The 57,671-nt window shown below is 39.8% G+C and carries 59 protein-coding genes and 1 pseudogene (1 of these 60 running past the window's edge); 38 read left to right on the top strand and 22 right to left on the bottom strand.

What is annotated here, in order from left to right; translation table 11 throughout:
- Positions 1-78 carry the 3' end of a GNAT family N-acetyltransferase gene (locus MKL35_RS14375; RefSeq protein ID WP_017392947.1) on the top strand. The gene continues 207 nt to the left of window position 1, outside the view, so the window shows 78 of its 285 coding nt (coding positions 208-285); the start codon falls outside the window, past its left edge; the stop codon is at positions 76-78.
- 116 nt (positions 79-194) lie between these two features.
- Here MKL35_RS14375 and MKL35_RS14370 read toward each other — a convergent pair whose 3' ends face one another.
- On the bottom strand, positions 195-299 hold the full coding sequence (locus tag MKL35_RS14370; RefSeq protein ID WP_081404484.1) for a hypothetical protein: 105 nt from the start codon (positions 297-299) through the stop codon (positions 195-197).
- A gap of 64 nt (positions 300-363) precedes the next feature.
- On the opposite strand from MKL35_RS14370, the gene MKL35_RS14365 reads away from it, so the two are divergent.
- The 5 genes from MKL35_RS14365 to MKL35_RS14345 all read left to right on the top strand — a co-directional run bounded on the left by MKL35_RS14365 (position 364) and on the right by MKL35_RS14345 (position 4,253).
- A complete protein-coding gene (locus MKL35_RS14365) occupies positions 364-1,023 on the top strand; it encodes an amino acid ABC transporter permease (protein WP_032011850.1) in 660 nt (219 codons plus the stop codon).
- The gene (locus MKL35_RS14360) at positions 1,013-1,678 is read left to right on the top strand and encodes an amino acid ABC transporter permease (RefSeq protein ID WP_000418065.1); all 666 of its coding nucleotides are present in this window, start codon (positions 1,013-1,015) and stop codon (positions 1,676-1,678) included. The genes MKL35_RS14365 and MKL35_RS14360 overlap by 11 nt, the downstream gene beginning before the upstream one ends.
- A 2-nt stretch (positions 1,679-1,680) precedes the next feature.
- Positions 1,681-2,412 carry an amino acid ABC transporter ATP-binding protein gene (locus tag MKL35_RS14355; protein WP_001130362.1) on the top strand — a complete coding sequence of 244 codons (732 nt, stop codon included), beginning with the start codon at positions 1,681-1,683 and terminating at the stop codon, positions 2,410-2,412.
- A gap of 30 nt (positions 2,413-2,442) precedes the next feature.
- Positions 2,443-3,303, top strand: coding sequence for a transporter substrate-binding domain-containing protein (locus MKL35_RS14350; RefSeq protein WP_032011851.1), 861 nt, complete (start codon positions 2,443-2,445; stop codon positions 3,301-3,303).
- 83 nt (positions 3,304-3,386) lie between these two features.
- Entirely contained in the window at positions 3,387-4,253 is an 867-nt protein-coding gene (locus tag MKL35_RS14345) for a cysteine ABC transporter substrate-binding protein (RefSeq protein WP_270913939.1), read from the top strand.
- A gap of 244 nt (positions 4,254-4,497) precedes the next feature.
- On the opposite strand, the gene MKL35_RS14335 is transcribed toward MKL35_RS14345, so the two are convergent.
- Positions 4,498-5,433 carry a LysR family transcriptional regulator gene (locus MKL35_RS14335; protein WP_032011853.1) on the bottom strand — a complete coding sequence of 312 codons (936 nt, stop codon included), beginning with the start codon at positions 5,431-5,433 and terminating at the stop codon, positions 4,498-4,500.
- Between the two features lie 91 nt (positions 5,434-5,524).
- On the opposite strand from MKL35_RS14335, the gene MKL35_RS14330 reads away from it, so the two are divergent.
- Positions 5,525-6,163, top strand: a complete 639-nt coding sequence (locus MKL35_RS14330; protein ID WP_032011854.1) for a LysE family translocator — start codon at positions 5,525-5,527, stop codon at positions 6,161-6,163.
- A 602-nt stretch (positions 6,164-6,765) separates the two neighbouring features.
- On the opposite strand, the gene MKL35_RS14320 is transcribed toward MKL35_RS14330, so the two are convergent.
- The 5 genes from MKL35_RS14320 to MKL35_RS14300 all read right to left on the bottom strand — a co-directional run bounded on the left by MKL35_RS14320 (position 6,766) and on the right by MKL35_RS14300 (position 12,320).
- A complete protein-coding gene (locus tag MKL35_RS14320; protein ID WP_032011855.1) occupies positions 6,766-8,727 on the bottom strand; it encodes a family 2A encapsulin nanocompartment cargo protein cysteine desulfurase in 1,962 nt (653 codons plus the stop codon).
- Positions 8,702-9,634, bottom strand: coding sequence for a family 2A encapsulin nanocompartment shell protein (locus MKL35_RS14315; protein ID WP_001107594.1), 933 nt, complete (start codon positions 9,632-9,634; stop codon positions 8,702-8,704). Before MKL35_RS14315 ends, MKL35_RS14320 begins: the two co-directional genes overlap by 26 nt.
- 240 nt (positions 9,635-9,874) lie before the next feature.
- A complete protein-coding gene (gene epsC, locus MKL35_RS14310; protein ID WP_081404485.1) occupies positions 9,875-10,816 on the bottom strand; it encodes a serine O-acetyltransferase EpsC in 942 nt (313 codons plus the stop codon).
- An 18-nt stretch (positions 10,817-10,834) separates the two neighbouring features.
- Positions 10,835-11,344, bottom strand: coding sequence for a rhodanese-like domain-containing protein (locus MKL35_RS14305; protein ID WP_032011857.1), 510 nt, complete (start codon positions 11,342-11,344; stop codon positions 10,835-10,837).
- 238 nt (positions 11,345-11,582) lie between these two features.
- A complete protein-coding gene (locus tag MKL35_RS14300; RefSeq protein WP_032011858.1) occupies positions 11,583-12,320 on the bottom strand; it encodes an SDR family oxidoreductase in 738 nt (245 codons plus the stop codon).
- 125 nt (positions 12,321-12,445) lie between these two features.
- On the opposite strand from MKL35_RS14300, the gene MKL35_RS14295 reads away from it, so the two are divergent.
- The gene (locus tag MKL35_RS14295) at positions 12,446-13,366 is read left to right on the top strand and encodes a LysR family transcriptional regulator (protein WP_106479430.1); all 921 of its coding nucleotides are present in this window, start codon (positions 12,446-12,448) and stop codon (positions 13,364-13,366) included.
- 37 nt (positions 13,367-13,403) lie between these two features.
- Here the strand turns inward: MKL35_RS14295 and yghU are convergent, their stop codons facing one another.
- The 3 genes from yghU to MKL35_RS14280 all read right to left on the bottom strand — a co-directional run bounded on the left by yghU (position 13,404) and on the right by MKL35_RS14280 (position 15,950).
- Positions 13,404-14,264, bottom strand: a complete 861-nt coding sequence (gene yghU / locus MKL35_RS14290) for a glutathione-dependent disulfide-bond oxidoreductase (protein WP_270913934.1) — start codon at positions 14,262-14,264, stop codon at positions 13,404-13,406.
- Positions 14,265-14,297: 33 nt separating this feature from the next.
- On the bottom strand, positions 14,298-14,924 hold the full coding sequence (yfcF, locus tag MKL35_RS14285; protein ID WP_032011861.1) for a glutathione transferase: 627 nt from the start codon (positions 14,922-14,924) through the stop codon (positions 14,298-14,300).
- Between the two features lie 120 nt (positions 14,925-15,044).
- Positions 15,045-15,950 (bottom strand): LysR family transcriptional regulator, encoded by a 906-nt coding sequence (locus tag MKL35_RS14280; RefSeq protein WP_016804791.1) that lies wholly within the window; start codon positions 15,948-15,950, stop codon positions 15,045-15,047.
- A gap of 110 nt (positions 15,951-16,060) precedes the next feature.
- Here MKL35_RS14280 and MKL35_RS14275 point away from each other — a divergent pair, with 110 nt between their 5' ends.
- Both MKL35_RS14275 and MKL35_RS14270 read left to right on the top strand, forming a co-directional pair.
- Positions 16,061-16,492 (top strand): CidA/LrgA family protein, encoded by a 432-nt coding sequence (locus tag MKL35_RS14275; protein WP_016804792.1) that lies wholly within the window; start codon positions 16,061-16,063, stop codon positions 16,490-16,492.
- A gap of 13 nt (positions 16,493-16,505) precedes the next feature.
- Positions 16,506-17,195 carry an LrgB family protein gene (locus MKL35_RS14270; RefSeq protein ID WP_004887631.1) on the top strand — a complete coding sequence of 230 codons (690 nt, stop codon included), beginning with the start codon at positions 16,506-16,508 and terminating at the stop codon, positions 17,193-17,195.
- Between the two features lie 7 nt (positions 17,196-17,202).
- Here MKL35_RS14270 and pdxR read toward each other — a convergent pair whose 3' ends face one another.
- A complete protein-coding gene (gene pdxR / locus MKL35_RS14265; RefSeq protein ID WP_032011863.1) occupies positions 17,203-18,693 on the bottom strand; it encodes a MocR-like pyridoxine biosynthesis transcription factor PdxR in 1,491 nt (496 codons plus the stop codon).
- A gap of 115 nt (positions 18,694-18,808) precedes the next feature.
- Between pdxR and MKL35_RS14260 the strand changes: the two genes are divergently transcribed.
- The 11 genes and pseudogenes from MKL35_RS14260 (at position 18,809) to madM (ending at position 27,586) form a co-directional block, all read left to right on the top strand.
- Positions 18,809-19,444: an FMN-binding negative transcriptional regulator gene (locus MKL35_RS14260; protein ID WP_270913933.1), complete on the top strand. Its 636-nt coding sequence runs from the start codon at positions 18,809-18,811 to the stop codon at positions 19,442-19,444.
- A 42-nt stretch (positions 19,445-19,486) separates the two neighbouring features.
- Positions 19,487-20,080, top strand: a complete 594-nt coding sequence (locus MKL35_RS14255) for a GNAT family N-acetyltransferase (protein WP_017392935.1) — start codon at positions 19,487-19,489, stop codon at positions 20,078-20,080.
- A 166-nt stretch (positions 20,081-20,246) separates the two neighbouring features.
- Positions 20,247-21,926, top strand: a complete 1,680-nt coding sequence (gene mdcA, locus MKL35_RS14250; RefSeq protein WP_032011865.1) for a malonate decarboxylase subunit alpha — start codon at positions 20,247-20,249, stop codon at positions 21,924-21,926.
- A pseudogene (locus tag MKL35_RS14245) lies at positions 21,926-22,811 on the top strand (triphosphoribosyl-dephospho-CoA synthase). Before mdcA ends, MKL35_RS14245 begins: the two are co-directional and overlap by 1 nt.
- A gap of 2 nt (positions 22,812-22,813) precedes the next feature.
- Positions 22,814-23,113, top strand: a complete 300-nt coding sequence (locus MKL35_RS14240) for a malonate decarboxylase subunit delta (RefSeq protein ID WP_032011867.1) — start codon at positions 22,814-22,816, stop codon at positions 23,111-23,113.
- Complete coding sequence (locus tag MKL35_RS14235; protein ID WP_032011868.1) at positions 23,106-23,957, top strand: biotin-independent malonate decarboxylase subunit beta; 852 nt, start codon at positions 23,106-23,108, stop codon at positions 23,955-23,957. Before MKL35_RS14240 ends, MKL35_RS14235 begins: the two co-directional genes overlap by 8 nt.
- On the top strand, positions 23,954-24,781 hold the full coding sequence (gene mdcE / locus MKL35_RS14230; RefSeq protein ID WP_032011869.1) for a biotin-independent malonate decarboxylase subunit gamma: 828 nt from the start codon (positions 23,954-23,956) through the stop codon (positions 24,779-24,781). The genes MKL35_RS14235 and mdcE overlap by 4 nt, the downstream gene beginning before the upstream one ends.
- Positions 24,772-25,380, top strand: a complete 609-nt coding sequence (locus MKL35_RS14225; protein WP_068791441.1) for a malonate decarboxylase holo-ACP synthase — start codon at positions 24,772-24,774, stop codon at positions 25,378-25,380. Before mdcE ends, MKL35_RS14225 begins: the two co-directional genes overlap by 10 nt.
- Before the next feature lie 12 nt (positions 25,381-25,392).
- Complete coding sequence (mdcH, locus tag MKL35_RS14220; protein ID WP_032011871.1) at positions 25,393-26,325, top strand: malonate decarboxylase subunit epsilon; 933 nt, start codon at positions 25,393-25,395, stop codon at positions 26,323-26,325.
- A gap of 53 nt (positions 26,326-26,378) precedes the next feature.
- Entirely contained in the window at positions 26,379-26,780 is a 402-nt protein-coding gene (madL, locus tag MKL35_RS14215; protein ID WP_000587899.1) for a malonate transporter subunit MadL, read from the top strand.
- 44 nt (positions 26,781-26,824) lie between these two features.
- Positions 26,825-27,586 (top strand): malonate transporter subunit MadM, encoded by a 762-nt coding sequence (gene madM / locus MKL35_RS14210; RefSeq protein ID WP_002133212.1) that lies wholly within the window; start codon positions 26,825-26,827, stop codon positions 27,584-27,586.
- A gap of 54 nt (positions 27,587-27,640) precedes the next feature.
- On the opposite strand, the gene MKL35_RS14205 is transcribed toward madM, so the two are convergent.
- The 5 genes from MKL35_RS14205 to MKL35_RS14185 all read right to left on the bottom strand — a co-directional run bounded on the left by MKL35_RS14205 (position 27,641) and on the right by MKL35_RS14185 (position 32,769).
- Complete coding sequence (locus tag MKL35_RS14205; protein ID WP_000401807.1) at positions 27,641-28,558, bottom strand: LysR family transcriptional regulator; 918 nt, start codon at positions 28,556-28,558, stop codon at positions 27,641-27,643.
- Positions 28,559-28,658: 100 nt separating this feature from the next.
- Complete coding sequence (locus MKL35_RS14200) at positions 28,659-30,077, bottom strand: aminotransferase-like domain-containing protein (protein WP_032011872.1); 1,419 nt, start codon at positions 30,075-30,077, stop codon at positions 28,659-28,661.
- 100 nt (positions 30,078-30,177) lie between these two features.
- Entirely contained in the window at positions 30,178-30,312 is a 135-nt protein-coding gene (locus MKL35_RS14195; RefSeq protein ID WP_000749814.1) for a hypothetical protein, read from the bottom strand.
- A gap of 14 nt (positions 30,313-30,326) precedes the next feature.
- A complete protein-coding gene (cydB, locus tag MKL35_RS14190) occupies positions 30,327-31,331 on the bottom strand; it encodes a cytochrome d ubiquinol oxidase subunit II (protein ID WP_002049414.1) in 1,005 nt (334 codons plus the stop codon).
- Positions 31,324-32,769 (bottom strand): cytochrome ubiquinol oxidase subunit I, encoded by a 1,446-nt coding sequence (locus MKL35_RS14185; protein WP_004709299.1) that lies wholly within the window; start codon positions 32,767-32,769, stop codon positions 31,324-31,326. Before MKL35_RS14185 ends, cydB begins: the two co-directional genes overlap by 8 nt.
- Positions 32,770-33,423: 654 nt before the next feature.
- Here MKL35_RS14185 and MKL35_RS14180 point away from each other — a divergent pair.
- From MKL35_RS14180 to MKL35_RS14165, 4 genes are all read left to right on the top strand, one after another.
- Entirely contained in the window at positions 33,424-34,242 is an 819-nt protein-coding gene (locus tag MKL35_RS14180) for a hypothetical protein (RefSeq protein ID WP_032012214.1), read from the top strand.
- Between the two features lie 118 nt (positions 34,243-34,360).
- Positions 34,361-35,653 (top strand): acyl-CoA dehydrogenase family protein, encoded by a 1,293-nt coding sequence (locus MKL35_RS14175; RefSeq protein ID WP_032012215.1) that lies wholly within the window; start codon positions 34,361-34,363, stop codon positions 35,651-35,653.
- 179 nt (positions 35,654-35,832) lie between these two features.
- The gene (locus MKL35_RS14170) at positions 35,833-37,224 is read left to right on the top strand and encodes an LLM class flavin-dependent oxidoreductase (protein ID WP_032012216.1); all 1,392 of its coding nucleotides are present in this window, start codon (positions 35,833-35,835) and stop codon (positions 37,222-37,224) included.
- Between the two features lie 194 nt (positions 37,225-37,418).
- A complete protein-coding gene (locus tag MKL35_RS14165) occupies positions 37,419-38,885 on the top strand; it encodes an MFS transporter (RefSeq protein ID WP_032012217.1) in 1,467 nt (488 codons plus the stop codon).
- A 60-nt stretch (positions 38,886-38,945) separates the two neighbouring features.
- Here MKL35_RS14165 and MKL35_RS14160 read toward each other — a convergent pair whose 3' ends face one another.
- Entirely contained in the window at positions 38,946-40,130 is a 1,185-nt protein-coding gene (locus MKL35_RS14160) for a hypothetical protein (protein ID WP_032012219.1), read from the bottom strand.
- A 442-nt stretch (positions 40,131-40,572) separates the two neighbouring features.
- Here MKL35_RS14160 and tauA point away from each other — a divergent pair, with 442 nt between their 5' ends.
- The 4 genes from tauA to tauD are packed head-to-tail and all read left to right on the top strand — an operon-like array spanning position 40,573 to position 44,173.
- The gene (gene tauA, locus MKL35_RS14155) at positions 40,573-41,613 is read left to right on the top strand and encodes a taurine ABC transporter substrate-binding protein (RefSeq protein ID WP_079377379.1); all 1,041 of its coding nucleotides are present in this window, start codon (positions 40,573-40,575) and stop codon (positions 41,611-41,613) included.
- A gap of 9 nt (positions 41,614-41,622) precedes the next feature.
- On the top strand, positions 41,623-42,417 hold the full coding sequence (locus tag MKL35_RS14150) for a taurine ABC transporter ATP-binding protein (protein ID WP_032012221.1): 795 nt from the start codon (positions 41,623-41,625) through the stop codon (positions 42,415-42,417).
- Positions 42,414-43,283 carry a taurine ABC transporter permease TauC gene (gene tauC, locus MKL35_RS14145; RefSeq protein ID WP_004887608.1) on the top strand — a complete coding sequence of 290 codons (870 nt, stop codon included), beginning with the start codon at positions 42,414-42,416 and terminating at the stop codon, positions 43,281-43,283. The genes MKL35_RS14150 and tauC overlap by 4 nt, the downstream gene beginning before the upstream one ends.
- An 8-nt stretch (positions 43,284-43,291) precedes the next feature.
- Entirely contained in the window at positions 43,292-44,173 is an 882-nt protein-coding gene (gene tauD / locus MKL35_RS14140) for a taurine dioxygenase (protein ID WP_032012223.1), read from the top strand.
- Between the two features lie 66 nt (positions 44,174-44,239).
- On the opposite strand, the gene MKL35_RS14135 is transcribed toward tauD, so the two are convergent.
- Together MKL35_RS14135 and MKL35_RS14130 are read right to left on the bottom strand one after the other, a co-directional pair.
- On the bottom strand, positions 44,240-44,974 hold the full coding sequence (locus MKL35_RS14135; protein WP_032012224.1) for an aspartate/glutamate racemase family protein: 735 nt from the start codon (positions 44,972-44,974) through the stop codon (positions 44,240-44,242).
- Positions 44,971-46,440, bottom strand: coding sequence for an NCS1 family nucleobase:cation symporter-1 (locus MKL35_RS14130; RefSeq protein ID WP_032012225.1), 1,470 nt, complete (start codon positions 46,438-46,440; stop codon positions 44,971-44,973). Before MKL35_RS14130 ends, MKL35_RS14135 begins: the two co-directional genes overlap by 4 nt.
- Positions 46,441-46,838: 398 nt before the next feature.
- On the opposite strand from MKL35_RS14130, the gene MKL35_RS14125 reads away from it, so the two are divergent.
- Positions 46,839-47,588 carry a GntR family transcriptional regulator gene (locus MKL35_RS14125; RefSeq protein ID WP_081404513.1) on the top strand — a complete coding sequence of 250 codons (750 nt, stop codon included), beginning with the start codon at positions 46,839-46,841 and terminating at the stop codon, positions 47,586-47,588.
- 39 nt (positions 47,589-47,627) lie between these two features.
- Here MKL35_RS14125 and MKL35_RS14120 read toward each other — a convergent pair whose 3' ends face one another.
- A complete protein-coding gene (locus MKL35_RS14120) occupies positions 47,628-48,518 on the bottom strand; it encodes a LysR family transcriptional regulator (protein ID WP_032012228.1) in 891 nt (296 codons plus the stop codon).
- A 195-nt stretch (positions 48,519-48,713) separates the two neighbouring features.
- Between MKL35_RS14120 and MKL35_RS14115 the strand changes: the two genes are divergently transcribed.
- The 3 genes from MKL35_RS14115 (at position 48,714) to MKL35_RS14105 (ending at position 51,824) form a co-directional block, all read left to right on the top strand.
- The gene (locus MKL35_RS14115; RefSeq protein ID WP_004709268.1) at positions 48,714-49,400 is read left to right on the top strand and encodes a hydrolase; all 687 of its coding nucleotides are present in this window, start codon (positions 48,714-48,716) and stop codon (positions 49,398-49,400) included.
- A gap of 330 nt (positions 49,401-49,730) precedes the next feature.
- Entirely contained in the window at positions 49,731-51,605 is a 1,875-nt protein-coding gene (locus MKL35_RS14110; RefSeq protein ID WP_032012229.1) for an amidohydrolase, read from the top strand.
- A 57-nt stretch (positions 51,606-51,662) separates the two neighbouring features.
- Complete coding sequence (locus MKL35_RS14105; RefSeq protein WP_000784879.1) at positions 51,663-51,824, top strand: DUF1427 family protein; 162 nt, start codon at positions 51,663-51,665, stop codon at positions 51,822-51,824.
- Between the two features lie 68 nt (positions 51,825-51,892).
- On the opposite strand, the gene arsC is transcribed toward MKL35_RS14105, so the two are convergent.
- Entirely contained in the window at positions 51,893-52,321 is a 429-nt protein-coding gene (arsC, locus tag MKL35_RS14100; protein ID WP_032012230.1) for an arsenate reductase (glutaredoxin), read from the bottom strand.
- 84 nt (positions 52,322-52,405) lie between these two features.
- On the opposite strand from arsC, the gene MKL35_RS14095 reads away from it, so the two are divergent.
- A complete protein-coding gene (locus MKL35_RS14095; RefSeq protein WP_032012232.1) occupies positions 52,406-52,735 on the top strand; it encodes an ArsR/SmtB family transcription factor in 330 nt (109 codons plus the stop codon).
- A 104-nt stretch (positions 52,736-52,839) separates the two neighbouring features.
- Positions 52,840-53,874 (top strand): ACR3 family arsenite efflux transporter, encoded by a 1,035-nt coding sequence (gene arsB, locus MKL35_RS14090; RefSeq protein ID WP_106479427.1) that lies wholly within the window; start codon positions 52,840-52,842, stop codon positions 53,872-53,874.
- Positions 53,875-53,962: 88 nt separating this feature from the next.
- Here arsB and MKL35_RS14085 read toward each other — a convergent pair whose 3' ends face one another.
- Complete coding sequence (locus MKL35_RS14085; protein WP_032012234.1) at positions 53,963-54,865, bottom strand: LysR family transcriptional regulator; 903 nt, start codon at positions 54,863-54,865, stop codon at positions 53,963-53,965.
- A 101-nt stretch (positions 54,866-54,966) separates the two neighbouring features.
- Here MKL35_RS14085 and MKL35_RS14080 point away from each other — a divergent pair, with 101 nt between their 5' ends.
- From MKL35_RS14080 to ahpF, 3 genes are all read left to right on the top strand, one after another.
- Positions 54,967-55,527, top strand: a complete 561-nt coding sequence (locus MKL35_RS14080) for a chromate transporter (RefSeq protein ID WP_032012235.1) — start codon at positions 54,967-54,969, stop codon at positions 55,525-55,527.
- Entirely contained in the window at positions 55,527-56,048 is a 522-nt protein-coding gene (locus MKL35_RS14075) for a chromate transporter (protein ID WP_032012236.1), read from the top strand. Before MKL35_RS14080 ends, MKL35_RS14075 begins: the two co-directional genes overlap by 1 nt.
- A gap of 181 nt (positions 56,049-56,229) precedes the next feature.
- The coding region (ahpF, locus tag MKL35_RS14070; RefSeq protein WP_270913922.1) for an alkyl hydroperoxide reductase subunit F at positions 56,230-57,671 on the top strand (1,442 nt) is incomplete at its 3' end.

The raw sequence follows: 57,671 nt of genomic DNA, 5'->3' as shown, positions 1-57,671 counted from the left end.
AAAGTAATTCCACTTTGCCCATATGCAAAATCAGTTTTTGATAAAGACCCAAGTATTGGTGATGTACTTAGAAAATAAGCAATAGATTAAAAATTATTTAATAAAAATCGGGCGTTGGTGTCCGATTTTTTTATTAGTTTTATTATTCATCTTTGTTTTAGTGAATATGTTTTAAGCAGTTGTCTTCAACTGAGTTAACAGTTTTCGTTTACCAAATCGAATTTATCAAACTTATAGAAAAGCTTATCTAATAAAAATAGTTTTAGACCAATTGGGAAAAAAATAAACTCGTTACACAAATATTTAATGGCTGACGAAAGCTAAATATTTATAACGTTTTAATATTATTTGTTGGAATTTTCCTTGAACTGGCAGTATATCCATAGTGTGTTGCCGCAATTTTTCTCTGCAACTTTGACCACGCTGAAAATTTCAATTATCAGTATTATTTTGGCGATTATTGTAGGGCTGATTTGCAGCATTTTAATCACATATCGCGTGCGGGTACTAAATAGAATTGCCCAGTTCTATATTGAGTTATCTCGAAATACCCCTTTATTAATTCAACTGTTCTTTTTGTATTACGGTTTGCCAAAACTGGGCATCAAAATCGATGGTTTTACTTGCGGTGTAATCGGACTGACCTTTTTAGGCGGAAGCTATATGGCTGAAGCTTTTCGAGCAGGTTTGCAGTCTGTTGTTAAAGGGCAAATTGACTCAGCAAAAAGTATTGGTCTACAACCGATTCAAATTTTTAGATATGTCATTTTCCCTCAAGCACTGGCTATTTCAATTCCGGCAATAGGGGCAAATTGCCTATTTCTAATTAAAGAAAGTTCTGTGGTGAGTGCTATTGCTGTCGTTGAACTGCTTTTTGTCACCAAAGACTTAATTGGCATGGACTATAAAACTACGGAAGCTCTGTTTTTACTCATCATGGCTTATCTGATTATTTTATTGCCCGTGTCTATTTTAACCAGTTATCTGGAGCACAGAAGTCGGAAGGTGAGCCATGGAACTTGATTATCTATTTCAAGCGAGTCACCTCGAACGTTTAATGTGGGGACTTTGGGCAACTGCAAAAATTGCTTTTATTTCGGTGTTTTTCTCTGCAATTTTCGGCACAGTTTTCGGCGTCATTATGACTTCTAAAAACATAGTCGTTAAAGCATTGTGCCGTCTGTATTTAGAGGCGATTCGAATCATTCCAATTTTAGTTTTGCTGTTTGTGTTTTATTTCGGCTTTGCGACATGGTTTAACTGGCAGTTTTCTGCAATGTGGGTGTGCATTGTTGTATTTGTTTTGTGGGGTACGGCTGAAATGGGCGATTTGGTTCGTGCAGCCATTACTTCAATTGACCAGCATCAACGCGATTCGGCTTATGCGCTTGGACTTACTCATGTTCAAGCTTTGGTCTATGTCATTTTCCCGCAAAGTCTAAAACGAGTAACACCAGGCGCGATTAATTTATTTACCCGAATGGTGAAAACCAGCTCTTTGGCAGTCCTGATTGGTGTGGTTGAGGTCATTAAAGTTGGCCAGCAAATTATTGAAAATTCGCTGTTAACCGTGCCGAGTGCTTCTCTTTGGATTTATGGCTTTATTTTTATTTTGTATTTTCTAATTTGCTATCCCTTATCTCGTTTGGCGGCACATTTAGAAAAGGTCTGGGAGTAATTATGCCTTTGTTATCGATACAACAATTACAGAAATCATTTGCACAAAGTCATATTTTACAGGGCATTGATCTGGATGTAGAACAAGGAGAGGTGGTTGTTATTTTAGGTCCATCGGGCTGCGGTAAAAGTACTTTATTGCGCTGTATTAACGGTTTAGAACCGATTCAGGGTGGTGAGATTCGTTTAACTGGTTCAGGCGTGCTCGGTAAAGATGTGGACTGGACTAATGCTCGTCAAAAAATTGGCATGGTTTTTCAAAACTATGAGCTATTTGGGCATATGAACGTCATTGACAATATTTTGCTTGGACCACTCAAAGTACAAAAACGCCACCGTGATGAAGCTGAACAAGTCGCAGATGAATTGCTAAAGCGAGTCGGGCTATATGAGCGAAAACTTGATTATCCACGACAACTTTCTGGTGGACAAAAACAGCGTATCGCTATTGTCCGTTCACTGGTCATGCAACCTCAAGTGATTTTACTTGATGAAATTACCGCTGCGCTTGACCCAGAAATGGTGAGGGAAGTGCTCGATGTAGTACTCAAGTTAGCGAATGAAGGAATGACCATGTTGATTGTGACACATGAGATGTCCTTTGCACGTAAGGTGGCTGACCGCATTATTTTTATGGATAAGGGCAAGATTATTGAACAGGCTTCACCAGAAGAATTTTTTGAACAGCCGAAGACAGAACGAGCGAAAGCCTTTTTAAATATTTTGTCGTACTAAATTTTTATTATTTGAATCATGAGGAAATGAATGTTTAAACGTAATTCAATAAAAATATTAAGCAGTCTTGCTGTTGCTGGGGTGTTATTAACTGCATGTAGTAAAACGCCATCAACTGAACAGGTAATTAATGCTCAAGAAGACCATTCTTTAGAGCAAGTCAAAAAAAATGGGGTTCTACGCGTTGCCGTTTTTGCCGATGATCCGCCGTTTGGTTATGTAGACAGTGCAGGTAATAATCAGGGCTTTGATGTGGCTTTAGCAAAACGGGTGACTAAAGATTTGCTCGGTGATGAAAAGAAAGTTGAGTTTATTGTGACTGAAGCTTCAAATCGGGTGGAGTTTTTAAAATCAAATCGTGCCGATGTGGTATTTGCGACATTTACAGTAACGCCAGAACGTAAGCAAGTTGTCGATTTTGCCGAGCCTTATTTGAAAGGTGCTTTTGGCATTGTCTCACCTAAAGCTAAGCCGATTACCGATATTACCCAGTTAGAAGGTAAGACCTTAATTGTAAATAAAGGCACAAGTTCAGATACCTACTTTACCAAGCATTATCCGAAAGTAAATTTACTCAAGTTTGAAAGAAATTCGGATGCCTTCAAAGCTTTAACCGACGGTCGTGGTGACGCAATTTCACAAGATAGTACATATGCTTTGGCGTGGGCCGCGAAGAATACAAGTTATGTTGCAGGTATTCAGTCTATTGGTGATCAAGAGTTTATTGCACCAGCAGTTAAAAAGGGCAATACCCAATTATTGAATTGGCTCAATACTGAAATTAAGCAGCTAAGAACAAGCGGTGAAATTAAGAAAATTTATGATGAAACCTTGAAGCCAATTTACGGTGACTCGGTCAATCCAAATGTGTTTTTAGATGTAGGCCAATAATTTTCGATATCGCTAGAGCAGTACCTAAAAGTAGGCGCTGCTATTTTTAAATAAGACTTTTACAAAAACGATAGGGTGAAATAATGACAACATTAACATTTCAAAACGTGAAGCATATTTTAGCTGCGTCTTTACTGAGCTTAGGTTTGGTTGCATGTGATAAAGGAACTCAATCTACTGAAAAGGCGGCCGCTGCCACACAAAAGGTGTCGAGTATTGAACAGATTAAAAAGAATGGCGTGGTACGAATTGGTGTATTTAGTGATAAACCGCCGTTTGGATATTTAGATGCTCAAGGTAAAAATCAGGGTTTTGATGTAGAAATTGCTAAGCATGTCGCTAAAGATCTGCTCGGTGATGAAAACAAAGTTGAGTTTGTTTTAACTGAAGCGGCTAACCGTGTCGAATATTTAAAAGCCAATAAAGTAGATATTATTTTTGCAAACTTTACCGTTACACCAGAACGTAAGGAAGTAGTCGATTTTGCTAAGCCTTATTTGAAAGTCGCTTTGGGTGTCGTTTCTCCTAAAAGTAATCCGATTATCGATGTTGCTCAACTGAAAGATAAAACTTTGCTGGTAAACAAAGGTACAACGGCTGATTCATTCTTCACCAAGGCTCATCCTGAGATTAAACTACAAAAGTATGAGCAAAACACTGAAACTTTTGATGCTTTAAAAGATGGTCGTGGTGCTGCGCTTGCACATGATAACTTGCTGGTTTTAGCTTGGGCCAAAGAAAATCCAAATTACACTGTTGGCATTACTAATTTAGGTGAGCAGGACTTAATTGCACCAGCAGTGAAAAAAGGTGATAAAGAGTTATTGGACTGGTTGAATCAAGATTTAGAGAAACTGGCGAAAGAAGGCGTGATTCATCAGGCTTATGAAAAAACCTTAAAACCAGTCTATGGCGATACGATTAATCCAAAAGATTTATTGGTTGAGTAGTTTTACTCACAGCCCCTAATGACTAGGATTTAGATAGTATTTGCTTGAGCTAGGATTCATCTACAGCCTGCCTATAATCTATAAAGATAATGTTTTTGCAATATTTTTCATAGATATAAACAGTGGTCAGGTTCTGTAGATGAGAAAGTTTTTTGGTTACTTTTTTCAAAAAAGTAACAGAATGAGCTGATCGCTTTAGAGATTCAAAGATAGAATTCCATCGTGCTAATTCATTGAATTTATATTACTTTAACTTAAATAACGTCGGCTCTGCTGCTAGTTTATCTGCCAAATATTGAATCAACACACTCAATTTAGGCGGGACATGCCGTGTCGGTGGGTAAAGTAACCACAATCCACCACTATAATAGGTCTTAAAATCCCAGTCTGGTAAAACCTGAACTAAGGTACCTTGTTGTAGCGCATGGCGTGCAACGAAGTACGGCAAGCTCGCAATACCTAAATGCTGTAATGCAGCACTCAAACGCACACCCGTATGGTTTGCTGCATAACGGCCACGCACAGCAACACTTATCGATTTATTCCCCTGTTGAAATTTCCATTTTGAGTCACTGGCTTGCTCACCCAAGTAAATACATTCATGTTGTTTTAAATCATGAGGATGCTTCGGTATGCCATGCTTTGCCAAATACTCAGGTGTGGCACAAACCAAATGATCAATATCAATGAGTTTTCGGCCCATTAGTCCACCTGGTGGTTGCTCTGTAATTCGAAGTGCTAAATCAACTCCATCATCAATGAGGTCGACATAACGATCTTCTAAAAGCATTTGTATATCAATTTTTGGGTAGCGTTCTAAAAATTCGGGTAAATGTGGGTGAATCATAAAATGTCCCACAGCTTTCGGAACACTCATACGAATAACACCTTCTGGCTCGACATGAAATTGCCCAGAACTTTCCATGACTGCTTGTGCCGCATTCACCATGTCTAGACAGCGTTGATAGACCTGTTGTCCACTTTCACTTAAACGAAGTTTCCGTGTAGTTCGATAGAGTAAACGAGTGCCTAAAGCACGTTCTAAACGGGCAATGGCGCGGCTCACAGCAGAAGGTGTTGTACCAAGCTGTCTTGCAGTTTCAGAAAAACTTTCCGACTCGACAACCTTCACGAAAGTCGCCATTTCATTTAACAGAACCAGACTTTGATTTGTGCTCATGAGGCAAAAGTTATTTGGATTTTGACTGGATTATCGCGTTTAAAAAATATCAATACAATCGTTTAAGTGATTTTCAGGAAACTAAATTGTTATGTGGCAGTTGTATGGGCATGAGTTTTTAACGCTAGCTCTTATTCACTTCATGGCGGTGATTTTACCGGGACCAGATTTTGTGATTACGGTAAGGCAAAGTGTACGTTATGGTTATTTGATTGGATGTTTAACCGCAATTGGTATTGGTGTCGGAATTTCAGTGCATGTGTTTTATACACTTGTTGGTATTGGCTTCTTGATTCAACAAAGCGAATGGCTCATGTCACTGATCAGAACAGCGGGGGCGGCTTACTTAGTGTATTTAGGATGGCAGTGTTTACGTAGCCAGCCGAATACCAATATTGAGATTAATGGCCAAGCAGATAGTGACACGCCGAGCTTATTTAAAGCTTTTACAATGGGTTTTCTTACCAATGCGTTAAACCCGAAAGCCACTATCTTTTTTCTGGCAATTTTTACGACGATTGTAAGTACGACCACACCAATGAAAGTTCAGGTCTTTTATGGAATATGGATGTGTCTGGTCAATGCTATTTGGTTTATGGTGGTGAGTGTACTGTTTGCACAGTCTATTGTACGTAAACGGTTTTTGGAGTTCGGGGTTTATTTTGAGCGGATGATGGGAGTGTTGTTGATTGGGATTGCGTTGAGATTGATTTGGGGATTGTTTAATTAAGTTGGTTTTATTTATAAGTGGATGGGTTAGCGCGACGGAGTCTTACCGTTTATACATCATAATAAAGTAGCTAATTCTGTTACTTTTTTTGGAAAAAGTAACCAAAAAACTTTGTCATCTACAGAACCTGTTCACTGTTTTCATTCATCAGGAAATGTTGCAAAAACATTATTTTTATAAATTATGGGCAGGCTGTAGATGACTTTTAGCTCAAGCCGAAGGCTAATCCAGAAATCAAATTTAAAATAATAAGACTCTGCCGTGATAACTACTTTGAGTTGTCCGAACTATTGATGACTCTTAATTCGAGCTAAAATCATCTGCAACCTGCGTGGTATTAAATAGTTTATGTTTCTGCGATATATCGATTAGATATAAGAAGAGGACAGGTTTTGCAGATGAAAATGCTTTTGCTTACTTTGGGCGAAACCAAAGTAAGTCTAGCCGAAGGCTAATTCAGAAATCGAATTTAAAATAATAAGACTCCACTGTGATAGCTATTTTGTCTTATTCCTATATATGAAGTTGAGTTCAAGTAGTTTTAATAAATAATCTATAAAAAAGACCGCTCAAAAGCAGTCTTTTCTAGCCTAAAAATAGATTTAATTACTATTCCTATTACGTGTCAGTTGATGTAACACCGACACCAATAAATCAATTTCTTCCGTCGTATTATAAAAAGCCAAAGACGGACGCACGGTCTGTTCTACACCAAAACGACGTAAAATTGGCTGTGCACAGTGGTGTCCAGAACGTACGGCAATACCATGTTGATTTAAAGCTTTACCGACTTGTTCAGTTGAATAGCCTTGTAAAGTAAAGGACATCACACTTGCTTTATGATGTGCCGTTCCGATCAGGCGTAAATCTGACACACTACTCAGCGCATTTTGACCATATTCGAGTAGATCATGTTCATAGCGAGCAATGTTATGAATGCCTAGACTTTCGACATATTCAAGTGCAGCACCTAAACCAACAGCATCAGCAATGTTGCCAGTTCCAGCTTCAAACTTGTTTGGTGCAGGTTGGTAAACTACCTGTTCGAAGGTCACATCCTGAATCATGTTACCGCCACCTTCCCAAACAGGCATGCTTTCTAGTAACTCTGGTTTGGCATAGACCGCGCCAATACCTGTTGGTCCAAACACTTTATGTCCAGAAAACACAAAAAAGTCTGCATCAAGAGCTTGAACATCGGTAGGAATATGCGAAACAGATTGAGCACCATCAACTAAAACGCGTACACCTTTGGCATGTGCAATTTTAATCACTTCAGCAACAGGTGTGACTGTGCCTAAAGCATTCGAAACCTGAGTAATCGACAGCAGTTTAGTGCGCTCATTAATCAGTTTTGGCAACTCTTCTAAAATAATCTGGCCCGTGTCATCCACAGGAATGACTCTTAATTTCGCTCCAGTTTTTTTAGTGAGTTGATACCAAGGCACAATATTGGCATGGTGTTCTAAGTGAGAAACGATAATTTCATCACCTTCACCAATATTTTGCTCACCCCATGTTTTTGCAATCAGGTTAATGCCTTCGGTTGTTCCTCGAACAAAGATAATTTCTTTAGAAGAGGGTGCACCAATAAATCGGGCAACTACATTTCTTGCATGTTCATAGGCATCTGTTGCACGAGCCGCTAACTCATGGGCACCACGGTGAATATTTGAGTTTTCATGCTGATAAAAATAAGCAATCCGATCAATCACGCGCTGCGGTTTTTGTGTAGTGGCTGCATTATCAAACCAGACCAAAGGTCGACCGTTGACGCGTTCCTGTAAAATAGGAAAATCGCGACGTATGGCATGCACATCGAGAGGTTGAGCACTACTTGCTACAAAAATGGGTTGTGATGGTTGATAGTGACTATAACTTTGTCCACTTTGAGGCAAGTCTAAAAAATAAAATGCAGAGCTTGCTGAACTTTGGGTAGGTGTGTTCGTTGCAAAACGATCTTCCATCAGTAATGACTTGAGCTGGTCACCATGTGGCAATTGAAAAGACTGTGCAACCGAATAATTATCCTCAACACCTTTAACAGATGGTTCTATTGCATTCGGAGCAGAAAAATCATTTAAAAAATAATAAGGTGATTCATCTGCACCAGTGGGTAAGTTTGGTTCAATGCGTGGCACATTTGGTTCACTATGAGCAGCTTGTGGCAAATGTGGTTCAAATGGTGGGCGTGGCAAATTAGCTCCACCAACCACAGGCGCAGACGCTACAATTCGACGTTCAGGGTAGTCTGGCAAATTTGGAATATGCTCAGGATATTCCGGATTGAGACTTTTCTGAAAGGCGATATTGGGCGCACGACCACTGAGTGCAGAAAATGGTTCACCCGGTTGCGGTGGGTGAGGTGGCGCTCCGACAGGTAAGTCCAAGTTAAGGCCCGATGAAGAAGTCGAACTGCTTGAGCTTGGCACTGCTGAAAAAAACTCATTAGCAAGTCGAGCAATGGTGGACTCATCAGGGAAGTTGGCTGGTGGGTTAATACCAGTCACTTCAGGCCCCGTTGGACTACCTTGCAGATTACTTGTAGTTAACTGGGTAGTCATGATATTTGTCCACCTCCACATCATCTAACACTGCCAAAGCATCGTCTGTTAATACTGCAAGTGAGCAATATAATGAGATTAGATACGACGCAATCGCGTTACGGTTAATTCCCATAAAGCGTACTGAAAGCCCCGGTGACTGTTCACCCGCAAGACCCGGTTGGAACAAACCAACAATCCCTTGACGCTTTTCACCAACACGAAGTAGCAAGATTTTAGTTTTACCATCTTCTACAGGAATTTTATTTGATGGAATGAGTGGAATACCGCGCCATGTAATAAACTGCGAACCAAATAAGCTAACCGTTGGAGGTGGCACACCACGGCGTGTACATTCACGGCCAAATGCTGCAATCGCGTCCGGGTGTGCTAGGAAAAAACCCGGTTCTTTCCAGACTTTACGTAATAAGTCATCAAGATCATCGGGGGTAGGTGGGCCATTTAAGGTCGAAATACGTTGGTCATCTGTCACACTAGCCAATAAACCGTATTCAGGGTTATTGATCAGCTCACTTTCTTGACGTTCTTTAATGGTTTCAATGGTTAAACGGAGCTGTTCTTTAATTTGGTCGTGTGGGCTGCTGTAAAGGTCAGCAACACGTGTATGTACATCTAAAACAGTAGATACACCATTTAAAAAGTATTCACGTGGTTCTGGATCATAATCGACGAAAGTCTGAGGCAAAGTGGCTTCATCACGTTGTGTACAAGCCACCTGAATATCATCGGTATTATTGACACGGTTTAGGCGATAAATACCTGCTTCAACGGGAATCCATTGAAGTAAGTGAGTCAGCCAGCGGGGAGTAATTGTAGAAAGTTGGGGAGCTGTCTTGGTTGCATTGGCCAGTTGACGGGCCGCATGGTCCCCAAGTGCAAGTTGGGCTTTGTCTGTATTTTTCGCCATGAATCATTTTTCCTTATTACATTGGCTTTTTGAAAATAAAAATTCTAGGATGCATATAAACTAGAATTAGTTCTGGTTTTAAAATTAAAATCGCGTTATAAATTTTTTAATTACTGAGCTTATTAATGAGTTATCTATTTTCTAAATAGAAATATATTTAAACTAGAAATAAGCATTTTATTAATCTGCACGTTTCTTTTTTATTTGTCTCCTTATCTATTTATTTCACATCTATAGTTTTTAACTGGCAATATGATTTTTTTGATAAGACTCATTCGGTGACTGTAAAATCTGACTACCTGCTGCAACACTATGGGTAAGCCAGACATTTCCCCCAATAATGGACCCTCGACCAATCGTAATACGGCCTAAAATAGTGGCACCTGCATAAATCACGACATCATCTTCAACAATTGGATGGCGTATATAGTCTTTTTTCAAAGCACCATCATCATTGGTTTCAAAGCGTTTTGCTCCAAGGGTCACGGCCTGATAAATACGAACGCGCTCCCCAATCACACAAGTCTCGCCAATCACCACACCTGTACCATGATCAATGAAAAATCCTTTACCGATTTGTGCACCCGGATGAATATCAATACCTGTTGCAGAGTGGGCCAACTCCGAAATAATGCGTGACAATAAAGGCACTTGAGCATAGAGCTGATGCGCAATTCGGTGATAAATAATTGCAAATATGCCCGGATAGCAGAGTAGTACCTCATCTACACTATGTGCTGCTGGATCACCTTCATAAGCCGCCCGTACATCACCATCTAAAAGGCGCCGTATAGAGGGCAAAGTATTGGCAAAATCCTGCACAATAGTTTGGGCAAGTTCTTGTGGTTGCTGGTCTGGGCTTGAATGGCCCAAATGACGTTTTGCTTCATAATTCAAAGCCAGTTGTACTTGCGCATGTAAGGCTGTGAGTACCCGATTTAAAGTATAGGCAATATAAGAATCTTCAGTTTCTTGGCGTAAGTCGGCAGGGCCTAAACGCATTGGAAATAAAATGCCGCACAGGTCATCTAAAATGGCCTTTAAAGCTTCTTTAGATGGAAGTTCACGGCCCCCAAATTCTTTTGTTCTGTGCTGTTGCTGACGCCAGTCATGCCTTGCTTGTTGTAAACCTTGTACAACCGCATTAATGTTCCATTGAGTCACAAGCTTTCCTTGATTCACTGAAAATTGAGTAGAGTATTAGTCTTGTTGCCAAGGAAGTTGGTGGATGCGCCAGCCATTTTTCTGATTACGCTGTTGCTGATCATTTAGATCACCTTCGAAGCCTTCAAGAACGTTATAAATGTGCTCAAAACCTGCATTAAATGCGGCTTCGGCAGCTTGTGCTGAACGGTTGCCGCTACGACATAACAAAAGAATAGTTTTGTCTTTGCCAACTTTTGATTCGAGTTCTTTTAAAAAGCGTGGATTACGGTTAAACGATGTGCCTGTTGCCCAAGCAACATGAACACTTTCAGGGACATAACCCACAAATTTACGTTCTTCATTGGTACGCACATCAACTAAAACAGCTTCTCCTTGTTGCACGAGTTGCCATGCGTCAATAGGTGATAAACTGCCACTAAAATTTAGTTCGTGTTCTTGTGCATATTGCTGTGCTTTAGCAAGGATGTCTTCGGCTGAAAAGGATGTATTTGAACCATTTGAGATAAAACTTTGTGGAGCCTCTGTATTTAATTTAGCGTTCATTGAATATATCCTTATCTTTGATTCAGATTGTTAAGGTTCAATTTACGCGGTTTTAAATATAAGCAAAAATAAGGAATATCTATTTATATATATTATTTTGATAAATAAGAGTGGTGAATATTTTATATAAAACAGTATTAGTTAATCTTATAAAGTTATTAAAATAAAATAGATTTAAGAAATTTTAATAGTTAGTAAAAAACCGTGTGAATTAAAATAATCCACACGGTTTTAAATATTAAGCAAATCCACCATTTACTCGCACCACTTGCGAATTTACCCAACGTCCATCTGGACCAGCTAGCATGGCAACTACACTGGCAATTTCGTCAGGTGTTCCGATTCGCTCCAATGGAGCAAGTTTTGCAATAGCCCCTACTTGCTCTTCAGTTTTTCCATTATAAAAAAGGTCAGTACCTGTTGGGCCGGGCGCAACTGCATTTACAGTGATATTGCGGCCACGCAGCTCATTTGCTAACACATGTACTAAACCTTCGACACCAGCTTTTGAAGCAATATAGGGGCCATATAAAGGAAAAGATTTGGCAATTACACTGGTTGAAAGCGCAATAATCCGACCACCATCTGGCACCGTTTCGGCCGCATGCGCCAATATTAAAAATGCACCACGTAAATTGGTATGAATCACTGTATCGAAATCTGGCAGGTTTTCAGGTGTAATTTTTGCCATATGCATAATGCCTGCGCTATGAACGACAACATCTAATTGACCGTTAATGGCTTTAGCTTCTTGAAATAAACGTCTCACTTCATGTTCATTTGCAACGTCTGCTTGAATAGCTGAAGCTTGACCACCTTGCTCAATAATGTGTTCTACAGTGGCTTGGGCATGCACTTTATTGCCAGCATAGTTAATAATGACATAAAAACCATCTTGGGCTAAACGTTCTGCAATAGCACGGCCAATACCACGTGATGCGCCAGTAACCAGAGCTGTCTTTTTTGAAATATTCATTTTTAGATTGCCTGTTTGAGTAAGTATGGCTTATTTTAATAATATAGAAATATGGGATAAATCGTTAGAATTGGATAAGATAATTCCATATACATTAATAATAGATAGGGTTAAAAGCGAGCACCATGGATAAATTTGATACCTTGCAACTTTTTACCCGCATCGTAGAATTGGGAAGCTTTAGTCAGGCAGCTGATCAGCTAAATATCCCACGCGCTACAGCAAGTAATGCCATTAAAGAGTTAGAAAATAACTTACAATGCCGTTTATTAGAGCGGACGACTCGGCATGTAAGACCATCACTAGATGGACAGGCATTTTATGAACGCTGTACACAAATATTATCGGAACTCGATGATGCCGAATCATCTTTACGCAATGTAATTGCTCAGCCCCGTGGTTTATTACGTGTCGATTTATCCGGTGCACATGCGACTAAAATTGTTTTACCTAATATTGATCAATTTCACGAGTTGTACCCCGACATTGAACTGGTAATTAGTACGGGAGATCGCTTGGTTGATTTGATTAGGGAAGGGATAGACTGTGTGGTGAGAGCGGGGCGTTTGGATGATTCTACTTTAATTGCTAGACATTTGGTGGATATGCCACAAGTGATTTGTGCAAGTCCTGACTATTTAAATAAACATGGAATGCCAGAGCAACCAGAAGAGTTGTTATCACACTATTGTGTCAATTTCTTTTCGACATCAGGCGGAAGAAACTATCCATTTGAATTGATGGTGAATGGTAAAAAACAAGATTATTTTTTGAAAAGCTGGATCGCGGTAAATGATGCTGAAAACTATGTATTATCTGCCTTACAAGGGGCTGGCTTAATTCAGGTCCCGCGCTACCATGTGGCAAATGAATTAAAAAATGGGCGACTGGTTCAGGTTTTATCTGAGTGGGAAATCCCGAAGATGTCAGTTTCTGCTTTATATCCGCAGCATCGGCAGCTCTCGCCACGCGTACGAGTTTTTGTTGCTTGGCTGAGTGAGTTATATACGGGCTATTTTGCCAACTTTGAATACCCGCAAAAATGAAATATCTTGCGGGTAAGTCAAAAACTGAATGATATTTTTAAGACTGGTTCTGCAATTTATCTTGAGTCTTGGTCTCAAAATCACTCGCATCATGGCGTTCATGCAATTGAGTAGCTAAATCACCAAAAGTACGATTGACTATACGCCCGCGTTGAACCGCAGGGCGCGCTAAAATCGCATCTGCCCAACGTTGAACATTTTTATATTGATCGACACCTAAAAACTCCGCGCCGTTATATACCCAGTTTTTAACAAGACCACCATACCAAGGGAATGCCGCAATATCAGCAATCGAATATTCAGAACCAGCCAAATATTCGTTTTTTGCCAGATGCTGATCTAAAACATCAAGTAAGCGTTTTGTTTCCATGGCAAAGCGGTTAATCGCATATTCAATTTTTAAGGGTGCATAAGCATAAAAATGCCCAAAACCGCCACCTAAGTAAGGTGCACTGCCCATTTGCCAGAATAACCAATTGAGGCATTCAGTACGTGCAGCAATATCAGTCGGAATAAATGCTTTAAATTTTTCAGCCAAGTAAAGCAAAATTGAGCCAGACTCAAACACTCTTAATGGCGGGTTTTGGCTATGGTCAACCAATGCCGGAATTTTAGAGTTTGGATTAATGTCTACAAAGCCACTGCCAAATTGCTGTCCTTCTCCGATTTTAATCAGCCAAGCATCATATTCAGCATCTTTATGTCCTAACGCTAAAAGCTCTTCAAGCAAAATAGTGACTTTTTGACCATTAGGCGTTGCTAAAGAGTAGAGCTGGAGCGGATGTTTTCCTACTGGAAGTGTATGTTCGTAACGAGCACCTGAGGTAGGTTGGTTTAAATCGGTTTTTTCTCCAGTCCATTGCCAAACTTGTGGAGGAATATAGTTTGAATCACTCATTTTTTATCTCATGTTTGGTGTAAATATAAGGGTTTAGTTATGTCGCAAGGCAAGCCATTTTTGTACGCTCGGACGTTGCCATTGCTGTAATGCATAGGTTTTTAAATGCTCTGGTACAGCATCACCATTTTGAATAAGGCGTTGCAACATCAGGGCAAGTTCAGCATCCACAATACTCCATGAACCAAAAAGAAATTTGGCATCAGACGCAAGAAGTTTTTCTGCAACAAAGAAAAGTTTCTCCGCTGCTTTTTTGCCTTCTTCTGAAAGTGGAGTGGACTTGGGCTGAATAAAAATGACATCGGTTGGACGTTCTGTTCTTAGTGCCACTAAATCTGATCGAAGCCATGCTTGAATTTGACGTGCTCTTGCACGTGCTTGAATATCTTTTGGATAAATAGCTGTGTCTGGATAGAGCTCTTCGAGATATTCCAAAATGGCAGAAGATTCTGATAAGGCAAAATCGTTATGCTCAAGTACAGGCACTTTGGCAGTTAATGACTTTTCTACATAAGATTTTTCTAACTGTCCTTGCTGGCCTAAGTTGATGGTCGCTATTTCAAATGGAATTTGTTTTTCATGTAGCCCTACAAAAACAGTAAACGCATAGGGACTTAGAAATTGTGAATCTGTGTATAGCTTAAAATGCTCGTTATTCATTGTTATTGTCCATGTCATAAAACAATCGGATCTAGTCTAAGTGAGCTAAGCCAAGATTGGGTAGTTTTTTTGTGGAAAAGCTTTATTGGTTTTTGAACTAAGCTATTTCAGTGGTCAGCGTTAAGGCTTAACGTGCTGAAAATGCTCACGAACAATATTAAGCCAAGCTTGTACCGCTGGTGAGACTGGAAGATTCTTTTTCCAAGCCATGACTAAGTGCCACTGAATATTTGGTTTTTCGAGTGGTACCGCTGCAAATAAACTAGGGTCAAGCATGTCGGTATAATATTGAGGGAGAAGCGCAATCCCCATACGTTGTAACACCATATCTGCCAAAAGATGCCATTGGCTGGTACGGCAAGCAATAGTTGGATAAAAACCATGCTGCTTACAAGCATCGAGAATAATACTGTTCAAAGAAAAATTTTCAGGAAACATTAAAAATGATTGGTGTTGTAATTCTTCTAGATTTATTTTTTTGCGGGTTGCCCAAGTTGCATCACGACGTAAAAGTACCATTAAAGGGTAGTTACATAACTCGATGCTATTAAAAGTTTGTTCATCAAAAGGCTGTAATAAAACGCCCACGTCTAGCTCGTTATTGAGTAAAGCCTGTTCAATACCGCGTGAACCTACTTCCATAAAAGCTAATTCAATAGCTGGCCATTGGCGATGAAAGTCAAACAGGACTGTTGTTAGGAGCTGGGAACCTAAAGGTGGAACGCCAAGTTTTAAAGTACCTGTTTTTAATTGTTGATAGTTTTCTATTTCAAGAAAGATGTTTTGCTCTGCCTGAAGAAGTTCGACCGCATGTTGATAAATACGCTCTCCAATTTCAGTTAATTCAATTTGTCTTTTCCGTCCATGATCGGGTTTGACCAAAAGTTGTACCTGAAGCTGCTCTTCGAGTTGTTGTAATATTTTACTAATGGTGGGCTGAGTCAGATATAACTCTTCAGCAGTACGGGTAAAACTTTTAGTTTTTACCAGTGTAATGAAGCACTGTAATGATTTTAGAGAAAGCATAATAAAGAATAGATTATTCCATTTTGGAATAATATTAACATGAATAATTCATATTTAGCAGCTTTAACCAAGATAGCATAATAGTGTAGTTAACCATTTAATTTCGAAAAATGAGTACTGAATCTGCTTCTGGAACACCCTTACAACCATCACTGTTCGTGTTAGTTAAACAAATTCTCATTTTGGCTGGATTTTGGTGGATCGGATATCTCTTACATCAAAAACTCGGCGTCCCTGTCTCGGCGGGTATTTTAGGTATGTTTTTATTGCTTTTATGTCTGTTCTTTCAAATTATCAAAATGGATCAGGTGGCAATGGGAGCAACTGTGGTTTTAGGTGAGCTATTACTGTTTTTCGTGCCCGTTGTAGTTGCCGTAGTTCAGTATAAAACGCTGTTTATGACCGAAGGATGGCAAATTGTCTTGAGTATTGCCATTGGGACTATTTTAGTCATGCTAAGTACTTCGCTGACTATTCACTATTACAATCGTTTAAAAGCTTATTTACAAGCTCGAAAACGTCTTCAACATAAGCATATCTAGAGAGCAAAACGACATGAATATTTGGTCAATTCTTTGTCTCATCTGGACTTTGGTTGCCTATGTGGTGGCAAAGCGAATCTATCAGAAAAATCCAAAACTTTGGTTATCACCCGCAATTAGTGTGCCTGTACTCACCATTATTTTGATGACGATTTTTGGAATTTCATATCAAACTTATGCAGAAGATACGCAGTGGATTGTTAATTTGTTAGGACCAGCAACGGTTGCTTTCGCTGTACCGATTTATCGCTATCGGGAAACAATTCGTAAAAACCTTGGGGTCCTTTCGATTGCGATTATTGTGGGGATGAGTGTAGGTGTGATGTCTGCCTATGAAATGGCGCAGTGGTTCCACTTTAGCCCTGAAGTGACCAACAGTTTGATGGCACGTTCTATTTCAACACCATTTGCCATGATTCTAGCGGAAGATATTCATGGTTCGGCAGCATTGGTTTCACTATTTACCGTTATTACCGGTTTGGTTGGTATGATTTGCGGCGATGCGATTTTAGCGATTACTAAAATCCGTTCTAATGTAGCAAATGGAGCTGCCTTTGGTAATGCAGCACATGGTTTTGGTACAGTTAGAGCACAGCAGCGCAATAGTGAAGAAGGTGTGATTGCCAGTTTGACTATGGTCATTGCAGGTATTTTAATGGTGCTGATTGGGCCATTTGCGATTCATCTATGGTTGATGTTGTAAGCTTGGATTAAGACGGCTTGTCATGTTGTTGAATAATCTTTGATAGTTTTTTGATGGCTTGTCTCATCAGTTCAGGTTCAAAATCGCCTAAGCCAACAATTAAACCCGGACGTTGTTGTTCTTTTGAAAATGTTGGTGAAATTGCTTTAACGGCAATACCTGCATCGACTGCCGAACTTGCAACGTCAATATCATTAATATGATGAGCAAGCCATAACACCATATGCATGCCTTGATCACCCGGCTGTAACCAAGCCAGTTCTTGAGGTATATGTTTTTCAATCAAGCCAATAATGTATTGCCGAACTTCCGCATAAACATGTCGAGTACGTCGAATATGTCGTTCTAAATGACCTTCTTGAATAAAAGCAGCCAAAACGTGTTGGTCGGCAGCAGGCGGGTGTCTATCAATTAAGACTCTAAGCCCACAAAAAGGAGCTACCAGTTCTTTAGGCAACACTGCATAGCCAAGTCTAAGTGATGGAAATAGCACTTTGCTAAAAGTACCCAGATAAATGACTTGGTCGGGTGCCATGCCTTGTAAAGATGGGAAGGGCTGACCGTTATAACGAAGTTCACTGTCATAGTCATCTTCAATGATCCATGCATTTTGTTGTTTTGCCCAAGCCAATAAAGCTGTGCGTCTTGCTAGACTCATTGGCATGCCAAGTGGATATTGGTGAGATGGTGTCACAAAAGCAGCACGCGCATGTTTTGAAAGTTTAATCCCAGTTTCAACTTGAATACCTTCTTCATCGACAGGAACACGCACCGTACGGATATTTTTTACGGCATGTTCAAAAATGGCTGTAGTACCACGATAAGCCGGATCTTCTATCCAGACTTCATCTTTCGCTTCAAATAAAATCTGGCTGCAAATATAAAGTGCCTGTTGAATACCAGGTGTAATCACGATTTGTTCAGGTTCACAGTGTACAGAGCGGGATCGACGTACATAATCTGCTATAGCGATTCTTAATGATAATACCCCTTGAGGTTCACCATAACCTGATGGAACACCAGCACCCCGAGATCTAAATTTATTACCAAACTTACGCCAAATATCACTCGGTTGAGTACGAGCAATCGGAACAGACACTGCAAAAGGGGCATGAGGAAGGGGTTTAAACTCTTTGAGTACCTCGGCATAACAAAGAGCTGATTTGGTTAAAGGGATTGAGCTAGAAATTGTTTCTTTCTGGGAAGATTCCAATACAGTTTTTTTAGTTAAAGCATGAGATACATAAGTGCCAGTTCGGGCTTGTGAAGAAAAAACACCTTCAGCGAGAAGTTGATCATACGCTTCAATAACGGTTCCGCGAGCGACTTCAAGTGTTTGAGCCAGCTCACGCGAAGATGGTAAAGGGTCGCCGGGTTGTAAATCACCACTTTGTACAGCCTCACGCAAAGCTTGAGTTAATTGAGCACTTATCTTTCCTTGGCTTTTATCAATCTTTGCAATCGACGGAAGTTCAACAACTTTTGCCATTCTTGCCATAATTCTGGTCTACTTAAAAAAATACAAAGTGGTTCTTTTTAATAAACCACATAAACCAGAAAATTTACAACACAAAATATAAATAACCCTGAGATTTACAGTGAGGTTTTGAGCCATGTATATCCCCGATGATTATGCAGAAAACCGTTTGGATGTATTGCATTCTCTTATTACAGAATATCCGTTTGGTGTGCTTTTTACTCATGGAAGCAATGGATTAGATGCAAATCATCTTCCTTTTGAACTTCAGAAAAATGAAGGGAAGTTTGGCGCTCTACATGCGCATGTGTCTCGAGTGAATCCTGTCTGGCATAACATTAAAAATGGAGATGAGGTGTTGGTCGTGTTCCAAGCCGGTGATGCTTATATTTCACCAAACTGGTACCCATCCAAACATGAACAGCACAGACAAGTGCCGACGTGGAATTATAGGGTTGTGCATGCTCATGGCAAAGTAACAGTTCACGATGATGAACGTTATGTTCGCGGTGTGGTGGCTCGTTTAACCCGTAGCCATGAAGCTTCTCAACCTCAACCTTGGAAAATGTCAGATGCACCAAAGGACTATCTTGAACCGATGTTAAAGGCAATTGTGGGAATAGAAATTGAAATTACTAAGCTGCAAGGCCAATTAAAATTGGGGCAAAACAAAGAACGTCGAGACATTTTAGGTGCGGCAGATGGCCTATCAAAATCTGGTCAACAAACCATAGCAGACGCTATGTATAGTGTGGCTGATTTAAATAAATAACTTTGGAAATATAAAAGCTTAATATTAATGGAGGAGATAAAGATGGCTTGGATTACACCTGTTGAGTTGGTAGGCGAACACGTTATTTTAAAGCCGCTAGATGTCACTCAAGCTGAATCACTGGCAGAGGCCGTTTGCGATGGGGAACTCTATAACCTTTGGTATACCCGTGTGCCAAGACCTGAACAGATGACTGCTGAAATTGAAAGACGTCTTGGTTTACAAAAATCTGGTTCTATGTTGCCTTTTTATATTGAAGACCGAAAAACGGGACGAGCGCTGGGCATGACAACTTTAATGCATATTGAAGAAGCGCATCGCCGTGTCGAAATTGGTTCGACGTGGTACCGCAAATCTGCACAGCGTACACCTGTCAATACTGAATGTAAAAAACTACTGTTAGCTCATGCATTTGAGACTTTAAACTGTATTGCGGTTGAGTTACGCACATCTTCTTTAAATGTTCAAAGTCAAGCCGCGATTGTACGCTTAGGTGCAAAGCTCGATGGTGTGCTAAGAAGCCATCAAATTGTGAAAGATGATATTTTACGGGACACTCACGTTTATAGCATTTTAAAACATGAGTGGCCTGCGGTTCGCCAAAATCTGGAATGGATGTTGAATAAACCGCGATAGAAAAGATTTAAACAAACTGCTTTTCTCTTTTTTGGCTTAGCCAAAAGAGAGAAGCTGCGGTAATCGTTAACCTGAAGTTAATAACAACTCATCTAGGTTGATTGATCGGAAGTTCATAAAGCGTTTTTATAGATTCAGAACAAAACTGCGATCTATAGGTAAGTACATGGAAGGATCAGTTCAGAATAAAGAACGGTTATGGACAAAGCGGCGTCATGCCAAACAACTAAAACTAGAGATGGCAAACCAATATACCGATGGTGTAGTTATTCCAACTCAAGACATTATTAAAGTTTTAGAAACCTTAATTACACCGGGTGACAAAGTTGTACTCGAAGGAAATAACCAAAAGCAGGCAGATTTTTTATCGCGTTCTTTGGCACAAACCAACCCAGATATTTTGCATGATTTACATATGATCATGCCAAGTGTGGGACGTTCGGAACATCTCGATCTGTTTGAAAAAGGCATTGCGCGTAAGCTCGATTTTTCTTTTGCTGGCCCACAAAGTTTACGTATTAGCCAGTTAATTGAAGATGGACTGTTAGAGATTGGGGCTATCCACACTTATATTGAATTGTATTCACGTTTGGTGGTTGACCTCATTCCAAATGTCGTGCTCTCGGCGGGTTTTATGGCAGACCGTCAAGGCAATATTTATACAGGTCCGAGTACCGAAGATTCTCCAGCACTTATTGAACCTGCGGCGTTTAGTGACGGTATTGTTATTGTTCAGGTCAATGAACTGGTCGATGACGTTTCAGAGTTACCACGTGTCGATATTCCGGCTTCTTGGGTTGATTATGTGGTGGTTGCAGACCAGCCATTTTATATCGAACCCTTATTTACTCGTGACCCGAAACACATCAAGCCAGTGCATGTGCTTATGGCCATGATGGCTATTCGCGGAATTTATGAAAAGCATAATGTTCAATCGTTAAACCATGGCATTGGTTTTAACACTGCTGCAATTGAACTGATTTTACCGACCTATGGTGAGTCTTTAGGTTTAAAAGGAAAAATTTGCCGAAATTGGACACTGAATCCGCATCCAACCTTGATTCCAGCCATTGAAACAGGTTGGGTAGAAAGCGTGCATTGTTTTGGTACCGAACTCGGTATGGAAAAATATGTTGCTGCTCGACCTGATGTTTTCTTTACAGGTCGTGATGGCGCTTTACGTTCCAACCGTATGATGTGTCAGCTTGCAGGGCAATACGCTGTTGATCTATTTATTGGCGCAACTTTGCAAGTTGATGGCATGGGCCATTCTTCGACTGTTACCAAAGGCCGTTTAGCTGGTTTCGGTGGTGCACCAAACATGGGGCATGATCCGCGTGGTCGTCGTCACGATACACCTGCATGGCTAGATATGCGTTTGCAAGTTGCCAATGAAACTGAAACCTATTTGGCACGTGGTAAAAAGTTAGTTGTACAAATGGTGGAAACCTTCCAAGAGGGGGGTAAGCCAACTTTTGTAGATCGTCTCGATGCGATTGATGTGGCTAAAACAGCAGGCTTACCTTTAGCACCGATCATGATTTATGGCGATGATGTCACTCACTTACTCACCGAAGAAGGAATTGCTTATCTATATAAAGCAAGCAGCCAAGAAGAACGTCAAGCCATGATTGCTGCGGTAGCAGGTGTGACCAGTATTGGTTTAACTCAAGATCCGAAAACAACTGCACGTTTAAGACGTGAAGGTTTGGTGGTATTCCCTGAAGATTTAGGTATTCGCCGCACCGATGCCACACGTGAGCTTTTAGCGGCGAAAAATATTGCTGACTTGGTGACATGGTCAGATGGTTTATATCAACCACCTGCAAAATTCAGGAGTTGGTAATGACGACACAAGTTAAATATCAAACGCTCAGCGATAGTCAGCTTTTGGCAGGTTTAGCAGTAGAAGCTTTGATTGATGAAGTGAATCTGACACCAAAACCAGCTTTGGTAGATCGCCGTGGCAGTGGTGCACACATTGACCTAAATTTGGAGTTAATGGAACGCTCTGCAAGAAGTTTAGGGCCGATGTTCGATGCAATGACCCAAGCTGCAAAGCATCATGGAAAAGTTTGTTTGGCCTTGCGTGAAGACATTGGAGAAATTGGCCGCCAAGGTGAAAAGACCATGATGTTGGCAACAAATGGCGTCAACACCCACCGCGGTGCAATTTGGGCATTAGGGTTAATGGTTACGGCAACAGCAGTAGCACACACGAATCAACAGTACTTATCGGCTGTTGAGCTATGCCAGTTAGCAGGCCAGATTGCCCAGCTTGAAGATCGCTTTATTCCAAAACAGGCTTTAAGTCATGGTCAACAAGTACAGAAAAAATTAGGCATCTTAGGTGCCAAAGAACAGGCACAACAAGGTTTTCCAACGATTGTGAATTTTGGTTTAAAGCAGCTTTATCAAAGTCGTAGTAAACCCATGAAAGAAGAGTTCGCTCGTTTAGATGCATTACTTGCCATGATGACGGACCTGACCGATACCTGCGTGCTTTATCGCTCGGGAACTTCAGGTTTAAAGCGTATGCAACATGGTGCTCAGCAAGTACTCGATTTAGGTGGCAGCTCAAGCTTGGAAGGTCGACGTGCTTTGCATCTTTTAGAGATTGATCTGCTTCGGATGAAAGCCTCTGCTGGTGGTGCCGCAGATTTGTTGGCAGCAACACTATTTATAGATCGTGTTGAGCAGACATCTGTCAAAAAATAAAGAGGGATTTTGATTATGGAAACACTTCATTTTGAATTTGTGGCGACAAAGCCACCTGTAAAAAAAGCATTAGTAGGATGTGTTGGCTCGGGTGATTTAGAAATTTTGATGGAACCTGGTGAAACAGGCAAAGCTTCTATTCAAGTGGTGACTTCGGTAGACGGCAGTGCGGCGCGTTGGCACAATCTTTTTGAACGGATTTTTACTGCGCAAATACCGCCAGCGGTCAATATTGATATCCATGATTTTGGTGCAACTCCCGGTGTCGTTCGCTTACGTCTGGAACAAGCATTGGAGGAGATTGCTCATGACTGATATTCAAAGCTTGTTAAATAAACAAGATTTTATTGAACTCAGCGCAAGAGACCGCGCCAAAGCATTATTAGATGAAGGGACTTTTCGAGAGTTACTCGACCCATTTGCACGTGTTATGTCACCTTGGTTGGTTCAGCAAAATATTGTGCCGCAAGCCGATGATGGCGTGGTGATTGCAAAAGGATCTATTCAAGAACGCCCAGTAGTTTTAATTTCAATTGAAGGTTTATTTCAAGGTGGCAGTTTAGGCGAGGTGGGCGGTGCCAAAATTGCGGGAGCCTTAGAGCTTGCAGTTGAAGACAACCTGAAAGGCATTCCAACAGCAGCAATCTTACTTTTAGAAACAGGCGGCGTTCGTTTACAAGAAGCAAATCTGGGCTTGGCTGCAATTGCTGAAATTCAGGCTGCAATTGTGAACTTACGTCAGTATCAACCTGTGATTGCAGTAGTTGCAGGCAGTGTAGGGTGCTTCGGCGGAATGTCAATTGCGGCTGGACTATGTAGCTATATTGTAATGACACAAGAAGGACGTTTAGGCTTAAATGGTCCCCAAGTGATAGAACAAGAAGCTGGTGTACAAGAATATAACGCCAAAGATCGTCCATTTATATGGAGTATTACGGGTGGTAATCAGCGTTTCGCGAGTGGTTTGGTAGATGCTTATGTAGATGATGATCGCCAGAAAATTCGTCAGCAGGTTATCGATTATTTAGCTCAAGGTGTGCCTCAGCAGCACCGTAGTTCAAATTACTCATTCTATTTGGAAAAGCTACAACAAGTTGATACTGCTGAGCAGATTACCCCAGCACAAGTTCAAGCTTTGTATCAAGGAGAGCAAGCATGAATATCGCCGTTGATACATTAAAAGCATCTACTCGTGGTGCGCATTGGTTTAAAGCACTCACGCAGGGTTTTAAGACAGTTGAAGGTTTTCCAGCTTCTGTTTGGGTAGCTGATGGTCAGATCGATCAGCAAGCGGTGCGCGTGATTACCGTTGTGCAAGATACCAATAATCTGTTCCCACGAGCAAGACAAGGGGAAGTTGGACTCTTGGAAGGCTGGAGCTTGGCAAAAGCAGTTGATGACGTGATTCAAGCCGATGCAAAGGCTGAAACTAAACGCGGTATTTTATGTCTGGTTGATGTCCCAAGTCAGGCGTATGGGCGCCGTGAAGAATTATTAGGCATTCATCAAGCTTTAGCGGGAGCAGTAGATAGCTATGCTAGAGCCAGATTGGCAGGTCATCCAATTGTGAGCTTATTGGTTGGTAAGTCTATGTCGGGTGCTTTCTTGGCGCATGGATACCAAGCCAATCGTATTATTGCCTTAAAAGATTCAGGTGTTATGGTGCATGCAATGGGTAAAGAATCTGCTGCACGCGTTACCTTACGATCAGTTGATGAGTTAGAGCAATTGGCATCAAGCATTCCACCAATGGCTTATGACATTGAAAGTTATGCCACGCTTGGTTTGTTATCTGAACTGTTATCTGTTGAAAACCCTGAACAACCGACAAATGATGATCTTTTGTTAGCGAAGCAGGTGATTGCTCAAACGTTTAAAGAAATTAATGCTGATCAATCTAAAGGACTGGAACAAAGACTTCACGGCCAAAACCGTCAAATGTCTAAAAAAGTCCGTGAATTATTGCGTGAGCAATGGTCATGAAACTTAAGCTCGAAGCCCATGATTTACTATGGGGTATGACGGTCGATTGCTTGGCCGATGATGCCCCACTTTGGGTGAAAGAGGTGTTACTACGCGGTGATCCCGTTGTAGTTCGACGGGAAATTACTCCTGAAGATCAGGTGGCTGTGGGTATAAGAGGACAATTTCGCTCTCAACGATATGCAGCGCAAATGCCACGATCAGCAATCGGCAAACAGCTTAAGCCAGAAGCGCTGACTCGCGTAGATACGCAACAGTTTGAGCACTTGGCAGAACGTTTACAGAGCATTTCCAGCATCATGAAAAATTTTTCAGGATGTTGGGGATATACAGGAAGTTTCGGGTTTGAACTGGCAACGGGCATTAAAACAGTAACCCCGCAAAGTGACATAGATCTGTTGATTCGAGCTGAACAATCTTTTGCCAAAAAGCAGGCGATTGAACTACTCGAAAATTTTCACCAAGCCGGGCTCAATGTGGATATACAGCTTCAACTTCCACAAGGTGGTTTGGCGTTAAAAGAATGGGCAAGAAATAGCGGAAAAGTTCTATTGAAACGACCTAATGGTGCTGTTTTAGTAGAAAACCCATGGAATTAGGGAACAGATATCATGGCTTCAATTTGGGTCTATCCGGGTCAAGGTGTGCAACGAAGCAATATGTTGCACGATTTACCTCAAACCGCTCTAGTCAAAGAATACCTTGAGCGTGCGTCGGATGCACTCAAAGAAGATGTCTTGATGCTGGACAGTTCTGCTTCATTACAGTCGACACGCTCAGTACAGCTGTGTTTACTTATTTTAGGTGTAGTGAGTTCTGCACTATTAAGTGCGGAAAACTTAACACCAGATTATGTTGCAGGTTTATCAATTGGCGCATGGTCAGCGGCGGTTGTAGCGGGAGTTTTATCCTATGAAGATGCCATTCGTTTAGTTGCCTATCGCGGTGAACTCATGCAAAACGCCTATCCGGTTGGCTATGGTATGACCGCCTTGATTGGTGCAGATCGTTCAGTAGTAGAAGTATGGGTGAAACAAGTTTATGAAATAACGCCAGAGGTGTTTGTCGCAAATATTAATGCACATAACCAGATCGTTATTTCAGGAAGTTTTGAAGCCATGAACCAAGTTGCTATTTTGGCAAAGCAACAAGGTGTGGTGGCAAAAAAATTAGATGTATCGGTGCCATCGCACTGTGAATTATTAAGTCAGCAAGCAAAGCAACTTGCAGCATCTATGAAGGGAGTCACTTTAAATCAACCTAAAATTCGATATTTAAGTGGTTCAACGGCTCGTACACTTAGCAGGCCAGAACAGATTAGAGATGACTTAGCTTTTAACATGAGTCGAACTGTAGATTGGGAAAGTACCATCCAAGCTGCATGGGAGCGAGGTGTAAGGTTGCAGATCGAAGCTTTACCGGGAACGGTGCTTACTACACTTGCACGTCGAACATTTAAAGAAGGAACTGTATTGTCATTTCAGGGAACACGTTTAGACAGCATTCAATTGGCAATGCAAAACGAAAATAAAGCTTCTTTGTAATTACAATACAAATTAAAAATTGAGTAATAACCCAAGGATATGAGGGATTTACAATGATTATTTATGGAACAGCAATATTAGCGATCTGCCATTTATTAGGCGACTATCTTGGTAACACCTTAGGCATGTTATTAGGTGTTAAAGCAAATGTCGGTGGCGTTGCTATTTCAATGATTCTCTTAATTTTGTCTAAAGAATTGTTGGCAAGAAAAGGTTACTTACCTCAAGTCACACAATTTGGCGTTTTATATTGGTCTGGTATGTATATTCCAATCGTTGTTGCGATGTCGGCAGGTCAAAATGTCGTTGCAGCTTTATCAGGTGGCATGTTAGGGCTAATTGTCTCTATTGCATCGTTAATTGGCACGGTTTTAGTCATCCGTTATTTAAATAGAATTAGTGGCGACTATGAAACTTATGAATGGACGTTAGAAAGTAAGGAAAAAATAGCCTAAGCAAATATAAACTACAAAAAGTTCAATCAAAAAGGAATTAAATGATGGACGCTATAATTGCTGTGTTATCAAAAAATGCATTAGTTACTGCTCTTGCCGTAACGGGTTTAATGATGTTTGTTTCCCATCTTCTCTCAAAATATTTGACGAAGGGAAAACTACAAAGCTCTGCAATCGCGATTACTTTAGGTTTGGTTGTTGCTTACTTTGCAGGGGTTTATACCCAAGGAACCAAAGGTGTTTCTGACATCGCTATTTTTTCTGGTTTTGCGCTGTTGGGCGGAGCCATGATTCGTGATTTGGCTATTGCTTCAACTGCATTTGAAGTTGATGTGAAAGAAGTGAAGAAAGCAGGCAAAATTGGTCTAATTGCATTAATGCTTGGTTGCGTTGTGCCTTTTGCAATCGGGGTTCTGGTTGCATGGGGCATGGGGTATCGAGATCCCATTTCTATGACAACGATCGGTGCAGGCGCAATGACTTATATTGTTGGTCCGATTACAGGAACCGCAATTGGCGCAAGCTCTGATGTGATCGCACTTTCTATTGCGATTGGATTAATCAAGTCAGTTTTCTTTATGGTAGGGACGCCACTGCTTGCGAAATTTATGTATTTAAAAAGTCCACGCTCTGCCATGGTCTTTGGCGGTTTGGCAGGAACAACCAGTGGCACCGCAGCAGGCCTAGCTGGCACTGATGTTCGATTGGTACCTTATGGCGCTTTAGTTGCAACCTTTTATACAGGACTAGGGTGCTTACTTGGACCTTCTGTCTTCTTCTTAACGGTTAATGCGATTTTTGGATAAATTTTTGAAAATCCTATAACGGCAACTGATTATTCTTTAATAAGTTGCCGATATCTATCTTTTAAAGTTAGACGCAAACATACGACATTCAGCAATGAGAGCAAGTAAGTTTGGATCGCGCTCTTTACTTTTTAAAAAGACCAGACCAATTTCTTGTTGCATGTGGTATTGCTGTTTTAGTGGAATAAGTTTGACCGAACTTTCATAGACGGCAGAAATACGACCGGGTAATAGAGCAAAACCTACCCCTGAGCTGACCATACTAATGAGGGTAAAAATATCATTGACCTGTAAAGCAACTTTAGGTGAAAAACCAGCTTTTTTAAAAATGATGTCACTGTCGTTATGAGTTGCAAAACCCTTGGTTAAAGTTAAAAAAGTTTCTTCTTTTAAAAGGCTTAAATCAATATCTTTAAACTCAGCATATTTAGAGTCTTTATTGACTGCCAGAAAGATATCGTCTGAAAACATTGGTAAAATTTCAAAGTCATCATCTTGAGTGGTTTCATTTAAAGCCACAATAATCGCATCAAGCTCCGTGGCTTTAAGCTTTTTCACCAAATCCTGATTTGAACTGAGTAATAGTTGAATATCAAGCTCACTACGTCTGAGCTTAAGACCGCTAATTACATTTGGAATGGTGTTTACCGTTAAAGAATAAAGAGAACCTAAATGTAAAACCTTAGCTGCAAAGCCTGCAGCTTCTCTAGTTTTATTTACGGTGATAAAAATGTCTTGTACGATTTTTTGCGCCCGCTCTTCAAATACATAAGCACTTTTTAAAGGAATGAGGTTACGGCCTTCATTTTTAAAAAGAGGGCAACGTAAAGCGCTTTCTAACGAATGTAATGCCTTGTGAACACTGACATTACTGAGCTGCATTTCTGCCGCGGTTTTAGACAAATTACCACAGCGCATAAAAGCTAAAAAAATCTGTATTTTTTTAAGAGTCAGTTCTTCATCTATTTCCATCTTAATTCCTTGAACCTGTTTCCCTTAAAACTATAGATTTGAGCTATAAAGTTACCACAAAATAAAGTCTATAAAATTGTGCTTAGGTCGAACCATATCTTTATAAACTTGCTTCAACTTTTTGTAGAATAGTTTTGATGACTTGATCTAAAGCAACTTGAATTTTTTCGTTCCACTCAAAAGAACAATTGATTCTTAAATAATGCTGCTGTGCGGGTAAAACACTAAAGAGTGGGCTTGGCGCAACACCAATGTCTTGTTGGATGAGTTCTTCATAAATTTGCATGCTATCAATCTTATGAGGCAATTTAACCCATAGAAAATAACCGCTTGGATAATAATAAATCTCGCAACTCGGTGGCAGATGTTGCTTCAAATAGTGGTAAAACTGCTTTTTATAACGTTCAAGTGAAAGTCTAAGTGTGCGCAAATGCTTTTCATAATGATGATGAGACAAGAACTCAACCAGTGCATTTTGAATGAGTGCATTCACTGAAATAGTACTCATAAGCTGCAAGTGTTGGATATGGTCCGAAAATTTACCCGCATAGACCCAACCTACCCGAAAACCTGCCCCTAAAGTTTTAGAAAATGAAGAGCAGTGCAGTACCAGATTTTGTTGGTCAAAGTACTTCATCGAAAGTGGTTTATGCCCGCCATAATAAAGCTCTTCATACACATCATCTTCAACTAAGTAAATCTGATGTTCATGAAGTAGTTTGGCAATTTTATATTTAATCTCATCACTGACCGTAAATCCAATCGGGTTATGGGTATTCAGCATGAGCCAACACACCTTGATAGGATATGTTTGAATAACTTGCTCAAAAGCTTCTAAATCAAAACCATATTGAGGATGTTCGGGAATGGTAATGACCTTAAGTCCTAAACGTTCAGCAGCCTGCCAAGCACCGTAAAACACGGTTTGTTGCAATAAAATATAGTCGCCCGGTTTGGCTACTGCTTGTAAAGAAAGATTGAGCGCATCTAATCCTCCTGATGTAATGACAATGTCACCTGGATCGGTCTGTATGCCTTGCATACAGTAGCGCTGAGCAATCAGTTTTCTTAACGCTAAATTACCGGGAGGTAGGCTTGCTGTCTGGTCATAGCTTTGTCTTTGCCGTGCAAGTTGTCCCATAATTTGAATAAGTTTGGGAGCAGCTAAAAGCTGACTATCTGGAAAAGCTGAACCAAAAGGTACGACAGATTCATGTTGAATTGACTTTAGGTATTTAAAAACTAATGAGTTAATTTCGATTTTAGAGTTTAGTGAAACAACTGAATATTGCTCGAGTGGCTTTAGTGCAATTTGCTCGGCAACGAAGTAGCCAGACTTTTCCTTTGAATAGATCAGCCCTTGTGATTCAAGTTCTTGATAAGCATTCATCACAGTCATTAAGCTAAAACCAGAACGTTGGACCTGATCTCTTAATGAAGGTAATTTCTCATGTGCACTTAAAGTACCACTTTCAATAAGTTGGCGAATGCTATGCGCGAGTTGTTCTGATTTATACATGTATGAGCTGCACGAAAGAATAAAATAAAAGATGCACTGAACCCATAATAAATGCCGCTTGTAGAATCTACAAACGGCATTTGTTTATAAAGATGGGTTTTTACTTTAAGTAAGGGGCTGCATAAATCAATATCACTTTAAACAAACCTGCAATCACAGCTAAGGCTAAAAAACCACCAAGCCATAACAGAATAAACCATTGGGTTTGACTGAGTTTAACTGACGACTTTTTCATAACACCCTCGGACCTTAATGATAACCTTCATCACCTACACGAACTTTGTCACGGAATACCCAGTAAGACACAACCGTATAAGTAATAATGATTGGAATCAGAATAAGTGCACCCACTAAAGCAAACATCTGGCTGGAATGAGGCGCTGCCGCTTGCCAAATCGTAACTGATGGTGGAATGATATTTGGCCATAAGCTAATTACAAAACCAGTAAAGGCAAGGAAGACCAATGCCAAGGTATATATAAATGGTTTGTGGTCCTGCTGCTTTTTACATGCCGATAAAATCAGGCCAACAAACAATAAGACCAAAATAGGCACTGGGCTAAAATAGAACAGATTTGGTAAAGAGAACCAGCGATCTGCAATTTCAGGGTGTGTTAAAGGTGTATATAAGCTAACGGCACCAAAGATAATGAGCAGCGCAATAATTAACTTTGGCATAAGCTCATACATACGTTGCTGCAAGCCTTTTTCAGTTTTCAAAATGAGCCAACCACAGCCTAAAGTGGCATACATCGCAACTACACCAATACCTGTGAAAATGGAGAATGCAGTAAGCCAGTCAAAAGGACCACCGGCAAAAATACCATTTTCCGTTTTAATCCCTTGAATATAGGCCCCTAAAATAATTCCTTGGAGGAAGCTCGTTAAAACTGAACCCCAAATAAAAGCTAAGTCCCAAAGATGTTTGGTTCGATGAGCTTTGAAACGGAATTCAAAAGCAACCCCACGGAAAATCAAGGCAATCACCATGAAAATAATGGGCAGGTAGAGCGCAGATAAAACTGTTGAATAGACTAGAGGGAAGGCTGCATACAGGCCAGCACCTCCGAGTACCATCCAAGTTTCATTGCCATCCCAGACAGGAGCAACGGTATTCATCATCACGTCACGTTCTTGGCTATTCTTAATGAAGGGAAACATAATGCCGATTCCTAAGTCAAAGCCATCCATGACCACGTAAATTAAAACACCTAAACCGATAATACCGACCCATATTAAAGAAAGATCAATCATGACGGTTCTCCCCAGAGTTTTGTTTGCTGTCAATATTTTCATCGACTGCACTAAGTGGACGCATCGGTGTTTTGAAGTGACCTACGCCACCTGTTTCCATATTTGGTGTGTCGATAAATACAGGGCCTTTATTAATGAGTTTTAAGGTGTAGTAGATACCACTACCGAAAACGATGGTGTAAACCACAACAAAAATAAAAAGACTTAGACCCACCTGATCTGCCGAAACAGTATGCGATAAACCATCTTTGGTGCGCATAATGCCGTATACCACCCAAGGTTGACGGCCTACTTCGGTAGTAATCCACCCAGCCAGCATTGCGACATAACCTGCAGGCCCCATCACTACAGCAAATTTATGAAACCATGATGTTTCATAGAGTTTTCCACTTTTACGCAGCCAAAGAGCAATAAGTGACAAGGTGACCATAAGAACGCCAAGTCCTACCATGACTCGGAAACTCCAGAAAATAATGGTCGAGTTTGGACGGTCTTCAGGTGCGAATTCTTTTAAGCCTGTCACTTGCCCATCTAAACTGTGAGTCAAAATTAAGCTACCCAAATATGGAACACCCACTTCAAAGTGATTTCGTTCTTCTTTCATATCTGGAATGGCAAATAACAGTAATGGCATTGGCTCGTTATGATTGGTTTCCCAGTGACCTTCCATTGCAGCAAGTTTGGCAGGTTGATGCTCACGAGTATTTAAACCATGGTTATCGCCAATTACTACTTGTAAACAAGAAGTCACCAGTACCATCCATAAACCCATCGAGAATGATTTTTTAACCAATTCATCACGACGACCTTTTACCAAGTGCCAAGCAGATGTTCCCACCACTAATAAAGATGAAACCAAGAAGGCAGCAGCACCCATGTGTGCAAAGCGGTAAGGGAAGGACGGGTTGAAGACAATAGCTAGCCAGTCTTTTGGCACAATAATGCCATTTTCGATGGCAAAACCTTGCGGTGTTTGCATCCAGCTATTAGACGATAAAATCCAGAACATTGAAATACATGTTCCGATGGCAACCATAAGCGTTGCGAAGAAATGGGCTCTAGGACCAACACGGCCCCAGCCAAACAGCATAATGCCTAAGAAACCTGCTTCTAAGAAGAAGGCACTTAACACTTCATAGGTAAGTAAAGGACCAGTAATACTTCCGGCTACTCGTGAAAATTCACTCCAGTTAGTACCAAACTGATAGCTCATTACGACACCGGAAACCACTCCCATACCAAACGCAACAGCAAAGATCTTAATCCAGTATTTAAATAGATCTTTATAAATTGGGTTTTGCGTTCTTAACCATTTCCATTCTAAAACTGCTAAAAAGCAGGCAAGTCCGATGGATGTGGCCGGAAAAATAATATGGAAGGATACTGTGAAAGCAAATTGTATTCGCGCTAATTCTAGAGCGGTTAGACCGAGGCTCATAAACTTTCCCCCTGTGAACTAGCTGATGATGATTGAATGAGTTAAATACTTATTTTCAGGCAAAAAAGTACTCTGGCGATTAAACTTACTTCTGTGATAAATGTTCTTAGCAAGTAAAATGCCAACAGGGTAAAGCAATATAATTGCTTGATATTTCAATAGAATAGGGCGATTGATTGTTTTCAATCTGTTAGCAAAGTTTATGCTTGATGTTGCATTTGTAAAAATGCATGTTGCATTGAAACATTGATGAAATATCTGGCGATATGCAATAGATCGTCTCATGAAAACTACCTACCTTAAGAAGTTTTCTTAATCATGCACTCGCTCTATTTGTATATGTAGATACAGAAATTTTTTATAAAACTATAACAGTTCAGTATGGTTTCGAAGGTGTGCTATAGTTTTTTTTCAATCATCTGTAGCTATATATTCAGTCCTCTAAAGTTCAAAATAAAAATGAACAGGATTTACCGTCGACCTAAACCAACTTTCAAGACTCAATGTGAACGCTGCTTTAGATTTTATTTAAGCACATGATTATGTTCTTCTTTTCTATTTCCATTGTTGTTTTGCGTAGGGTCCGGTTGCTGCGTGTTTCTTAAAGACCTAAGTGTAAGTGTAGCGCTTCTAAAATAGCTTGGATGTTAAAAAATGTTTATCACGTCTCAACTGAATATCATTCATAAAATTATTAAAAATCAGTCTATTTCCACTTCGGTAGTAGATCAGTTGGAACAGTCTTATGTGAATCTTGAAGCAACCCTACTTAGAGCGAAAGTACTCAGGGATTTTTCTAAAACTCAAATCGTGTATTTAATTCAGTCGCATATTGAGCCACAGCAAAGTAGTCTGGCTTATCTATTCTCGCCATTTATTTTTGCGAACTTAAACAAGGCTGCTATTTATACAACACCTGCAACACCACCTGTGCTTACTATTCTGAATAAATACTATCAAGCAGACAAGAAGGTCGTATTTAAGATAGATGAAGTTTTAGAAAGCCTAAAAATATATCTTGATTTAGAATTAATAGAGATGGGAGAAGCTGACTTTATTTATTTAAAATTAATCAAAGCATTGTGTCGAAGTGATATCTCTACAGTTTTTTTAATCACCCATTTAGAGCTTGATTTAGAGGCTCTAAAGCAACTTGAACAGTTCTTAAAAATAAAAATTCATTGGGTAAAAGTCGTAAAAGATGAGGGTCTAAAAGGTTTAGATCAGTTGGATATGCGAAAATTATTATTTAAAAATAAAGATGAAGCATATGTACAGTTATGTGCTCATTTTGCGCAAATGAATGCAGCACTGGTCGGGTTATGCGATACCTTTACTACTAGTCAAATGACGCACTTAATTGATGACATGTTTTATTCAGAACATATTTTTGAAAAGTTATCTGTCTATTCAGAATATATGCAAACCTTATTGCAAAGTCAGCATAGTCTTACCAAGAAAGAGATCGCTTAGGGCTGTCATGCATTTGATTGGTGTTATATCAAGATTGAATACTGTTATAAAAAAATAATCGTTTTCATGTGAAATAAATATTTTATGGTAAAAGCAAAGCAATATTGGTTTTACTTACATGACAAATTTAAATTTTGAGCATCATCTCGGTTCATTAACTCACGCTGCACTGAGCCAGGCTTCTATCATTTCGCGGGTATGGGGTGAAGGACCGTCACCACGGTATGATGAATTGGCAAGTAACTTCAGACCGACGTTTGCCCGTATTAAAGAAGGGGCTTTAATCCGTGAGCAGCAGCATATTTTGCCATATGAACAACTCCAGTGGCTCAAAGATATTGGTTTTACACGGTTACGACTTCCAAAAGCTCATGGTGGTTTTGATGCAACTATTCCTGAACTATTTGCATTGCTCATTGAACTTGCAGAGGCCGACTCAAACTTACCGCAAGCTTTGCGTGTGCATTTTGGTTTTACTGAGGATGTCTTGGTAAGTAAAGATAAAGCGTTTCAGCAGCGTTGGCTGAGCCGAATTGCCAATGGGGAAACTGTCGGTAGTGCATGGTCTGAAGGCGGCAAAGAGTCAATCGATCAGTTTGAAACGCACTTATATCGAGATAGTGACGGAAAAATTCGCGTTAAAGGCAAAAAATACTACACCACAGGGAGCCTATATGCAGATTGGGTGGATGTTGGGGTAACAGATTTAAAAGGAGAGTCTGGCTCGGTCGTTGTTCACCGTGAAGATGAAGGTGTTGAAATTGTCGATGACTGGAATGGCTTTGGACAGCAGCTTACTGCAAGTGGTACGGCATATTTCCATGATGTATTGGTCGATGAAGCTGAAATTTTACCTGATGATGACCGTTTTAAATATTCAGCGGCTTATTATCAACTGGTCCAACTGGCAATCATTACAGGTCTAGGGCGTGCTGCAACCTATGAGGTTTCTCAAGCTGTAGCAAAACGTACCCGAAACTACACGCATGCAAATGCCCAATTTGTAAAACAAGATCCGCAAATTTTACAAGTAGTAGGACAAATTCGTGGCGCAGCTTACAGTGCAGGAGCGATTGTTGAAAAAGTTGCACAAAGCTTACAGCGTGCTTACTTGGCAGCATTTCAAAATAATGAGCAGCTTGAAGAAGAACAAAATGCACTTGCCGAGCTTGAAAGTGCGCAGTCTCAAACGGTCATTACCGATCTAATTTTAAATGCTTCTACAATTTTATTTGACGCTTTGGGTGCTTCTGCAACAGATAAAGATTTAAGTTTAGATCGGTACTGGCGTAATGTGCGGACTTTAGCTTCACATAACCCGAGAGTATTTAAAAATCGAATTGTCGGTGATTTTAGTGTGAACGGTACATTACCACCGTATCAATGGCGAATTGGTGAAGTTTCTAAATAATAATTGATAATATAGATATTAAGCTGCTATTTTTAGTGGCTTAATATTATTTTTATTTCTTAAAATAAATTATAAAAATCTATTAGAATAAAATCATATTTTGTTTGGGGTATATATTATAAAGAAAATGTAAAAATTGCTTTAGTATAAGAATTAAATAAAATGCTGGCTGATATTTTATGACTAAGAGAATTAGTTTTAACGCTTTTGAAATGAATTGTATTTCCCACCAATCTCCTGGACTATGGCGGCATCCTCAAGACCGATCTGTTGAATATAAAGATTTAGAATATTGGACGGATTTAGCACAAATTCTTGAGCGTGGTTTTTTTGATGGTATTTTTATTGCAGATGTACTTGGCATTTACGACGTTTATCATCAAAGTGCTGAACATGCCTTAACAGGTGCAGTTCAAGTTCCGGTTAATGATCCACTACAGATTGTGCCAGCGATGGCGGCAGTCACAAAGCACTTGGGTTTTGGTGTCACAACTTCGATTTCCTTTGAGCATCCTTATCCTTTTGCTAGACGTATTAGCACGCTAGACCATTTAACCAAAGGGCGAGTTGGTTGGAATATCGTGACTTCTTATTTGGAAAGTGGTTCAAAAAACTTGGGTCTAAAAACTCAGGTTAATCATGACAATCGTTATGATATTGCTGATGAATATTTAGAAGTCCTTTATAAACTTTGGGAAGGCTCTTGGGAAGAAGGTTCAGTACTTCGTGACCGTGAAAGCGGTATCTTTGCTGACCATAAAAAAGTGCATCCAATTCAGCACGAGGGTAAATACTTTACGGTACCGGGCATCCATATTTGTGAGCCATCACCGCAGCGAACACCAGTACTTTATCAAGCAGGTGCATCTTCACGTGGGCAGAAGTTTGCGAGTCAAAATGCCGAGTGTGTATTCATAGCAGCGCCGTCTAAAATTGCCACTAAAAAAGTGGTACAGGGCATTCGCCAAAAATTGGCTCAAGAAGGCCGCGACCCGTACTCAGTTAAAATTTATGCACTTTTGTCAATTGTCACTGATGAAACCGATGCAAAAGCACAGGCTAAGTTTAAAGAATATCAAAGTTATGGAAGCTACGATGGCGCTTTAACATTGCTGTCTGGCTGGTCGGGTGTAGACTTTTCACAATACCAGCCAACTGACAAAGTTGAATATATTCAAACTAACGCCATTCAATCTTTATTAGATTCTTATGTAAATGCAGACCCAGAACGTGTCTGGACTATTGAAGAAATTGCAAACTGGAACAGCTTAGGTGGTAATGGACCTGTACTTGTAGGCTCGGCAGAAACCGTTTCGGATGCTCTACAACAATGGGTTGATGATACCGATGTTGATGGCTTTAACCTTGCCTATATTTTGGCTCATCAAACCTTTGCCGATGTGGTTGAGTTTGTTGTTCCGGAGTTGCAAAAACGAGGGGTATATCAAACTTCGTATACACAAGGAACATTAAGAGAAAAATTATTTGGTGCTGGGCCATATTTGCCTGAAAATCATCGCGGTGCAAAATATCGTAATCTAAAAGAGTTAAAACTTGCTGAGGCGAGTTAATGTTTTGAAAAGCCTTTAAATAAATAGCTGGTTAAATACCGGCTTTTATTTTGTCTTTTTATATCGGATTTACTGCTGAGTTAATAATGAAAAGATAATTCTATAATTTAGATTAAAACATCAGATTAATTTGTTTTTGTATGGTGCGAATAATCATTATGTTGTTTCTGTGATTAAAATACAGGAATTATTAAGTGAACACACAAGAACTCGATCATAACCACCGTTATGAAATTAAATCTCCCGATGATGTTTCACAATTAATTTCCAAATTTGCAGGGAAGGGTAAGTCGAATAAAGTGATTTGGTTGGCACTGATTGGTGTGTTTATTGATGCCTATGATTTAACAACGCTGTCCTTTGGTATTGAGCAAGTCATCTCAGAGTTTTCTTTAAGCCCTGTTATGACTGGTGTGGTGGCTTCAGCAATTGTCTGTGGAACCATTGTGGGTAACCTGATTGGTGGTTGGCTGACAGATAAAATTGGCCGTTATCGAGTCTTTATGGCAGACATGGTGCTCTTTGTTATTGCGGCAATTGTCGCAGGTTTTGCACCGAATGTATGGGTTTTGATTTTAGCCAGATTTATTATGGGCATTAGTGTTGGTATTGATCTGCCTGTGGCAATGTCATACTTATCTGAGTTTTCTAAATTTAACGGGAGTAGCAACAAGGCAGCGCGTTTAGCCGCATGGTGCCCAATGTGGTATGCCGCTTCTTCCGTATGTTTTGGTCTAGTTCTGGCGCTTTACTTTCTTTTGCCACCTGAGCATAGCAACTGGTTATGGCGAGCATCTTTAATTTTTGGAGCGGTGCCAGCGTTACTCATTATTTTTATTCGCGGTAAATATTTAACTGAATCACCAATCTGGCTTGCAAATCAAGGTGATTTAAAAGGAGCAGCTCAAGTTCTACAAGAGTCTTATGCAATTCATGCAGTCGCTACAGTTGAAAAAGTAGAAAGAACTGCTGAAAAGAAAAAGCGTGAGGGTTTTGCTGTTTTATTTAATAAAACCTATTTGCCAAGAACGATTGTAGCAATTGTGATTCATATTTCGGTGGCATTTCAGTACACGACCATTGCCTTCTTTTTACCTTCTATTTTAACGCGTTTCTTTCATACCGATGTCTTGACGACCATTACCACCACACTCGGACTCAATTTGCTGTTTGCATTTACGGGCGGGCTGTTAGGTGTATTTGTTGCTAGCAGATTTAAATCTCGTCATGTGTTGCTTGCAGGCTTTTTACTCCAGTTTATAGCCCTCATTGCCTTGGCATTAATTGGTGAACCCGGTAATAGCTTTTTACTCTACACCGCAATTGGCATGCTCGGTTTGTGGCTTTTTGCTGAAGGTTTTGGGCCAGGTGCACAAATGATGGTGTATCCGACTATGGCTTATCCAGCTTCGATTCGTGGCGTAGGTGTTGGCTTTAACCGTGCAGTAACGGGCGTTGCTCAAGCAATTGCTTTGTTTGTTTTACCAATTTGGATGGCGGGTTATAAAACCGATGTTTACCTGATTATTTCTATCTTTGCGTTTATTCCTTTAATTGTGATTGGACTGCTAATTAAGTTTGAGCCTACCGCTCAAGATGTCGATGTTATTGATGAATCTTCTCCAGAACTTTCTCTCAGTAATTCACCAGTAATCGACTAGAGTGAAAATAGATATCTAAAGAAAATAAAGGCCAACATCTGTTGACCTTTATTTTAAGCGTTAGAAGTAGTAAGCAAAAATCACAAATGCTTTTTTGTTCCATTTATTATTGGTTCCGCCAGCCGCAAGACCTTCACTGTCTCCTAGATATGGATCATGTTTACCCATCAGCAACTCGGCTTGTACAGTCAATTTTTGATAGTTAAATGCAAGGCCGGGAATAAAACGGGTAGAGTCTTTAAAGCCATCTTGCTCTTTTCGATAAGAGCTGTAGTTTAAATACGGGCGAACAGAGGTAATGGGGCCAAATTGCTGAGGGAACAAATAGCTCAGTTCGGCTGAATAAATCTGACCTTTGGTTGCCGAGTTAAATGAATAATCGAAACCGCCCAAAGTCAGATGATCTTTATATTGGGTGTCGGCATTATCAATGTCTTGATAACCAGCCAAAAGCTGTAAATTCCATTGGTTGTAATTGGTATTGCTAAAAACCGAATAAACTTGGCGATCACCATCTTTCCCTGAACGCTTATTTTCAATGGTGGAATACCATGCGGAGGCGCCAAGTTGAGTAGAGAAATTTTCTTGGCCTAAGATATTCTTAAAGGTATGAGCACCGCGAACAATAATGGAGTTCTTTTCTTTGGTATTGGTGCCTTCTGGTACAGAGTCATCTGCATTGACAGGGTTAATACTAAATCGACTTGAGTCTTTGCTTTTACCTCTATAAGTTCCACCATCAGTAGGATAAAAGGCAAATTGTGCTTCATTGATTCCATCATTGAAATCATATTTTACACCCAGGTTGTGTACATCTTCCCAGCCAGCACTATTGGCAATACCTAAATAATAAGTATTTCCCCAAAAGCGACCCAAGCCAAAAGGAACGGGGTTTAAGCCAGCAATAATTTTACTGTTGTCATTAATTTTATAACCTAACCATGCATCGGTAAGCCAATTTGCATCACCTAAACGCCCGTAATATTCATAAACCCGATAATCTAAACGGCCAATCCATTTCGGGGAGTTGTAGTCTAGCCATAAGACCGCGTCATTAAAGGAAAATTTACTGGTAGAAGGTTCTGAGTCAAAATCATAAACATATTTAGCCCGAACAGTACCACTCACTTTAAGTTGGCCTTCTTCAGCATTACCAAAGGTAAGCGCTGCATGACTTGAGAGGCTGAGTGTAATTAAAGACGTTGTAATTAATGTTTTTTTCAAAATTTGAGAATGTTTAAACAAAAGAATTTTTCTCCTCTTAAAAATAAAAATTAAATTTGCGTCATGTATAAACCAGAAAAAGATTTGTCCAAATCTCAATATTTGCAGAAGTTTTAAGATAAAAAGATAATAAAATCTGATCTTTATAAAAAATGGCGAAAATTGATTAGGCGCAAAACGTCTAATGCGATAGGCCAAAAGAAAAAATAATTAAAGGCGAGTAGGATAAAATACTAGAGGGTATATGTCAGGCTTTTCCAATCATATGATTTGGGAATATCGTTTTTACTTATTGATATATAAGTATTTTAATTTTGTATCTATTCTATAAGATTACTTAAAATTTGCTTTTTACCAAAAGATAAAAACTTATGAAGAAAAGTTATTTATAAAAACCAGATAAGCAACTCATATTTTTTTATTTTTCATTATAAAGCCAGCTGCATACCATAGGCTTATATTATTGAAAGATCATGAAATTATGAGCACGAAGACCAAACCGCTGATTGTCACGGCAATTGTTATCGTCGCAATTGTTGCATTTATCGTATGGCAAAATAAGAAAGACAATAATACAAGTGCTTCAGTTCGTGATAACAAACCTGTTGTGATTGCTTATCAAACTGGGGTTGACCCAAGCAAAGTTGCACAGGCTAACGGAGACTATGAAAAAAATAGTCAACGTAATATTAAATGGAAAAAATTTGATGCAGGCTCAGACGTTGTTAACGCTCTGGCATCAGGTGATGTCGTACTTGGTAATATTGGTTCAAGCCCACTTGCTGCTGCGGCAAGCCGCAATTTACCGATTGAGGTATTCTTAATTACTTCAAAACTTGGTGCGTCTGAAGCACTCGTGGTAAGTAATAAATCAGGCATTAAAACTCCTCAAGATTTAATTGGCAAAACCATTGCTGTACCTTTTGTTTCAACAACCCATTACAGCCTTTTGTCTGCACTTAAACATTGGAATATTCCAGAAGACAAAGTAAAAATTATTAACTTGCGTCCACCTGAAATTTCAGCTGCATGGGAACGTGGAGATATTGATGCTGCGTATGTGTGGGAACCTGCTTTAAGTAAAGCCAAAGCATCTGGCACGGTTTTAACCGACTCAAAACAAGTGGGTGAATGGGGTGCTCCAACTTATGACTTATGGGTGGTACGTAAAGATTTTGCAGAGAAAAATCCTGATTTCTTAAAAGCTTTTGTTAAAACCACACTTGAGCAACTCGAAAAATATAACCAAGACCCAGCCGCTTACGTTAAAGATGCCGATAACGTGCAAAAAATTGCGCAGCTCACAGGTTCAGATGCAAAAGATATCCCGCTTTTATTAAGTGGAAATATTTACCTTGACCATGCTCAGCAAAAACAAACGTTAGATGGTGAATTCGCACAAAATATTTTTGATACAGCGAAATTCTTAAAAGGTCAGGGCAAAGTCGATCAACTGAAAGCCGATTATAAAGGCAATGTGAATTCTTCATTTTTGCAGCCTTAAGGAGTTGTCATGAGTGTATTAGAAGCCAAACATATTCATCTGACTTTTCCTAAACAGCAAAAGCCAGTTTTACAAGACATTAACCTAACCATTGAAGAAGGCTCTTTAACCGTAATTTTAGGTGAGTCAGGTTGTGGCAAAACAACTTTGCTTAATATCTTGGCAGGATTTCAAAAGCCAAGTTCTGGTGATGTGCTTGTAAATCATGAAGTCGTAACTGGACCAGATGTAACTCGTGCTGTTGTATTTCAAGATCACGCCTTACTTCCTTGGTTGAATGTTGCAGATAATGTTGGCTTCGCTTTGCAGTTAAAAGGTTTAAAGCGTGCAGAGATTGAAGCGCAAGTGAGTGCAATTTTAAAAATTGTGGGTTTAAGTCACGTTGAAAAAGCCAATATCTGGGAACTTTCTGGTGGTATGAAACAACGTGTTGGTATTGCCCGAGCTTTGATTAGTCACGCGCCGTTTATTTTATTAGATGAACCTTTTGCGGCATTAGATGCTTTTACGCGTGAAAACATGCAGCAGTTAGTGCTCGATTTATGGATTCAACAAAATAAAAGCTTCTTTTTGATTACTCATGACATTGAAGAAGCATTATTACTCAGCAATCAGCTGGTACTAATGACAGCGCATCCAGGCAAAATTGTAGAAACTCTACATCTCGATTTTGCTAATCGATATCGTCAGGGTGAGTCTATTCGCTCAATTAAATCGGATTCTCAATTTATTCAGCTCAGAGAACAGCTGTTTGAAAGTTTAAGGGCACAAAAACAAAGCGGTAAGGAGGCGTTACCTACATGAACACTAAAGATAACGTCTATGAGTATGACAAAGCAGAGCTAAAAATTAAGCCAGATGTGCAAACAGAAAAAGCTTCATTTTTATCGTCATTTTTTGAAAAGCACCACACTTTGGCAGTTAGCATAATCAGTGTAGGAAGTGTGGTTGCACTCTGGTTCCTCATTACTGCTTTGCATGTTGTACCTGAACTATTTTTACCGAGTCCACAGGCAGTATGGCAAAAATTTATATCGGTTAGCCAAGAAGGCTTTATGAAGGCAACTTTGTGGCAACACTTGGCAGCCAGTATCTCACGTGTATTTTTGGCTTTGATTGCAGCCGTAGTGATTGGTGTACCACTAGGTCTATGGATGGGGCTGAACAAATGGGTTCGCGCTGTTCTAGATCCTTTGGTTGAATTATTACGTCCAATTCCACCGTTAGCTTATTTGCCGTTACTCGTGATTTGGTTCGGTATTGGCGAAACCACAAAAGTACTTTTGATTTTCTTCTCGATTTTGGCGCCTGTGATTATTAGTAGTGCGCACGGTGTATTAAGCCATCAGTTGAATCGTGAACGTGCGGCATTGTCGTTAGGGGCAAGTCAGTCACAAGTCTTTTGGCATGTCATTTTACCAACGGCTTTACCTCATATTATTACCGGTATTCGTATTGGTCTTGGGGTGGGCTGGTCAACATTAGTTGCAGCAGAATTGGTTGCAGCGGACCGCGGTATTGGTTTTATGGTGCAATCGGCAGCGCAGTTCTTAATTACCGATACGGTGATTCTGGGCATTATTGTGATTGCGATTGTCGCAGTTAGTTTTGAGCTGTTTTTACGTTGGTTACAAAAACAGTTTTCTCCTTGGTATGGTCAGCAGTTGTAGTAAAGAAGATGAATACAGTAGTGGCAAACTTAAATATAGAAGTGATCAAGCCTACCATTGGCGCAATTATTCACGATATTGATTTGAATGCGTTAAATGAACAGACAACGCAACAAATCCAGCAGGCTTTGCTTGATCATCAGGTCATTTTTTTTCGAAAGCAACAATTAGCACCACAAGCACAAGCAGACTTGGCACGTAGTTTTGGCACCTTACATGTGCACCCGATTTATCCTTCAATTGAAGATGTACCTGAGGTGATGGTGCTCGACAGTTGGAAACAAGATTTGCGTGATAATGAACTTTGGCACACAGATGTGACTTTTAGTAAAACTCCACCTTTAGGTTGTGTGTTGCAAGCCATTAAAATTCCACCTGTAGGCGGCGATACATTATGGTCGAGCAACACAGCAGCTTTTAAAGGACTCCCGCTTGAGTTACAGCAAAAATTGCGTGGCTTAACTGCAACACACGATATTCGTAAGTCTTTTCCACTTGAGCGTTTTGCCCATAACGAAGAAGAACGTGAAAAGCTTTTACAAACCTTTAAGCGTAACCCGCCAGTGGTTCACCCAGTGGTGCGTACTCATCCAGTTACTGGTGAGCCTTTGTTGTTCGTAAGTGAAGGCTTTACCACTCGCATTAATGAGTTACCTGAACAAGAAAGCGAGCAATTACTTGATTTCTTGTTTGAACATGCGACCCAAGAGCAATTTCATTTACGCTGGAAATGGCAAGACGGTGACGTCGCGATTTGGGATAACCGTTGTACGCAACATAAAGCATTATTTGATTATGGCGATGCCCATCGCATCATGCACCGTGCAACTATTAACGGTGATGTGCCATTTTATAAAAATGAACAACAGCCAGTGTTAGCCGAAGTTTAATTCTTTGATTTTGAGCCGTTTCAATTCCAACGCAGCGTTTTGAGTTGGAGTTGAAACAATAGCTCTTTAGTGCATTCCAAATTCTGACAATATGCCTGTGTAACTCTTTACGGGAGGTGAAGCCCAATCACCAACTTTGCTGGTTTTTAAATTTAACTGAACTAGCATTTCAGCTTGTTTAACGGCTGCTGTAACGCCGTCAATAACAATCACTCCCAACTCGTTTTGTAGTTTTAGGCACAAATCACTCATACCTGCACAGCCCAAAACAATCGCATCGCTTTTATCTTCTACTAGTGCTTTTTTGCACTCATCTCGTATGGTCCGATAAGCGTCTGAGTTAGGAAGCTCCAACTCTTCAACTGCGATATCACATGCCCGAGCATTTTTGCAAAAGGGGTGAGCACCATAGCGATGAGCCAGATGCCAGCTCATATTCACTGTACGTTGTAAGGTGGTGATCACACTAAAACCAGTACTTACATAACTTGCAGTTCGCATAGCTGCTTCGGCAATCCCAATCACCGGTGCTGACGTCATTTCACGGGCAGCGTAAAGCGCGGGATCACCAAAACAGGCAATGATATAGGCATCTACATTTAGCTGTTCACCTTGGCGGATTTCCTCTAACACACCTACGGCACTTAGTGCTTCATCATAATAACTTTCAATCGTTGCAGGGCCCATTTGAGGACTCACAGCAATAATTTGAGTACCAGAACCTGCAACTATATTTGCTGATGCTGCAATTTTGTCTGTCATGCTTTGAGTAGTATTGGGATTAATAATTTTAATTTTCATTGTACTTTTACCTTAGTCATTGCCGCTTTAGCATGAGCAAGCGGTTGGTTAAGAAATCGGTAAATGAGAAAACCAAATCCCATACCAATAAACCATGTGAAATTAGCTAGCCCAGACAGTTGTGGTAAAAGTACGCAGAGAATAGGAATTAATGAAGCTGGAATTAAGGCATAAAAAGCAGAGTGGTTATAACCATTTTTGTACCAATACGAGCCTTGAGTATCTAAGGTATATAAATCATCTACCACGATTTTCTGCTTTTTAACGAGGTAAAAATCGGCGAGCAATACACCAAAAAGTGGACCGATAAATGCACCTAAAATATCAATGGTGTAATGGATCACTTGAGGGTTATTAAATAAATTCCATGGGGTAATGAAAATTGAACCTACTGCTGCAATCATTCCACCCATACGCCAGCTAATTTTGCTTGGTGAAACATTAGAAAAATCAAAGGCAGGTGAAACAAAGTTAGCAACAATATTAATCCCAATGGTGGCAATCATTAAGGTCAAACTACCTAAAATGACTACAAATGTATTATCAAGTTTTCCAACCATCTCGACAGGGTCGGTAATGAGCCTGCCGTAGACTGGAAGCGTTGCCGCAATACACACCACAGTAAGTAAAGAAAAGCCTAAGAAATTAATCGGTAGCCCAAGAAAGTTCCCCATTTTAATCGCGTTAAAGCTTTTGCCATAACGAGAGAAGTCGCCAAAGTTCAGCATAGGCCCTGAAAAATATGAAACAACAAGCGCAATAGCACCAATCATGACCGGTACAACCGCAAAACCGTCGTATTGAACACCACTTAAATTTAAATCAATATTTTGCCAGCCAGCTTTCCAAATGAGCCATACTGCCATCGCAAACATTACAACGTAGACAGCCGGACCCGCCCAGTCAATGAACTTACGAATACTGTCCATGCCAGACCAGAAAACAATCGCTTGCAGTAACCAAAGCAGCATGAAGCCAACCCATCCTAAATAGGAAAGCCCAAGAAAGCCGTAAGTTGAAACATCGGCATAGGCTGACCATTCTGGAAAGAATTTTAAAATGACCAATAAAAATGCACTTGAGGCCAAATAGGTTTGAATGCCATACCAAGCCACAGCAATAAGACCGCGGATAACAGCAGGAATATTTGCACCAAGCACACCGAAAGTGGCACGACAAATCACAGGATAGGGCGTACCAGTTTGTTGGCTAGACTTGGCAATCAGATTGGTAAAAAACTGAACAATGGCAATGCCGATCAGTAAAGATAGAAGTACCTGCCAGCTATTTAGCCCTAGTGCAAAAAGGCTTCCAGCCATGACATAACCGCCGACACTATGAACATCAGACATCCAGAAGGCAAAAATATTATAAGCACCCCAAGTTTGCTTTTTTAAAGGAGCTAAGTCTTGATTTGTTAGCTTTGCATCATAAGAAGGTTTAATTATTGCTTCGGTATTATTCATCTTGAACACTCACTTCCCTATGTTGGGCGGGCACGTTCTTCAGCAGCTTGAAATACTGACTAAAAGAATGAAATTAAAATTGTGCACAATGTGTTATTTGGATTGTGCACAATTCATTGAGCAAAAGTTATGCCAAACTAGAGATGTAGTATTGATGAGTGATTTCGCTTGATACGATTTTGGAATATGAAGAGAGAGATTTATAAACTGAGACGGGCTTAATTTTTTATAAAAAGTAAGTAAATTTAGTTATATAAATATGAACTAGATAGCCGGATATTGAATTGTTTAGCTCAGCATAGATGGTGTGAAAATAAGAGCAATATTCCCAAATGCTTAAGTTAAACTTACACTACTGTTATTAGATAAAATTTTAAAAAGAGGAGGCGTTAATAAAAATGGAGAAATCAATGCCATCGAATGCACCAAAAAAAGCCGTAGAAATGAGCAATGATGAAATTGATGACCATATATATAACGCTATTGTAGATGCTATTTTAAATCGACAACTTGCCCCTGGTGCACGTTTAGTTGAAGCACCCTTATGTGAAGCATTTGGTGTAACACGAGGCATGTTAAGACGTGTTTTTGTCAAACTTGCCCATGATAAGGTTATTGAAATTCAGCCCAATCGTGGGGCACTCATCGCAAAACATAGTGCTCATGAAACAAAAGAGGTCTTTGAAGCGCGCAGCATGCTTGAAATTGCCACTGTAAAAAAGCTGGCTCAAAAGTCACATAGCTTAGATTTTGGTGAGCTTCGAGGGTTGGTCGATCAAGAGTCTAAAGAGCGTTTAGCTGGAAATTGGGCTGAGTGGATTAAGCTATCAGGTCAATTTCATTTAAAGCTAATTGAAGCTAATCAAAATTCGATCATGTCTAGTTATTTGCAGACGCTTATTGCGAGAACTTCGTTATTAATTGGATTGTATGAGATTCCAAAACATAATAATTGTTCGGCAGATGAACACCGTGCAATTTTAGATGCCATTGAACAAGGCGATGAAAAGCGCGCAACTCAATTGATGGAAGAGCATTTAGAACACTACGCAACCACATTTATTGAAGAAAACAGTACAGTGTCTGCAGAGCAAAATTTATTAAATTTATTTAAAAATAAGAAGATAGAAACGCCGCAAACTAACTAAAAATTATGGGCCAATTCCTATGGAAAAGGCCCAGATTGGTTATTTTATGGGAACGATTTGACGCGTTAAAAAATCAATAAATAGTTTTACTTTCTTCGATAAAATCTTACGGTTTGGCCATGTCACATATAAGTGAAGCGGCTGACTAGTGTAATCCTCCAAACACTTCTGTAATTTGCCTTCTTTGTAGTAAGGCTCTGCAATAAACTCTGGAAGAAAAACAATACCGTGATTTTTTAGACACATATCTAATAATAATTCACCATTATTACAGGTCATCACAGGGAAGCAATTAAAAGACACTTCTTTGTGATCTTTTTGAAAAATCAATTTTTTATGTCGGCTATCTTGATAGTAAATCAGAAACTTATGTTCTTTAAGTTCTTCTAAAGAGGTTGGTAGTCCATACTGATTAAAATACTCAGGCGCTGCATATAAATATCGTTGATAGGTATTCAAAATTTTACTATTTGCCAAATTTGGAGGAGAACCATCAACGCGGATTGTTAAATCAAATTTATTATTATTCGTGTCTAATAGCTGATCAGTCATGAATAAATCAATTTTAATGCTGGGATATTTCTCTATAAAGTCTGAAATAATATGTTGAAGAAAAATATTGCTAAAAGACATGGGTGTATTAAGCTTGAGTTCGCCTTCAGGGTACTGCTGATTGTAGCTAATTTCATAAGTAGCCCATTCAAACTCACTTAAAATGACTTTGCTATGTTGATAAAATTTTTCCCCACAAGAGGTCAGGTTCATCTGTCTTGTTGTTCTGGTTAATAGTGTAGTTCTAAGGTCATTTTCAAGGTAGCAAACACGTTTGGCCACTAAGTCACGAGAGATATCGAGTGCTCTGGCTGCGCTACTAAAATTCCCATGTTCTACGACACTTACAAAAGTGGAAATACAGTCTAATCGATCCATGGATAAGCGAAAGTTAAAAAATATATATCTATGATTAAACTATAAAAATTAAAAAGCAATCATTGTTTTGATTGTATTCGTACAGCATACAGATTCGAGCTGATTTGCTGTCTATATTTTTACATTTTTATCTGTTTTGATAATAAGCAGAAGGCAGTTTTAAAAGCCTCAATTAAGGAATAATGGAGTTTACCAATGAATAAATCACTTTTAGAACAACTATCACCAACGAATTGTCAGGTTATTTTTATTGATCATCAGCCACAAATGGCTTTTGGGGTACAGTCAATAGATCGCCAAGTATTAAAAAATAATACGGTCGGGTTAGCAAAAGCAGCTAAAACATTCAATATTCCTGTCACCATTACCACAGTTGAAACTGAAAGCTTTTCTGGTCATACCTATCCAGAACTTTTAGACGTATTTCCAGATGCTCCATTACTAGAACGTACTTCAATGAATTCATGGGATGACCAAAAAGTACGTGATTCACTTGCAAAAAATAATCGTAAAAAAGTAATCGTTTCAGGTTTGTGGACTGAAGTGTGCAATAACACCTTTGCTTTCGGTGCCATGCTTGAAGGTGATTATGAAATTTATATGGTCGCAGATGCCTCTGGTGGTACATCGAAAGAAGCACATGACTATGCCATGCAACGCATGATTCAAGCGGGTGTTGTTCCGGTAACTTGGCAACAAGTATTACTTGAGTGGCAACGTGATTGGGCAAATCGCGATACTTATGATGCAGTCATGGCAATTGTACGCGAACATTCAGGTGCTTACGGTATGGGTGTGGACTATGCTTATACCATGGTACATAAGGCACCTGAACGTACAACTTCAAAACACGAAGTACTTGCACCAGTTCCTGCAAAATAAGAAATAGTTGAGTTAAGGGTATTTCGATATTTAAGTTGATTTATTCGATTTTTGACTATATTGGATAAGCGGAAAAGCCATCTGCAACTGTTCGAGGCAGGACAAAATCTGAAAAGATTGTAATTGAACGAGTTTTGCAGATCTTGCGCTGCCTTAATGGCAGCTCAGGTTTTGGTTACTTTTCCCGAAAGAAAAGTAACAGAATTAACTCCTCTTATTGGATGTAAAACGGTCAGACTCCGTCGTGTAAAATCAAAAAAGAATAATGAAATATATTTGTTGCTATACCTTTATTTTTTAAAACAATAATTCACAAGAATGGAGTTCAGAATGACCGAAATAAACCTCATACTCAAAAACGGTAAAATCACAACACTAGATCCTCACAATCCAGAAGTACAAGCAATTGCGATTGCAGATGGTAAAGTTCTCCGCACGGGTACAAATGATGAGATCATGAAGCTCGTAACACCAACAAGTAAAGTTGTAGACCTAAATAGTCGTCGTGTTATACCGGGGCTAAATGACAGTCATTTGCATATTATTCGCGGTGGTCTCAATTACAATATGGAGCTGCGCTGGGAAGGTGTGCCATCCGTTGCAGATGCATTACGCTTACTCAAAGAACAAGCAGACAATACTCCAGCTCCCCAATGGGTTCGTGTAGTAGGTGGTTGGACTGAGTTCCAGTTTGCCGAAAAGCGTTTACCGACTTTAGAAGAAATTAATAAAGCTGCGCCAGATACTCCTGTATTCGTTTTACATCTATATGCCAGTGCAATGCTCAACCGAGCTGCGCTTGATGTATTAGGCTTTAACAAAGACACGCCAGACCCGCCGGGTGGCAAGATTGTAAGAAATGAAAAAGGTGAGCCAACAGGACTGTTGCTCGCAACGCCATCCGCTATGATTTTATATTCGACCTTAGGGAAAGCACCGAAATTGCCAGTTGAAGATCAAGTCAATTCAACTCGTCATTTCATGCGTGAGCTGAACCGATTAGGTATTACTTCTGCAATTGATGCAGGTGGTGGTGGTCAAAACTACCCTGAAGATTATGATGTGATTAAGCAATTACACGATCAAAATCAAATGACCGTGCGAATTGCTTATAACCTATTTGCTCAGAAGGCAGGCCAAGAGCTTGATGATTATCGCCGCTGGACAGAAATGACATTTCCGGGCGATGGTGATGAACTATTTAGAATGAATGGAGCCGGTGAAAACCTGACGTGGTCTGCGGGTGACTTTGAAGATTTCTATGAGCCACGTCCAGATTTACCAGAAAAAATGGAAGGCGAACTCGAAGCCATTGTAGAGCACTTGGCTGAAAAGAAATGGCCATTCCGTATTCATGCAACTTATGATGAAAGTATTAGTCGGTTACTCAATGTATTTGAGCGAGTAAATGCTAAACAGCCATTTGCGACCCGATTTATTATTGATCATGCCGAAACTGTATCTGAGCGTAATATCGAACGTATTGGTGCGTTGGGTGGCGGTATTGCCATTCAACACCGTATGGCATATCAAGGTGAGATTTTTGTAAAACGTTATGGCGCCGAAGCCGCTCAGGCAACGCCACCAGTTAAAAAAATGTTAGAACTCGGTGTTCCTGTCGGTGCGGGGACAGATGCGACCCGTGTGGCCTCTTATAATCCTTGGGTGTGTTTGTATTGGCTGACTACAGGTAAAACAGTAGGTGGGTTACCTTTGTATGATGAAAAAAATCTATTAGATCGTCAAACCGCCCTCAAACTCTGGACGAAAGGTTCGGCTTGGTTCTCAGGTGAAAAAGATATTAAGGGTTCACTCACAGCAGGTGAACTTGCTGACTTGGTTGTGCTGTCAGATGACTACTTTAAAGTTGAAGCAGAAGATATCCAGTGGATTGAGTCTGTACTCACTGTTTTAGGTGGAAAAGTGGTGTACGCAGGGGCAGAGTTTAAGCAAGACGATCCGCCGTTACCACCAGCTTCACCAACATGGTCACCAGTAAAGCGCTTCGGTGGTCAGTGGCGGTTATCTGAAAATCGTAATGCACCTTCTAATCAATCATTACAGTCACAAAGTGCTTTGTGTGCATGTGCTAGCAGCTGTGGCATGCATGGACACAGCCACGCTTGGATGCTTGATGTTCCTGTAAACGATAAAGACAAAAAATCTTTCTGGGGCGCACTTGGGTGCTCGTGTTTTGCATTTTAAATAAAACAGTATGGGAACCTGCTTCATTAAATGGCTTAATTCTCTAAGGTATGTACGATGAAAATGTACTTGTTATCTTTGGCTGTAGGGTTGCTTGTTGGTGTCTTATATTATGTTTTAAATGTTAAGTCACCAGCTCCACCTCTTGTTGCATTAGTTGGTTTATTAGGCATGGTAATAGGAGAGCAACTGCTTCCTTTTATCAAATCCTATTTTTAATCCGTTTTATTCAAAAAAGCTAAATAGTGTCACGCCATTTAGCTTTTTATAGTAATAAATATCTTCAATTACTTTATACGGTGGCCTTGTTCATCAATGATTACTTCGCCATCTTCTTTTGCAAAATAGCCTAAGTTTTGTGAATCTAATATGTCCAGTACAATCTCAGAAGGGCGGCAAAGTCGTGTGCCTTTTGGTGTAACAACGAATGGGCGATTAATTAAAATTGGATATTGCACCATAAAATCAATTAACTGTTCATCGGTCCAATGGTCTTGTTCTAACTCTAAATCTTTATAGGGTTCAACATTTTTACGAATTGCTTCACGTACACTTAGGTTCGAATCCTTAATGAGTTGAATCAATTCATCTTTACTTGGCGGTGTTTGCAAATATTCAATAACGATAGGTTCAATTCCTGCATGACGAATAAGCGCCAATGTATTGCGCGAGGTCCCGCAAGCAGGGTTATGGTAAATCTTTACTGGCTCAGTCATGACAAATTTATCGATGAATTAAGATATTGCATTTATATATGGATATCCGTATATTTGCAATAACGAATATATTTTGTTGAAGATATGATCAACCAAGTCGATTTCTTTAAATGTCTATCTGACCAAACTCGGTTAAATATTCTTAAATTAGTTCTAAATAAACAAAATATTTGTGTCTGTGAGCTAACCGAACAGCTTGAGTTGAGCCAACCCAAAATTTCTAGACACTTAGCTTTGTTACGAACTCATGGCGTATTACTGGATGAAAGAAAAGGACAGTGGGTTTATTACAGCTTAAATCCTGATTTACCTATTTGGGCTTTAGATATTTTAAAGGTGATAGAAAATGACGAGAGTGGGACAAAAGTAAAACAACAAGATCAGTCTTTCATCACGACAACGTGTTGTGATTAATCTTCCTAGATTTCCGTCTTTAAAATTTAGATTTTCTTAGCATAAGTGCATAAGTCATTTGTGTGTATTGAGCAAAATTAATCAATTCTTTCTTCGAGTAGAACATGACTAAACAAGGGCTTTCCTTTTTAGATCGAAACCTAACGCTATGGATTTTTATAGCAATGGCTTTAGGTTTAGCGATTGGAGTTTTCTTTCCTCAGGCATCTGTATCTTTAAATGAATTAAGTGTAGATAACGTTAATATTCCAATCGCAATCGGTTTGGTTTTAATGATGTATCCGCCATTGGCAAAAGTGGACTATGCGGCTTTACCAGAAGTATTTAAGGATAAGAAAACCTTAACTTTATCGCTGGTACAAAACTGGATTATTGCTCCAGTTTTAATGTTTATCCTTGCGATTGTTTTTTTGCATAACTATCCGGAGTATATGACTGGCCTTATTTTGATAGGCTTGGCACGTTGTATTGCAATGGTATTAGTCTGGAATGGCTTAGCTTGTGGTGATAATCAATATGTTGCAGCTTTGGTCGCCTTTAACAGTATTTTTCAGATTTTATTTTTTAGTACCTATGCATGGTTGTTCTTAACTTTCTTGCCGCCATATTTTGGTGTGGCAGGGCAAGTGATTGATGTCAATTTCTGGACCATTACCCATGCTGTTTTAGTGTATTTGGGTATTCCATTTTTAATGGGATTCTTAACTCGTTTGCTTTTAGTTAAATTAAAAGGGTTAGATTGGTATCAAACCAAGTTTTTGCCAAAGATCAGTCCATTAAGTTTAATCGCATTACTTTTTACCATTGTTGCTATGTTTAGCCTAAAAGGTGGTGATGTGGTGAACTTACCTTTAGATGTATTACGTATTGCGATTCCACTGACGATTTACTTTGTGGTGATGTTCTTTATCAGCTTCTTTATGAGTAAACGGATGGGGAATAACTACCCACGTACCACTGCTATTTCATTTACCGCAGCGGGAAACAACTTTGAGTTGGCTTTAGCCGTAGCCATTGCAACTTTTGGTTTGGCATCACCAGTTGCTTTTACTACAGTGATCGGGCCATTGGTTGAAGTACCAGTGCTGATCTCACTGGTTTCGGTTTCGCTTTGGTTAAAGAAAAAGTATTACTCTTAAAAAATCACAAAATTTATTTGAACTATTTTCTAAAGATCACTAAAAAAGTGCCTTTATATAGGCACTTTTTATTGTCTGGTTTTTACACTTAGGTCATTGTCGGTAAAAGTTTTTGCATGAGTTCAATGAAGTTTGAAACTTTAGCTGAGTTTTCATTTTCTCGTGTAATCAAATAAATAGGTGCATTTAGTTTTATCGAATCATCAAACTCGCGATAGACGATTTCATGGTCCCAAAAGTTATGCATTGAAGCGGGCACAATACTAATTCCAATACCGGCAGCCACTAAATTGAGGGTCGCAGTAGGGCGCGGCGCTTCTTGAATAATACGCGGACTAAAACCTGCCCGATAGCAGCTATATAAAATATTGTCATATAAGCCTTGCCCTGAAGAGCGACGGTATAAAACAAAATTTTCCTCTGACAAGTTACTTAAACTAATTTTTTTCTTCTGTGTAAGCGGATGACCGATAGGTAAGGCCACCACCATGGGTTCATCTAATATATGAAGATGCTTCAAACCAATATCTCGGCTAATCGGCGCTCTTAAAAAAGCAATATCAAGTTTTTCTGAAATTAACCAGTCCAGTTGCTTTTGACTACCTGCTTCTTCAAGTTTAGTTTGTACAGCAGGGTACATTTCCCGATACGAACGTAATACAAGTGAAATGAGCGGATGTAAACCTGCGGAACTTGTAAAACCAATATTAAGCTGTCCAGTTTTACCTTGGCTAACGTCTTGGACCAATTTGGTAATATGACGAGCATGCTCTAATAAAAGTTGTGCTTCTTTAAATAGTGCTAAACCTGCTTCTGTCGGTTCAATCCCGCGCGGTTGACGAATAAGTAACTGTGTACCGAGTTCTTCTTCAAGTTTTTTGAGTAAACGCGTTAGAGGCGGCTGTTGGATAAACAATCGGTTTGCTGCATGCGTAATGTTTCTTTCTTCAACCACTACAACAAAGGCATGAAGCTTATGTAAATCGAGCATAGAAATACCTTTAGGGTATGGTTAACGAAAATAAAAGCATTTGTAGATATACCACAAAAGTATCATTCTATCTTGGTCAGATAAAGTGAAAAGTAACGAAAATGAACCATGTTGAGATTGCCGTGCAGAAGGAGAGTGTACCTACCTGCACAGAGTTATTTTTAGGTTTTTTAACATTAGGTTTAATGGGATTTGGTGGTGTTTTGCCTTTAGCCCGCAAAGTTATTGTAGAGCAAAGGCAATGGCTAAGTCCTGAAAAGTTCACCGAGTTACTTGGTTTGTGTCAATTTTTACCGGGCGGCAATATTATTAATTTATCTGTTGCGATTGGTATGGAGTTTCGCGGTGTCCGTGGAGCAGTGAGCTCACTTATTGGTTTGATTCTTGCACCTACCGTAATTGTTGTACTTTTACATTATGTTTATGAACAGTTCCAAGATAACTTGATGGTTAAGCATCTTTTCGAAGGTTTAGGGGCAGCAGCAGCTGGGCTTTTGGTTGCAACTGGATTGAAAATGATTAAGCCTTTATTACGTAATCCAATAGCGATGTGTGTTGTCGTAGCTGCAATTGTCTGTATTGCTTTTCTAAAAGTTCCCTTACTTTTGACTATGTTGATTTTATTGGCACTTTATTCATCTATTATTTGGAGACGTGTGTAATGGGCGCAGTTCTACTTGCTTTAGCGATCATTTTTACTCAGTTGTCTCTCATTGCATTTGGTGGCGGGAATACAATTTTACCTGAAATGCAGCGCCAAGTAGTCGACATTCATCATTGGATGACGGCACAAGAATTTAGTGCTTTGTTTGCCATGGCGCAAGCAGCTCCTGGTCCAAACATGATGATTGTACCGTTGGTGGGATGGCATGTAGCAGGGTTGTCAGGTTTACTTGTGGCTTCCACTGCTAAATTTTTACCGTCATCTCTTATTACTGTATTTGTAATGAGAGGCTGGTCTAAGTTTAAAGACAAAAAATGGCGCCGTGTTTTACAGCTTGCTTTACAGCCTGTGACAGTTGGAACAGTGCTTGCCAGTGCTTGGATTATTTCTGAGGCGGCAGCAATAAATACTTTACTTATCATTATGGTAGTCATTGCGACTTTATTATCTTTAATTAAAAGAGTTCATCCCTTGCATGTTTTGATTGCTGGGGCTGTATTTGGTGTGATGTTGCTCTAGTTGAACCAGTTTGCTGACCTGCGCTGGGATAAGTTCAGGTTGGCTTTTTTTGATTTGAAGTAAGTAATAATAAAATCTAAAAAACCGATCAAATATATAAAAACATACTGTTTTACCTATTCATTGTTTTCACGTACTATGCATCTATTGAAAGAATTTGGATGCATTGGAGTAAAAACAGATGTTAGATCAAAACATTAAAACTCAATTAAAAGCTTACTTAGAACGTTTAGAAAGTCCAATCGAATTAGTTGCTGCTTTGGATGAATCAGATAAAGCTGCCCAAATTAAAGAATTAGTAACTGAAATCGCTGAGCTTTCTGACAAGGTAACAGCCCGTTTTGACGGTAACAATACACGTCGTCCAAGCTTTGGTGTGGCTAAAGCAGGTGAACAGCCTCGTGTGTTCTTTGCAGGCTTACCAATGGGCCATGAGTTTACATCTTTGATCTTGGCACTGTTACAAGTGTCTGGCTATGCACCTAAAGTGTCGGATGAGGTTTTAAATCAAATTAAAGGTTTAAACCTCAAAGCCAACTTTGATGTATTCGTATCACTTAGCTGTCATAACTGTCCGGACGTGGTACAGGCGCTTAACCTGATTGCCATTTATAACCCGAACACTACGGCAACCATGATTGATGGTGCTTTCTTCCAAGATGAAGTGGAACAACGCAAAATCATGGCTGTACCAATGGTGTTCCAAGACAATGAACATATTGGTCAAGGTCGTATGACGCTTGAAGAAATTGTGGCAAAACTTGATACCAACTCTGCTGAAAAAGATGCAGCAGCACTCAATGCCAAAGATGCGTTTGATGTATTGGTGATTGGTGGTGGACCTGCAGGCGCAACAGCAGCAATCTATGCAGCACGTAAAGGTATTAACACTGGTATCGTGGCTGAACGCTTCGGTGGTCAGGTCATGGATACCATGGACATTGAAAACTTCACTTCTGTGCAAAAGACTCAAGGTCCTAAGTTTGCTGCCGAGATGGAAGCACACGTTCGTGAATATGATGTTGATATCATGAACCTACAACGTGTTAGCAAAATCACAGGTGCCAACCAAACAGCAAATGGCTTGGTTGAAGTTGAACTTGAAAACGGTGCAAAACTTGAATCGAAAACTGTGATCCTTTCAACAGGAGCACGTTGGAGAGAAATGAATGTACCGGGTGAAGCTGAATACCGTACCCGTGGTGTAGCGTACTGTCCGCACTGTGATGGTCCACTGTTCAAAGGTAAACGTGTTGCCGTGATTGGTGGTGGTAACTCAGGTGTTGAAGCGGCGATTGACCTTGCAGGTATTGTTGAGCATGTAACTTTGGTTGAGTTTGACACTAAACTTCGTGCAGACCAAGTGTTGCAAAACAAATTGCATAGCTTGCCAAACACCACAGTAATTATGAATGCCTTAAGCACAGAAGTATTGGGTGATGGTTCACAAGTAACAGGTCTTAAATATAAAGACCGTGCAACTGATGAAGAGCATGTGGTCGAGCTTGCAGGAATCTTTGTACAGATTGGTTTATTACCAAACACTGACTTCTTGAAAGAAAGTGAAGTTGAGTTAACTAATCGTGGCGAGATTATTGTCAATGACCGCAATGAAACCAATGT

It is taken from the genome of Acinetobacter sp. AOR41_HL, from assembly GCF_027854645.1.
GTDB classification, from domain to species: Bacteria; Pseudomonadota; Gammaproteobacteria; order Pseudomonadales; family Moraxellaceae; genus Acinetobacter; species Acinetobacter nosocomialis.
Note: the sequence above shows the minus strand (reverse complement) of the source record. Positions and strands in the feature narration are given on the sequence as shown.

Bases quoted from the DNA above. Each gene is read 5' to 3' on its own strand.
- MKL35_RS14320 (WP_032011855.1), bottom strand. From the start codon at position 8,727: ATGACTACCCAGTTAACTACAAGTAATCTGCAAGGTAGTCCAACGGGG.
- tauD (WP_032012223.1), top strand. From the start codon at position 43,292: ATGAATACAGTAGTGGCAAACTTAAATATAGAAGTGATCAAGCCTACC.
- MKL35_RS14280 (WP_016804791.1), bottom strand. From the start codon at position 15,950: ATGCTTTCTCTAAAATCATTACAGTGCTTCATTACACTGGTAAAAACT.
- MKL35_RS14120 (WP_032012228.1), bottom strand. From the start codon at position 48,518: ATGGATCGATTAGACTGTATTTCCACTTTTGTAAGTGTCGTAGAACAT.
- MKL35_RS14315 (WP_001107594.1), bottom strand. From the start codon at position 9,634: ATGGCGAAAAATACAGACAAAGCCCAACTTGCACTTGGGGACCATGCG.
- MKL35_RS14195 (WP_000749814.1), bottom strand. From the start codon at position 30,312: ATGAAAAAGTCGTCAGTTAAACTCAGTCAAACCCAATGGTTTATTCTG.
- MKL35_RS14115 (WP_004709268.1), top strand. From the start codon at position 48,714: ATGAATAAATCACTTTTAGAACAACTATCACCAACGAATTGTCAGGTT.
- MKL35_RS14225 (WP_068791441.1), top strand. From the start codon at position 24,772: ATGGTCATGAAACTTAAGCTCGAAGCCCATGATTTACTATGGGGTATG.
- MKL35_RS14125 (WP_081404513.1), top strand. From the start codon at position 46,839: ATGGAGAAATCAATGCCATCGAATGCACCAAAAAAAGCCGTAGAAATG.
- tauC (WP_004887608.1), top strand. From the start codon at position 42,414: ATGAACACTAAAGATAACGTCTATGAGTATGACAAAGCAGAGCTAAAA.
- MKL35_RS14300 (WP_032011858.1), bottom strand. From the start codon at position 12,320: ATGAATATTTCAAAAAAGACAGCTCTGGTTACTGGCGCATCACGTGGT.
- arsC (WP_032012230.1), bottom strand. From the start codon at position 52,321: ATGACTGAGCCAGTAAAGATTTACCATAACCCTGCTTGCGGGACCTCG.
- MKL35_RS14200 (WP_032011872.1), bottom strand. From the start codon at position 30,077: ATGTATAAATCAGAACAACTCGCGCATAGCATTCGCCAACTTATTGAA.
- MKL35_RS14295 (WP_106479430.1), top strand. From the start codon at position 12,446: ATGGATAAATTTGATACCTTGCAACTTTTTACCCGCATCGTAGAATTG.
- yghU (WP_270913934.1), bottom strand. From the start codon at position 14,264: ATGAGTGATTCAAACTATATTCCTCCACAAGTTTGGCAATGGACTGGA.
- MKL35_RS14355 (WP_001130362.1), top strand. From the start codon at position 1,681: ATGCCTTTGTTATCGATACAACAATTACAGAAATCATTTGCACAAAGT.
- MKL35_RS14360 (WP_000418065.1), top strand. From the start codon at position 1,013: ATGGAACTTGATTATCTATTTCAAGCGAGTCACCTCGAACGTTTAATG.
- MKL35_RS14180 (WP_032012214.1), top strand. From the start codon at position 33,424: ATGTTTATCACGTCTCAACTGAATATCATTCATAAAATTATTAAAAAT.
- MKL35_RS14080 (WP_032012235.1), top strand. From the start codon at position 54,967: ATGAACCATGTTGAGATTGCCGTGCAGAAGGAGAGTGTACCTACCTGC.
- mdcA (WP_032011865.1), top strand. From the start codon at position 20,247: ATGGAAGGATCAGTTCAGAATAAAGAACGGTTATGGACAAAGCGGCGT.
- MKL35_RS14095 (WP_032012232.1), top strand. From the start codon at position 52,406: ATGATCAACCAAGTCGATTTCTTTAAATGTCTATCTGACCAAACTCGG.
- MKL35_RS14305 (WP_032011857.1), bottom strand. From the start codon at position 11,344: ATGAACGCTAAATTAAATACAGAGGCTCCACAAAGTTTTATCTCAAAT.
- MKL35_RS14185 (WP_004709299.1), bottom strand. From the start codon at position 32,769: ATGAGCCTCGGTCTAACCGCTCTAGAATTAGCGCGAATACAATTTGCT.
- MKL35_RS14235 (WP_032011868.1), top strand. From the start codon at position 23,106: ATGACTGATATTCAAAGCTTGTTAAATAAACAAGATTTTATTGAACTC.
- yfcF (WP_032011861.1), bottom strand. From the start codon at position 14,924: ATGAATAACGAGCATTTTAAGCTATACACAGATTCACAATTTCTAAGT.
- mdcE (WP_032011869.1), top strand. From the start codon at position 23,954: ATGAATATCGCCGTTGATACATTAAAAGCATCTACTCGTGGTGCGCAT.
- MKL35_RS14205 (WP_000401807.1), bottom strand. From the start codon at position 28,558: ATGGAAATAGATGAAGAACTGACTCTTAAAAAAATACAGATTTTTTTA.
- MKL35_RS14260 (WP_270913933.1), top strand. From the start codon at position 18,809: ATGTATATCCCCGATGATTATGCAGAAAACCGTTTGGATGTATTGCAT.
- madM (WP_002133212.1), top strand. From the start codon at position 26,825: ATGGACGCTATAATTGCTGTGTTATCAAAAAATGCATTAGTTACTGCT.
- MKL35_RS14335 (WP_032011853.1), bottom strand. From the start codon at position 5,433: ATGAGCACAAATCAAAGTCTGGTTCTGTTAAATGAAATGGCGACTTTC.
- MKL35_RS14255 (WP_017392935.1), top strand. From the start codon at position 19,487: ATGGCTTGGATTACACCTGTTGAGTTGGTAGGCGAACACGTTATTTTA.
- MKL35_RS14135 (WP_032012224.1), bottom strand. From the start codon at position 44,974: ATGAAAATTAAAATTATTAATCCCAATACTACTCAAAGCATGACAGAC.
- MKL35_RS14275 (WP_016804792.1), top strand. From the start codon at position 16,061: ATGAGTACTGAATCTGCTTCTGGAACACCCTTACAACCATCACTGTTC.
- MKL35_RS14170 (WP_032012216.1), top strand. From the start codon at position 35,833: ATGACTAAGAGAATTAGTTTTAACGCTTTTGAAATGAATTGTATTTCC.
- MKL35_RS14350 (WP_032011851.1), top strand. From the start codon at position 2,443: ATGTTTAAACGTAATTCAATAAAAATATTAAGCAGTCTTGCTGTTGCT.
- MKL35_RS14175 (WP_032012215.1), top strand. From the start codon at position 34,361: ATGACAAATTTAAATTTTGAGCATCATCTCGGTTCATTAACTCACGCT.
- MKL35_RS14270 (WP_004887631.1), top strand. From the start codon at position 16,506: ATGAATATTTGGTCAATTCTTTGTCTCATCTGGACTTTGGTTGCCTAT.
- pdxR (WP_032011863.1), bottom strand. From the start codon at position 18,693: ATGGCAAGAATGGCAAAAGTTGTTGAACTTCCGTCGATTGCAAAGATT.
- arsB (WP_106479427.1), top strand. From the start codon at position 52,840: ATGACTAAACAAGGGCTTTCCTTTTTAGATCGAAACCTAACGCTATGG.
- MKL35_RS14085 (WP_032012234.1), bottom strand. From the start codon at position 54,865: ATGCTCGATTTACATAAGCTTCATGCCTTTGTTGTAGTGGTTGAAGAA.
- mdcH (WP_032011871.1), top strand. From the start codon at position 25,393: ATGGCTTCAATTTGGGTCTATCCGGGTCAAGGTGTGCAACGAAGCAAT.
- MKL35_RS14110 (WP_032012229.1), top strand. From the start codon at position 49,731: ATGACCGAAATAAACCTCATACTCAAAAACGGTAAAATCACAACACTA.
- MKL35_RS14330 (WP_032011854.1), top strand. From the start codon at position 5,525: ATGTGGCAGTTGTATGGGCATGAGTTTTTAACGCTAGCTCTTATTCAC.
- MKL35_RS14240 (WP_032011867.1), top strand. From the start codon at position 22,814: ATGGAAACACTTCATTTTGAATTTGTGGCGACAAAGCCACCTGTAAAA.
- MKL35_RS14150 (WP_032012221.1), top strand. From the start codon at position 41,623: ATGAGTGTATTAGAAGCCAAACATATTCATCTGACTTTTCCTAAACAG.
- madL (WP_000587899.1), top strand. From the start codon at position 26,379: ATGATTATTTATGGAACAGCAATATTAGCGATCTGCCATTTATTAGGC.
- MKL35_RS14130 (WP_032012225.1), bottom strand. From the start codon at position 46,440: ATGAATAATACCGAAGCAATAATTAAACCTTCTTATGATGCAAAGCTA.
- cydB (WP_002049414.1), bottom strand. From the start codon at position 31,331: ATGATTGATCTTTCTTTAATATGGGTCGGTATTATCGGTTTAGGTGTT.
- MKL35_RS14105 (WP_000784879.1), top strand. From the start codon at position 51,663: ATGAAAATGTACTTGTTATCTTTGGCTGTAGGGTTGCTTGTTGGTGTC.
- MKL35_RS14075 (WP_032012236.1), top strand. From the start codon at position 55,527: ATGGGCGCAGTTCTACTTGCTTTAGCGATCATTTTTACTCAGTTGTCT.
- MKL35_RS14345 (WP_270913939.1), top strand. From the start codon at position 3,387: ATGACAACATTAACATTTCAAAACGTGAAGCATATTTTAGCTGCGTCT.